General features: G+C 60.6%; 54 protein-coding genes (1 of these 54 running past the window's edge). 42 read left to right on the top strand and 12 right to left on the bottom strand.

Annotated elements, in window-relative coordinates; translation table 11 throughout:
• Both AB1576_07320 and pyrB read left to right on the top strand, forming a co-directional pair.
• Positions 1 to 379, top strand: partial view of a pyridoxal phosphate-dependent aminotransferase gene (locus AB1576_07320; GenBank protein MEW6081570.1) — the end only. Its footprint begins 818 nt before the window's first position; 379 of the gene's 1,197 nt are visible here — the last part of the coding sequence; its start codon lies beyond the left edge, outside the window; its stop codon occupies positions 377 to 379.
• Positions 380 to 447: 68 nt separating this feature from the next.
• A complete protein-coding gene (gene pyrB / locus AB1576_07315) occupies positions 448 to 1,371 on the top strand; it encodes an aspartate carbamoyltransferase (GenBank protein ID MEW6081569.1) in 924 nt (307 codons plus the stop codon).
• A 183-nt stretch (positions 1,372 to 1,554) separates the two neighbouring features.
• On the opposite strand, the gene AB1576_07310 is transcribed toward pyrB, so the two are convergent.
• Complete coding sequence (locus AB1576_07310) at positions 1,555 to 2,325, bottom strand: hypothetical protein (protein MEW6081568.1); 771 nt, start codon at positions 2,323 to 2,325, stop codon at positions 1,555 to 1,557.
• A 252-nt stretch (positions 2,326 to 2,577) separates the two neighbouring features.
• The gene (locus AB1576_07305) at positions 2,578 to 4,473 is read right to left on the bottom strand and encodes an aldehyde ferredoxin oxidoreductase family protein (protein MEW6081567.1); all 1,896 of its coding nucleotides are present in this window, start codon (positions 4,471 to 4,473) and stop codon (positions 2,578 to 2,580) included.
• A gap of 318 nt (positions 4,474 to 4,791) precedes the next feature.
• Here AB1576_07305 and AB1576_07300 point away from each other — a divergent pair, with 318 nt between their 5' ends.
• From AB1576_07300 to AB1576_07270, 7 genes are all read left to right on the top strand, one after another.
• Positions 4,792 to 5,343, top strand: coding sequence for a flavodoxin family protein (locus tag AB1576_07300; protein MEW6081566.1), 552 nt, complete (start codon positions 4,792 to 4,794; stop codon positions 5,341 to 5,343).
• A gap of 609 nt (positions 5,344 to 5,952) precedes the next feature.
• Positions 5,953 to 6,531 carry a hypothetical protein gene (locus tag AB1576_07295; GenBank protein MEW6081565.1) on the top strand — a complete coding sequence of 193 codons (579 nt, stop codon included), beginning with the start codon at positions 5,953 to 5,955 and terminating at the stop codon, positions 6,529 to 6,531.
• Positions 6,532 to 7,055: 524 nt separating this feature from the next.
• Positions 7,056 to 8,513 carry an aminomethyl-transferring glycine dehydrogenase subunit GcvPB gene (gene gcvPB, locus AB1576_07290; GenBank protein MEW6081564.1) on the top strand — a complete coding sequence of 486 codons (1,458 nt, stop codon included), beginning with the start codon at positions 7,056 to 7,058 and terminating at the stop codon, positions 8,511 to 8,513.
• 97 nt (positions 8,514 to 8,610) lie between these two features.
• A complete protein-coding gene (locus tag AB1576_07285) occupies positions 8,611 to 9,732 on the top strand; it encodes an ATP-NAD kinase family protein (GenBank protein MEW6081563.1) in 1,122 nt (373 codons plus the stop codon).
• A 93-nt stretch (positions 9,733 to 9,825) separates the two neighbouring features.
• The gene (locus AB1576_07280; protein MEW6081562.1) at positions 9,826 to 10,413 is read left to right on the top strand and encodes an SDR family oxidoreductase; all 588 of its coding nucleotides are present in this window, start codon (positions 9,826 to 9,828) and stop codon (positions 10,411 to 10,413) included.
• Between the two features lie 217 nt (positions 10,414 to 10,630).
• On the top strand, positions 10,631 to 11,200 hold the full coding sequence (locus tag AB1576_07275; GenBank protein MEW6081561.1) for a TIGR01440 family protein: 570 nt from the start codon (positions 10,631 to 10,633) through the stop codon (positions 11,198 to 11,200).
• A 95-nt stretch (positions 11,201 to 11,295) separates the two neighbouring features.
• Positions 11,296 to 11,808 carry a response regulator gene (locus tag AB1576_07270; protein MEW6081560.1) on the top strand — a complete coding sequence of 171 codons (513 nt, stop codon included), beginning with the start codon at positions 11,296 to 11,298 and terminating at the stop codon, positions 11,806 to 11,808.
• A 467-nt stretch (positions 11,809 to 12,275) separates the two neighbouring features.
• Here the strand turns inward: AB1576_07270 and AB1576_07265 are convergent, their stop codons facing one another.
• The 3 genes from AB1576_07265 to AB1576_07255 are packed head-to-tail and all read right to left on the bottom strand — an operon-like array spanning position 12,276 to position 15,845.
• A complete protein-coding gene (locus tag AB1576_07265; protein ID MEW6081559.1) occupies positions 12,276 to 13,103 on the bottom strand; it encodes a histidinol-phosphatase in 828 nt (275 codons plus the stop codon).
• Positions 13,093 to 14,700 (bottom strand): phosphoglycerate dehydrogenase, encoded by a 1,608-nt coding sequence (gene serA, locus AB1576_07260; protein ID MEW6081558.1) that lies wholly within the window; start codon positions 14,698 to 14,700, stop codon positions 13,093 to 13,095. The genes AB1576_07265 and serA overlap by 11 nt, the downstream gene beginning before the upstream one ends.
• 2 nt (positions 14,701 to 14,702) lie before the next feature.
• Positions 14,703 to 15,845, bottom strand: coding sequence for an alanine--glyoxylate aminotransferase family protein (locus tag AB1576_07255; GenBank protein ID MEW6081557.1), 1,143 nt, complete (start codon positions 15,843 to 15,845; stop codon positions 14,703 to 14,705).
• Positions 15,846 to 16,756: 911 nt separating this feature from the next.
• Here AB1576_07255 and AB1576_07250 point away from each other — a divergent pair.
• Positions 16,757 to 16,927, top strand: coding sequence for a small, acid-soluble spore protein, alpha/beta type (locus tag AB1576_07250; GenBank protein MEW6081556.1), 171 nt, complete (start codon positions 16,757 to 16,759; stop codon positions 16,925 to 16,927).
• 7 nt (positions 16,928 to 16,934) lie between these two features.
• Here AB1576_07250 and AB1576_07245 read toward each other — a convergent pair whose 3' ends face one another.
• Together AB1576_07245 and AB1576_07240 are read right to left on the bottom strand one after the other, a co-directional pair.
• Positions 16,935 to 17,366 carry a Fur family transcriptional regulator gene (locus AB1576_07245; GenBank protein MEW6081555.1) on the bottom strand — a complete coding sequence of 144 codons (432 nt, stop codon included), beginning with the start codon at positions 17,364 to 17,366 and terminating at the stop codon, positions 16,935 to 16,937.
• Between the two features lie 347 nt (positions 17,367 to 17,713).
• Entirely contained in the window at positions 17,714 to 19,426 is a 1,713-nt protein-coding gene (locus tag AB1576_07240; GenBank protein MEW6081554.1) for a glutamine--tRNA ligase/YqeY domain fusion protein, read from the bottom strand.
• A 780-nt stretch (positions 19,427 to 20,206) separates the two neighbouring features.
• Between AB1576_07240 and AB1576_07235 the strand changes: the two genes are divergently transcribed.
• From AB1576_07235 to AB1576_07115, 25 genes are all read left to right on the top strand, one after another.
• A complete protein-coding gene (locus AB1576_07235; protein ID MEW6081553.1) occupies positions 20,207 to 20,551 on the top strand; it encodes a DUF1844 domain-containing protein in 345 nt (114 codons plus the stop codon).
• 3 nt (positions 20,552 to 20,554) lie between these two features.
• A complete protein-coding gene (locus AB1576_07230; protein ID MEW6081552.1) occupies positions 20,555 to 21,232 on the top strand; it encodes a response regulator transcription factor in 678 nt (225 codons plus the stop codon).
• On the top strand, positions 21,225 to 22,784 hold the full coding sequence (locus tag AB1576_07225; protein ID MEW6081551.1) for a PAS domain-containing sensor histidine kinase: 1,560 nt from the start codon (positions 21,225 to 21,227) through the stop codon (positions 22,782 to 22,784). The genes AB1576_07230 and AB1576_07225 overlap by 8 nt, the downstream gene beginning before the upstream one ends.
• Before the next feature lie 113 nt (positions 22,785 to 22,897).
• A complete protein-coding gene (locus AB1576_07220) occupies positions 22,898 to 23,458 on the top strand; it encodes an RNA polymerase sigma factor (GenBank protein MEW6081550.1) in 561 nt (186 codons plus the stop codon).
• Positions 23,459 to 23,763: 305 nt separating this feature from the next.
• On the top strand, positions 23,764 to 24,090 hold the full coding sequence (locus AB1576_07215) for a hypothetical protein (protein ID MEW6081549.1): 327 nt from the start codon (positions 23,764 to 23,766) through the stop codon (positions 24,088 to 24,090).
• A gap of 58 nt (positions 24,091 to 24,148) precedes the next feature.
• Positions 24,149 to 26,152: a complex I subunit 5 family protein gene (locus AB1576_07210; GenBank protein MEW6081548.1), complete on the top strand. Its 2,004-nt coding sequence runs from the start codon at positions 24,149 to 24,151 to the stop codon at positions 26,150 to 26,152.
• A 256-nt stretch (positions 26,153 to 26,408) separates the two neighbouring features.
• Positions 26,409 to 26,912 (top strand): Na+/H+ antiporter subunit E, encoded by a 504-nt coding sequence (locus AB1576_07205; protein ID MEW6081547.1) that lies wholly within the window; start codon positions 26,409 to 26,411, stop codon positions 26,910 to 26,912.
• Complete coding sequence (locus AB1576_07200; protein ID MEW6081546.1) at positions 26,905 to 27,174, top strand: monovalent cation/H+ antiporter complex subunit F; 270 nt, start codon at positions 26,905 to 26,907, stop codon at positions 27,172 to 27,174. The genes AB1576_07205 and AB1576_07200 overlap by 8 nt, the downstream gene beginning before the upstream one ends.
• A gap of 11 nt (positions 27,175 to 27,185) precedes the next feature.
• Complete coding sequence (gene mnhG, locus AB1576_07195) at positions 27,186 to 27,527, top strand: monovalent cation/H(+) antiporter subunit G (GenBank protein ID MEW6081545.1); 342 nt, start codon at positions 27,186 to 27,188, stop codon at positions 27,525 to 27,527.
• Between the two features lie 4 nt (positions 27,528 to 27,531).
• A complete protein-coding gene (locus tag AB1576_07190) occupies positions 27,532 to 27,774 on the top strand; it encodes a hydrogenase subunit MbhD domain-containing protein (protein ID MEW6081544.1) in 243 nt (80 codons plus the stop codon).
• Positions 27,771 to 28,067, top strand: a complete 297-nt coding sequence (gene mbhE / locus AB1576_07185) for a hydrogen gas-evolving membrane-bound hydrogenase subunit E (GenBank protein MEW6081543.1) — start codon at positions 27,771 to 27,773, stop codon at positions 28,065 to 28,067. Before AB1576_07190 ends, mbhE begins: the two co-directional genes overlap by 4 nt.
• Positions 28,060 to 28,491, top strand: coding sequence for an MnhB domain-containing protein (locus AB1576_07180; protein MEW6081542.1), 432 nt, complete (start codon positions 28,060 to 28,062; stop codon positions 28,489 to 28,491). The genes mbhE and AB1576_07180 overlap by 8 nt, the downstream gene beginning before the upstream one ends.
• Positions 28,484 to 28,852 carry a cation:proton antiporter subunit C gene (locus AB1576_07175; GenBank protein ID MEW6081541.1) on the top strand — a complete coding sequence of 123 codons (369 nt, stop codon included), beginning with the start codon at positions 28,484 to 28,486 and terminating at the stop codon, positions 28,850 to 28,852. The genes AB1576_07180 and AB1576_07175 overlap by 8 nt, the downstream gene beginning before the upstream one ends.
• Positions 28,849 to 30,300: a proton-conducting transporter membrane subunit gene (locus tag AB1576_07170; GenBank protein MEW6081540.1), complete on the top strand. Its 1,452-nt coding sequence runs from the start codon at positions 28,849 to 28,851 to the stop codon at positions 30,298 to 30,300. The genes AB1576_07175 and AB1576_07170 overlap by 4 nt, the downstream gene beginning before the upstream one ends.
• Positions 30,301 to 30,368: 68 nt before the next feature.
• Positions 30,369 to 31,844, top strand: a complete 1,476-nt coding sequence (locus tag AB1576_07165) for a monovalent cation/H+ antiporter subunit D family protein (protein MEW6081539.1) — start codon at positions 30,369 to 30,371, stop codon at positions 31,842 to 31,844.
• A gap of 10 nt (positions 31,845 to 31,854) precedes the next feature.
• The gene (locus AB1576_07160; GenBank protein ID MEW6081538.1) at positions 31,855 to 34,101 is read left to right on the top strand and encodes a complex I subunit 5 family protein; all 2,247 of its coding nucleotides are present in this window, start codon (positions 31,855 to 31,857) and stop codon (positions 34,099 to 34,101) included.
• A gap of 38 nt (positions 34,102 to 34,139) precedes the next feature.
• Entirely contained in the window at positions 34,140 to 35,540 is a 1,401-nt protein-coding gene (locus AB1576_07155; protein ID MEW6081537.1) for an FAD-dependent oxidoreductase, read from the top strand.
• On the top strand, positions 35,525 to 36,109 hold the full coding sequence (locus AB1576_07150) for a Gx transporter family protein (protein MEW6081536.1): 585 nt from the start codon (positions 35,525 to 35,527) through the stop codon (positions 36,107 to 36,109). Before AB1576_07155 ends, AB1576_07150 begins: the two co-directional genes overlap by 16 nt.
• Before the next feature lie 141 nt (positions 36,110 to 36,250).
• Positions 36,251 to 36,805, top strand: a complete 555-nt coding sequence (locus AB1576_07145; protein ID MEW6081535.1) for an FMN-binding protein — start codon at positions 36,251 to 36,253, stop codon at positions 36,803 to 36,805.
• A gap of 69 nt (positions 36,806 to 36,874) precedes the next feature.
• Complete coding sequence (locus AB1576_07140) at positions 36,875 to 37,348, top strand: NUDIX hydrolase (GenBank protein MEW6081534.1); 474 nt, start codon at positions 36,875 to 36,877, stop codon at positions 37,346 to 37,348.
• Between the two features lie 48 nt (positions 37,349 to 37,396).
• Positions 37,397 to 38,668: a serine hydroxymethyltransferase gene (glyA, locus tag AB1576_07135; protein MEW6081533.1), complete on the top strand. Its 1,272-nt coding sequence runs from the start codon at positions 37,397 to 37,399 to the stop codon at positions 38,666 to 38,668.
• A gap of 210 nt (positions 38,669 to 38,878) precedes the next feature.
• A complete protein-coding gene (locus AB1576_07130; GenBank protein ID MEW6081532.1) occupies positions 38,879 to 39,352 on the top strand; it encodes a hypothetical protein in 474 nt (157 codons plus the stop codon).
• Positions 39,349 to 39,915: a hypothetical protein gene (locus AB1576_07125; GenBank protein MEW6081531.1), complete on the top strand. Its 567-nt coding sequence runs from the start codon at positions 39,349 to 39,351 to the stop codon at positions 39,913 to 39,915. The genes AB1576_07130 and AB1576_07125 overlap by 4 nt, the downstream gene beginning before the upstream one ends.
• 27 nt (positions 39,916 to 39,942) lie before the next feature.
• Positions 39,943 to 42,354: a hypothetical protein gene (locus tag AB1576_07120; protein MEW6081530.1), complete on the top strand. Its 2,412-nt coding sequence runs from the start codon at positions 39,943 to 39,945 to the stop codon at positions 42,352 to 42,354.
• Positions 42,355 to 42,444: 90 nt separating this feature from the next.
• On the top strand, positions 42,445 to 43,626 hold the full coding sequence (locus AB1576_07115) for an MFS transporter (protein ID MEW6081529.1): 1,182 nt from the start codon (positions 42,445 to 42,447) through the stop codon (positions 43,624 to 43,626).
• A gap of 96 nt (positions 43,627 to 43,722) precedes the next feature.
• On the opposite strand, the gene AB1576_07110 is transcribed toward AB1576_07115, so the two are convergent.
• The 5 genes from AB1576_07110 to AB1576_07090 all read right to left on the bottom strand — a co-directional run bounded on the left by AB1576_07110 (position 43,723) and on the right by AB1576_07090 (position 47,518).
• Positions 43,723 to 43,860 carry a hypothetical protein gene (locus tag AB1576_07110; protein MEW6081528.1) on the bottom strand — a complete coding sequence of 46 codons (138 nt, stop codon included), beginning with the start codon at positions 43,858 to 43,860 and terminating at the stop codon, positions 43,723 to 43,725.
• 102 nt (positions 43,861 to 43,962) lie between these two features.
• Positions 43,963 to 44,826 carry an aminotransferase class IV gene (locus AB1576_07105; GenBank protein ID MEW6081527.1) on the bottom strand — a complete coding sequence of 288 codons (864 nt, stop codon included), beginning with the start codon at positions 44,824 to 44,826 and terminating at the stop codon, positions 43,963 to 43,965.
• An 18-nt stretch (positions 44,827 to 44,844) separates the two neighbouring features.
• On the bottom strand, positions 44,845 to 46,278 hold the full coding sequence (gene pabB, locus AB1576_07100; GenBank protein ID MEW6081526.1) for an aminodeoxychorismate synthase component I: 1,434 nt from the start codon (positions 46,276 to 46,278) through the stop codon (positions 44,845 to 44,847).
• Between the two features lie 13 nt (positions 46,279 to 46,291).
• Complete coding sequence (locus AB1576_07095) at positions 46,292 to 46,864, bottom strand: aminodeoxychorismate/anthranilate synthase component II (GenBank protein ID MEW6081525.1); 573 nt, start codon at positions 46,862 to 46,864, stop codon at positions 46,292 to 46,294.
• Positions 46,865 to 46,888: 24 nt separating this feature from the next.
• Entirely contained in the window at positions 46,889 to 47,518 is a 630-nt protein-coding gene (locus AB1576_07090; GenBank protein MEW6081524.1) for a transposase, read from the bottom strand.
• A 180-nt stretch (positions 47,519 to 47,698) separates the two neighbouring features.
• On the opposite strand from AB1576_07090, the gene ahcY reads away from it, so the two are divergent.
• From ahcY to AB1576_07055, 7 genes are all read left to right on the top strand, one after another.
• Positions 47,699 to 48,934, top strand: coding sequence for an adenosylhomocysteinase (ahcY, locus tag AB1576_07085; GenBank protein ID MEW6081523.1), 1,236 nt, complete (start codon positions 47,699 to 47,701; stop codon positions 48,932 to 48,934).
• 23 nt (positions 48,935 to 48,957) lie between these two features.
• A complete protein-coding gene (locus tag AB1576_07080) occupies positions 48,958 to 49,494 on the top strand; it encodes a macro domain-containing protein (GenBank protein MEW6081522.1) in 537 nt (178 codons plus the stop codon).
• 495 nt (positions 49,495 to 49,989) lie between these two features.
• Positions 49,990 to 53,181 carry a carbamoyl-phosphate synthase large subunit gene (gene carB / locus AB1576_07075; protein MEW6081521.1) on the top strand — a complete coding sequence of 1,064 codons (3,192 nt, stop codon included), beginning with the start codon at positions 49,990 to 49,992 and terminating at the stop codon, positions 53,179 to 53,181.
• Positions 53,182 to 53,206: 25 nt separating this feature from the next.
• Complete coding sequence (gene argC / locus AB1576_07070; GenBank protein ID MEW6081520.1) at positions 53,207 to 54,244, top strand: N-acetyl-gamma-glutamyl-phosphate reductase; 1,038 nt, start codon at positions 53,207 to 53,209, stop codon at positions 54,242 to 54,244.
• A 20-nt stretch (positions 54,245 to 54,264) separates the two neighbouring features.
• Positions 54,265 to 55,113, top strand: a complete 849-nt coding sequence (argB, locus tag AB1576_07065; GenBank protein ID MEW6081519.1) for an acetylglutamate kinase — start codon at positions 54,265 to 54,267, stop codon at positions 55,111 to 55,113.
• A gap of 455 nt (positions 55,114 to 55,568) precedes the next feature.
• Positions 55,569 to 56,429: a nucleotidyltransferase gene (locus AB1576_07060; GenBank protein ID MEW6081518.1), complete on the top strand. Its 861-nt coding sequence runs from the start codon at positions 55,569 to 55,571 to the stop codon at positions 56,427 to 56,429.
• Between the two features lie 5 nt (positions 56,430 to 56,434).
• Positions 56,435 to 57,160: a hypothetical protein gene (locus AB1576_07055; GenBank protein MEW6081517.1), complete on the top strand. Its 726-nt coding sequence runs from the start codon at positions 56,435 to 56,437 to the stop codon at positions 57,158 to 57,160.
• The last annotated feature ends 511 nt before the right edge of the window (positions 57,161 to 57,671 follow it).

Below are 57,671 nucleotides of genomic sequence, written 5' to 3'. Positions count from 1 at the left end.
TAACGTGGCCTCGGCCAATACCTTTGCCCAGTGGGGGGCTGTGGCAGCCCTGGAAGGCCCCCAGGACGATGTGGAGCGAATGGTCTCGGCCTTTGACGAAAGGAGGCGCTATCTCCATGATGCCCTCCAAGGGATACCAGGACTGGCTTGCCACAGGCCCCAGGGGGCCTTCTACATGTTCCCCAATACCAGCGCATTTGGGATGTCATCAGAGGAGTTGACCATGTACCTGCTCCGGGAGGCCAAGGTAGCGGTGGTTCACGGGACCGCCTTCGGCCCCGCGGGGGAGGGGCACGTCAGGATATCCTATGCCAGTTCCATGGAGAACCTCAGGGCTGCAGTGGAACGGCTGGCCGAGGCCCTCTCCAGGCTAGGATAGTCCCTGGGGCTACGCCTCGCCTTGGTGACCCTGGGGACAATTAACATAGCATTTGGGAGGTGTGTGGTTTGCTGGGAGGCAAGGACATTCTCACTACTGAGCAACTGACCCGGGAGGAACTGGAGGAGATCCTGAGGGTGACGGAGAGGTTTGACGAAGCCCTCTCCAGGCGCCAGGCGCTCGGGCACATGGAGGGGCTCATCATGGCGGCCCTCTTCTTCGAGCCCAGCACCAGGACGCGGCTGTCCTTCGAGAGCGCCATGCAGAGGCTGGGCGGCAGTGTCATCAACGTTGCTGATGCCAAGACCTCTTCCGCGGCAAAGGGCGAAACCTTGAGTGATGCCATCAGTGTCATACAGAGCTACTGCGACGTGATAGTCATACGCCACCCCGACATTGGCTCAGCAGAGGAGGCGGCCCGGGCATCAGAGGTCCCGGTGATAAACGGAGGCGATGGTTCTGGGCAACACCCCACGCAGGCGCTCCTTGACATGTACACTATCAAGAAAGAGAAAGGCCGCATGGAAGGGCTCACTGTTTCCCTGGTTGGGGATCTCAAGCACGGACGCACGGTTCACAGCCTCGTTTACCTCCTGGCGCTCTACGGCAATTCCGTGAAACTGGTATCCCCGGAGAGCCTGGCAATGCCCGGGTACATCCGGGAAACACTGGCGGCCAGGGGCGCGGATATAGAGGAAGTGGAGGACCTGGGGGCTGTGGCCGGGGTTAGCGATGTCATCTACGTGACCAGAGTGCAGAAGGAGCGCTTCCAGGACCTTGCGGAGTACGAGAGGGTGAAGGGCGCCTACGTGGTAAACGCCGATCTGGCCGGCAGGTCCAAAGAGGGGGTTACTATCATGCACCCCCTTCCCAGGGTTGACGAGATAGCGGTGGACACCGACGGCTATTCTGGTGCCGCCTACTTCCGCCAGGCGGCCAATGGGGTTCCGACCCGTATGGCGCTCCTGGCCATGGTGACTGGCCGCGCATAGCACAGGCGGGCCTACTGGCATCCCAAGTTCACCTTGATGGCTTAGGCGGGCTAGGCCCGGGGGGCTGGGTCAACCCCTCCCGGGTTCTTGCCGTTCCCTGCGGGCACCAGGAAGCCCCGGGCCACCTTACCCCAGGGCTCTCGGTCAGTGAAGATGATCTGGTACCGAAGTCCCCTACAGAAGCTAGAACTTCTCGGTTTCCTCCACTTCCGTGTACCACTTGACCTTGGGTCCCAGCTTGGCCCGGAGCCTCCACTTCATGGTCTTGGGTTCCTTCTCCAGCCGCTCAAGGAGCCGGAAGACCCGGGATTCCACAACCGCCATCTCCTCTGGGGTGATAAAGGGGTTCTGTCTCATGTACTCTAGGACCTTGCGAAGGTTCTGGGTCACCGTGTAGTAAAAGCCCCAATCCACGCCAAGGCTCTTCGATATGTAGGCGGTATCAACGGTTTCCCTGGCGAACCCCTCGGAGAGGTCGTGTTCCAGCATCATGATGATGGTGTCCTTTAGGTCCTTGGCGTTGATCTCCACGATCTGCATCTTCTCCAGCAGTACATCGGTCATGGTGATGGTGGGGCGATCCATCTCCAGGCGGCCCTGGAAGGGAACCACGTGACAGAAACTAAGGTTATCGAAGAACACGTCCACCTTGAAGCCACTAATCTGGGGATGAGCGTAGATCTGCCGGGTTTGCCCGTAGAACTTGAGGATGAACTCGTCAGGTATGTAGCCCTCCTCCTGCAGCATGCCCTGGACCCTGGCGTTGTCCCGTCCGTAGGCCATGAAATCCAGGTCGGTGATGGGACGATCTGCCGCGTCGAAGAGATGCCTGTACCTTTCACAGTGAAGCCTGATTGCTACCGCCCCTAGGAGACGCAGGGGAAAGCCCCGGGCCTCGGCCAGGTCTACCAGGCGCAAACCTTCCTGCAGGAAAGCCTCATTCGTCTGTTCCACCTTTGTTCCTCCCCCAGCTGCAGTGTGGTTGACACCCGGCCCTCTAGGCAGCTCCAGGCGTCCGGTTCCCGGGGGTCCCGGCCCTCTGAGTCCCTGGTCCGTGGGGTGCCCCGCGACTTCTCTACTCAGTACTATACAAACCGGGTATTCTCCTGTGTGCAGCCGGCACAACAAGGCGTATTTTTGCAGGCTTACGAAGTTCAGGGAATGACGGGATAAGGAAAGGGGGCACGGAGGCCCCCTCGTGTGAGATCAGCCTGCCTGTTCCAGAAGCCAGCCCAGGGAGAGCTCCCTCAGCTTGCCCGGCGCCGGGTTTCCGGTGGTCTCATCCCAGCCCGCGATGCAGTAGTAGAGGTCAAGGGCCCTCTTGAACTCACCTTCATCAACACGGACGCCCTCGGAGGGCCCATCAGGCAGTGGCTGGAAGAACCGCTGGGGCAGGTAGTCATCCTTCCTGGTAAAGCCCTCGCGGGCATTGAAGAACCTCATCATGTTCAGGCGTCTCTCGCCCGCCTTCATCAGTTCGTAGAGGGAGGTATCCCATCCAATTCCAGCCTTGCAGAGGCTCACCACATCCTCGGGCCCATACAGCTGCCACGCTGGTCCCCACACGAAGTTGCAGAGGCAGATGGTATCCAGAAGGGAGTAGAAGCACTGCGATACGAAGGCAAACCGGACCTTCTCCTCGTCCAGGGAAAGGGAGTCCTCGTAGCCCTTCCACGCGCCTATCTGGAAAAGGCGAACCCTGTCCGGGCTATCAGGTGGGAGCGAGACAGCAGGGTCGTGTTCGGACGATTCGTGGTCAGCGCCAAAGGGATTGACCGCATATATCAGCCCAACGGAGGGTTTGAACTGGGGCATGTGGGCGGGTATCTCGTTGCCCTTCACCGACATGGACAGGGCCTCGGCTCCCTTTCCAAAGTGCTGGGCTGCCGCCCTGCTGCCCTCGGCCAGGATGTCTCCTATGCCCTTGCGCTTGGCGACGAGGTGGATCAAGGCGTTCACGGCCTCGCCGTTTCCGAACCTCAGGTCAAGCCCGCCCGTATCCTCCAGGGTGATGATGCCCTTCTCGAAGCACTCCATGGCGAAGGATATGGTGGCACCACAAGAGATGGTATCCAGGCCGTACATGTTGCACAGCTGGTTGGACTCGGCAATGCTCTCCAGGGAGGTCACTCCGCAGTAGGAACCCAGGGTGGCGCAGGTCTCGTACTCTGGCCCGCCGTAGCGGGGTTCTGCCCTGCCTGGGACCTCCACAACCCGTTTGCACCTCACGGCACATCCGTAGCAGGTATCCCTCTCCTTGAGTATGGTCCTGGACATTGTTTCCCCGGTTATGCTGGAGGCCCCCTCCGGGAAGTACCCGGTGGAGATGTTCCTGGTGGGCAGGAACCCGGATTCGCTAAAGGCCAGGAGGTCCGAGTCCGTGCCGTCGATCCCCAGGTACTTCACGGCGTTATTGGCCTCGATCCTCTCCTTGACATCGGCGGTAAGCGCTCTTAGGCCCTCCGGATCCACGGGTCGCCTGGCCCTGCTCTTCCTGACAACAACCGCCTTGAGGTTCTTGGACCCCATCACGGCCCCCATGCCCGTCCTGCCGTTGGCCCTGTTGCACATGTTTATGATGCAGGCGTACTTGACCATGCGTTCACCGCCGGGCCCGATCTGGGCGATCTCCACATCACTGGCCCCCAGGTCCTTCCTAATGGCGTCCTCGGCATCCCCGGTCACCATACCCCAGGCCCCCTGGGCCTCCCTGAGTTCCGCATGGTCCCCGTCAATGAACAGGTACACAGGGTGCGTGGCCCTCCCCTGGAACACCACGGCATCCCACCCGTTTCCCTTAAGGTCCTTTGGGAAGAAGCCGCCGGATTCGCTGTCGCCAATGGCCCCAGTGAGTGGGCTCTTGGCTGTGACCACTAGGCGGCTTTGCCCGCTGATGGGAAGACCTGTAAGAGGGGAAACGGAGAACACCAGCAGGTTGCCGGGTCCCAGGGGGTCCACCCCTGCCTTCATCTCCTTGAGGATCAAGTACATGGCTAGGGCTGAGCCCCCTGGGTACAGGCGATACACCTCCGGCGGCAGGGTCAAGGGCTCAACCTTCTTGTCATCGAGGTTTACCCAGATGATTCTGGCCTCTGGAAACATGGGGATCCCTCCTTCTAGAGATTAGCGGCCGCACTGGCCGGGGCCAGGCCGTTTATCGCCCGGTGGACGACACCGTCTCTGCTGTTAATGACCCAATATAAAACTCACTTCCACACGAACCTGGGGGTATCCTGCCATTACAACAGGGCAAGGAGAGCGCCTGGCCACGAGGCAGGATCAGGTTGGAGGAGATCAGCCTCGGCCGCCGTATGCAGTATTAAGAGGGATGGCAGTGGTCCGTGCCTCGCTGGCCGGCGTGTCCAGGGATAGGGCCCTAGGGAAACCGGCTGTGCTTACTCTTGGGAGGAGGGTTCCACGGTGTACATTGTGGGTTTCGTGGGGAGTCCAAGACACGGGGGCAATACTGACACCCTCGTGGATGAGGTGCTGAAAGGGGCGTCCAAGGAGGGGGCTGTTACCCGGAAGTACAGCCTGGCAGGCATGGAGATCCACCCTTGCACTGCCTGCGATGCGTGCAAGCCACGCGGGGAGTGCGTCTTCGAAGATGACATGGTGGAGCTGGCACGAGAAATGGAGAAGGCCGACGTCTATGTCATCGGTACCCCCGTGTACTTCTGGGGGCCCAGCGCCCAGTTGAAGGCCTTTGTTGATCGCTGGTACTCGTTGCAGGAAAAGGGTGCCAGCTTCATGAACGGGAAGAAGGCCGCGCTGGTATGCACACACGAGGACGCCTCGAAGACCACCGCCCAGCACATTGTGGGCATGTTCCGGGAGAGCTTCAAGTACCTGAAGGTGGACTTCGTGGACCAGCTCTTGGTCAGCATAGATGGTAAGGGTGAGGTCAAGAAGGATAGGGATGCCATGGAGGCCGCGCGCCGGTTGGGGGGGACCCTCTCGGGCACACCTTGATCTAGCACCCCGAGTTCCCGTTCCTGGATGGCGAAAACACCGGTTTGATGCTTTATGTGGGGAGGTCACACTCGTGACCTCCTCGCGTGTTTCTTGGTGTGCATTCAAGAAGTCGGTCTGTGTCATCACCGAGCCAACCCCCGAACATCTTCAGCTCCTCCAAGACTTGGGCTGTAGCCACCTCGTCACCCAAAGGTTTCTAAACCCCTTGCTCAATCCCGTATCACGTGTAGTAGAGACAATCCCCTTCCAAAGCGAACAACCAGTCCCCGTTACACTGGGCATTGGCAAAATATGTCGCCAAAGTCGGGTTTAAGGCATCCGCTGCGCTCGACGGGGACTCCCGGGTGTGATATAACTAACATAAACAGGCAAGTAACAGGGTGGTAAGCATGCGTGAGTGGAAAACCCGCGATATAGAAGAGAGAATCCGGGAAAAGATGCCCGCGGCTAACCGCGCTCTTGTCCGTGGCCGCCGTGGGAAAGTGGTGAGACGCCGGCCGCGGGATAAAGAAGAGCAGAACATTTTGGATTTTCTCTGCAAACGCAGGTGGGAGAATGACCTCGCCACAGGTAAGGTAAGGATTATCAATAAAAGAGAGTGGTATTGTGAATTCGATTGAGCAGTTTAAGAAAGAACTGGTTCAACTGGCCGGCAAAAGCCGCTACGAAATTATGACCGAAACGACAGCTATCTTTACCGCTCTTATAGAGCCATATGGAATAATACCCGTGGTGGTCGGCGGCCTGGCTGTGGAAATCTACACGAGGGGGCAGTACACAACTCTCGATATCGACCTGGTTATGCATCGCCGGGAACTGGCTGGGGAAACTCTTGCCCGATTGGGTTTCTTGCAGGAGGGCAGGCACTGGTATCATCCGGAACTCGAAGTGGCGATAGAGATTCCAGATGATGTGCTGGAAGGTGCAGATAGGGAAAAAATAATAAAAATTAACCTGCCAAGCGGCAGATACCTCTATGTTATAGGAATTGAGGATATCATCCTGGACCGACTCCGTGCCTGTGTTCATTGGCGCTCGACATCTGATTGCGAGTGGGGATTGCGTATGCTGAAAGTGCACTATGTGTCTTTGGATTTGGACTATATGCGTACTATGGCCAAAAACGACCATGCTGCCACCTCTTATAAGTTAGAGGAATGGCTGAATGAGACAATGGAAGAATAGAGTTGCTGCAACGAACTATAGTGAACCCCCCCATACAACCCTACAGCGCACAATCAAGTGGCGACTGCATTCTGACACGCTATCGGGTGACAATATCCGTTTGCACAGCCGCCTAGGTTTTTCTGACTAAGTGCCAGGCGTGGGCAGCAAAAAGTGCATTGCCAGGAAGACCAGGCACATATGGCGGTTTAACCCGGGTAAGAGCGGATTCCGTAGTGGTCCATGCCCAGGTGGCTCTTGCCTTCCTGAAACAGTTGCTCAATGGACCAGAGCGCCCCCGGCGGCCCGGACAACTGTTCTATAGGGATGCCTCCCCGGCGCGTTGCTAAGGCGTATTTTGTCTCTCCGTCCATATTTTGACGCAGAAATAACCAGCACCCTTTACGGGGGCGGCCGTCTCTTTGCTGAGGATGATAGTGCATGGCAGTGGTCAAGGTAAGAAGCAAGTTCCACCAGGCCAAGTGGGATAACCGATCATATATGAAATGTCCACTCCGGGCCTGAGGGGGATCATCCCTCCCGAGGTGGAGGAGGAGATCCAGGGAAGGGTGGGCGATGTTGCCGCCAAGCTCCCCGTGGGAGTCAAGCGCAAGGAAGCCCCGGCCCTGCCCGGGGTCGACCAGAAGCATGTACTAGAGCACGGGATCCACCTCTCCCAGGAAACCATGGGGTCCAACCTTTCCAACGATATCAGTGAAGGCACCTGTACCATGAAGTACAATCCCAGGATCAACGAGGCCCTGTGCATGCTCCCGGGGTTCGCGGAGCTCCATCCTGACCAGGACCCCGATACGGTCCAGGGCATCCTTGAGATCTTCCACAAGTTCCAGAACGTCCTGAAGGAAGTCTCCGGCATGAACCATGTGTGCCTGCAGCCGGGCGGCGGGAACCACGCTGTCTACACCGCTTCCTCCGTGGTCCGCGCCTACCATGCCCGAAGGGGTGAGACCGGCAAGAGGACCGAGGCCATAACTACCATCTTCTCACACCCCTGTGACGCTGCAACCCCTGCTACGGCGGGCTACAAGATCATCACCCTGTATCCTGACGAAAGTGGAATACCTGACCTGGAGGCCCTGAAGGCTGCGGTTTCCGACAAGACGGCGGCCATCTTCATGACTAACCCCGAGGACATAGGCATATTCAACCCCTGCGTGGACGAGTTCGTGCGTATCGTGCACGAAGCGGGCGCCCTGGCCTTCTATGACCAGGCCAACGCCAATGCCTTCCTGGGCGTTGCCCGGGCCAAAGAGGCCGGGTTCGATATGTGCCGCTTCAACGTGCACAAGACCTTCGGCTCACCCCACGGCTGCTCGGGTCCTGCCACAGGCGCCTTCTGCTGCCAGGACTACCTGGCCAGGTTTCTGCCTGTGCCCACCATCGATTTTGACGGGCAGAAGTACTTCCTCAACTACAACCTGCCCGAGAGCGTCAGCAAGGTCCGTGACTACTACGGTGCCGCCGGCGTGATCCTCAGGGCCTACGCGTGGAGCGCCATGATGGGCGCGGGGTGGCTCAGGGAGTGCGCGGATGTCTCGGTCATCAATAATAACTGCATGTACAAGCTAATGCTGAGCATTTCGCTGGGCGCCGGCTTCCTGGACAACGGCATCATGGGGATGGAGCAGATCCGCTACACCTTCGAGAAGCTGAAGAACGACGTGAACGTGGGCTCCGACGACATGAACCGGAGGATGATAGACTCCGGCATCCCATGGTTCTGGTCCAGCCATCACCCGTGGGTGATCCCGGAACCGATGACCCTGGAGCCCTGCGAGGCCTTCTCGAAGGAAGACATCAAGGAGTACTACGAGGTAGTGAAGCAGGTGGCCAAGGAGGCCTACGAGGACCCAGCCATGGTCCAAGGCGCCCCCTACCGCTCGGTCATTCACAAGCGCAAGGACGAGCACAAGCTGGATGACCCCAAGAAGTGGGCCACCACGTGGAGGGCCTGCCTACGCAAGGTCAAGGACAAGAAGTAAGGTCCTCCCATCTGTAACGGGCTTGCCCGGGCGACATGGTCTCCCGGGCAGGCCCCCGTACGGGGAGGGAATCATACTTTCCGGGGAGGGAATGCCTTTGGCGAAGGAGAGGATTGGGGTCATCGTGAATCCCGTGGCTGGACTTGGAGGCCGCGTGGGCTTGAAGGGCACTGACGGGGCGGAGATCCTTGCGAGGGCTCGCAATCTAGGCGCGGTGCCCGAGGCGCCGGGCCGGGCCATCACCGCAATCCAGCGCCTGAAGGCCTTGGAAGAAGACGCAAAGATCATCACGTACCCCAGGGAAATGGGGGAGGACGAGGCCCGTGCCAGCGGCCTCGAGCCTAGGGTGATCGGGCAGATCACCTCCGGGGAGACCACGGCCGAAGACACCATGCGCGCGGGCAAGGAAATGCTGGAGGCGGGTGTTGACATAATCCTCTTTGCCGGAGGCGACGGTACCGCCCGGAACATCTATGACGCGGTGGACCAGAGGGTAACAGTCATTGGCATACCCGCTGGCTGCAAGATCCACTCAGCGGTGTATGCCATCAATCCCCAGAGTGCCGGTGACGTGGTCGTCCAGTACATCATGGGCAAGGTTACCCAGACCCGTGAGGCTGAGGTCATGGACATCGACGAGGACGCGTTCAGGGAGGGGATCGTCACAGCCAGGCTCTATGGGTACCTGAAGGTGCCCAACGAGCGCACGATGGTACAGAACCTGAAGAGCGGGAGGGGGTTGGGCGAGGCCGCCTCCATCAGCGGGATCGGACGCTACCTGGCCACGGGAATGGCCCCGGACTGCCTGTATATCATTGGGCCCGGCACCACCACCCGGGGGGTCATGGAGGAGATAGGGCTTCCCAAGACCCTCCTCGGGGTTGACCTTGTCTACAACAAGCACCTGGTAGCCAAGGATGTGACCGAGAGAGAGATCCTGGAGCACCTGCAAGATGGGCGTCCCGCCAAGATCATTGTCACGGTCATCGGCGGCCAGGGTTACATATTCGGCAGGGGCAACCAGCAAATCAGCCCCAAGGTCATCTGCAAGGTTGGGAAGGAGAACATCATCATAGTGGCAACCAAGGATAAGATGGTCTCCCTGGTGGGCAAGTCCCTGCTGGTAGACACGGGAGATCAGGAGACGGACAAGATGCTCTCCGGTTACATGCGGGTCATCGTGGGATACGAGGATACCATAGTGTTCAAGGTAGGCTAGTTACCGGGGGTATCGCCGACTAGACAAGACAGGGAGTGTGCTGATGGGCCGGTTGGACGGAAAGGTTGCGCTCATAACGGGGGGCTCCTGGATGTGTCCCGGGAAGACCAGTGGAAGGCGTCCATGGACACAGTGCTGAAGACCTACGGGAAGCTGAACATCCTGGTGAACAACGCCGGGGTTTCCCTGGGACGGGACATCGAGGAGACCACGCTGGAGGACTGGAACTGGCTGATGGGCATCAACGCCACAGGGGTATTCCTTGGTACGAAGTATGCCATAGAGGCTATGAAGGGTAACGGTGAGAACTGCTCCATAGTGAACAGGTCCTCCATTGACGGCCAGATCGCCGAATCCGGGCTCTTCGCCTATTGCGCCTCCAAGGGTGCCGTCACCATCCTCAGCAAGCCGGCGGCTCTCCACTGCGGGGAGAAGGGCTACCGGATCCGGGTTAACTCCGTCCACCCCGGGTACGTTCACACCGCTCTCACTGAGAAAGAGGCGGCAGACTCAGGAATGACGCCAGAGGCCTACTTCGAGAAGGTTGGGAAGATGCACCCCATAGGCTACATTGGCAGACCCATGGACATGGCCTACGCCGACATATACCTGGCGTCGGACGAATCGCTCTTCGTCACCGGTTCAGAACTGGTAATCGACGGCGGGTGGACCGCACAGTAGGCCTTTCGGGGGCCGGGTTGGCTCTCAAGCGGCGTCTGGGGAGATCTGGCGGGACAGTCCTTGAGGGGACACACCCCAGGCCCGCCAGGGGGACATGCCTGACCGTGCAAAGCCTTGTAGGATACATGAGGGAAGACGCAGGACGATCCGCACCCGGTGGCGAGGACCGGTTCTGGTGTCCCCACGGTGGAAGGACGGCCTAGAAGGAGGACCCGGCATGATCGACTTTGAAAAGGTGCGAAGCCAGGTGGGGCAGGCGTTGGAGGGGGTTCTCGAGGTGGCTAGCCTCCAGCCGGGACAGATCTTTGTGCTTGGCTGTAGTTCCAGCGAGATCATGGGTGGCAGGATTGGGAAGAACTCCAACATGGAAGTGGGACGGATCGTGGTGTCCACCATCCTGCCGGTTCTAAAGGAAAAGGGAATCTACCTGGCCGTGCAGGGTTGCGAGCACATTAACCGTGCCCTGGCCATAGAGGAGGAGGCGGCACTTCGCCATGGGCTGGAGATAGTCACAGTGATCCCCGCTCCCCACGCGGGAGGCTCAGCCTCAGTGGCAGCCTACAACCTCATGGAGAACCCCGTGATGGTGGAGCGCGTGGTGGCCCACGCAGGCATGGATATAGGAGACACATTCATAGGGATGCACCTGAAGCACGTTGCCATTCCCGTCCGCCTCCCCATAACCAGTATTGGGGGGGCCCACCTGACACTGGCCAGGACCCGGCCAAAGCTCATCGGCGGAGAAAGGGCCATCTACAGGCGGGAGACGTACGTGAAGTACCTCTAAGAGGTTGGTGTCAGGTAATACAAAAGAGGGTTGTGGTTGAACCGGCTGGCGGCAGGATCTACAATAACAGGGGTTAGAACAGGCCAGGGATCACGATGGGGCGTACGGCGCTGGAGGCAGAACTCAGGCTGGCCTGGCGCGGAGCAATCCCCACGTGGTTTAGACCTGTGGGGGTTCCGGCGGCAGTGTGCTACGCGGGGTGGCTACAGGTGTATAACGTGCTGCTGGCCGACGACGAGGTCCTGGAAAGGACATATCTCAGGTTTATCCTGGAGAAGAGCCGGTTGTGCCGGTGCGTGTTTGAAGCATCGAAAGGCCAGGAGGCTGTTGACTTCGCCAGCTGCTACCCGGTGGATGTCACATTCATGGATGTCAGGATGCCAGTGATGAACGGTCTTGAGGCTATCCAGGCTATCAAGCGGGACCATCCTGACATTATTGTCATTGTGAACAGCGCCTACGCGAAGTTTGACCTTGCCAAGGAGGATGACTGCCTCATTGCCCAGGGGCACCCGTGGCCTGATCGTCCAGGGAGGGACGACTGGCAAGATCACTTGACCTCCCGGGTAAAGGAAAAACCCACCCCGCGACGGAAACCACAGCACTGAGGCCCGCAGTGCAGCCAATCCCTTAGTCCCCCTTGGTAAGTGCCTTTGCAGTGACTGCCTGCTAGAGGCTGAGCACCCTGTGCTCAACACCAACCTGAGAGCCGTCTCATCCCTGTGATTGATGCCAACCTGCGCCAGCTGGCGGGCACCGGGTGTTCCAGGCACACCTGGGCGGCATGACACCGGGCAGCACCTGCTCGGTATGTGGCATGAGCCTTACCGGGGGGCTCCCCATCGAACAGGACCCGCGATGACGCAGCCTGTTCACTTGCTCGCATGAGTTCGAGGGCCTGGAGAAGGCGTCCTTACCAGGCCTTCACCAGGAGACAATGCTTTCCTGTATCTAGGGCATGCTCGCGGCAGTCCTGGATTTCCTTGGGCAGGTTAACACTCAGCCCCGGTTTCAGTTTGAACCCTCTCCTGGCAGTACAATTAGGGAAACACACGCCCTCTAACCCTCCCTCGCCTCAGGGTGGGGGATCCGGGAGCGGGACCTGGTACGATTGTCTTCCATTCCAGCAGGTCAGCGTGGTGTACCCGGCCTCATACAGGGCAATGACCAGATCGCCCGCTTTGAACCCGGTCTCCCTGGGGTAATGGGCATCCGAGGCCGTCACCACGGGAATGCCCAGCTCCCTGGCCGTGCGCAGGTACCACCGGGGCGGGTAGGTCTCTTTGGCGGGTTTTCTCAGCCCTGCCGAACTGAACTCCATGCACATCCCGGCATTCCCGATCTCGGCCAAGGTCTCCCTGAGCAACCCATCGTATGGGAGACCAGGCCTTTGCCCGGCGGCCTTCACCACATCCAGGTGGCCCAGGATGTCGAAAAGGCCCGAGGAAACAGCCTCTTTGACCAGGCCAAAGTAGCGGCGGTAGATGGAATTCACCTCATTTTCGGGCCATGTCACATCCAGGTGATCAAAGGGGAAGGCCGTGCCATCACCCGCCAGGTCCCAGTGGACGGAGCCAATGACGTAGTCCCACGGGTGGCCCTCCAGGTAGTGCTGGGTTGCCTCCTCCTTTCCCCTGAGGTAGTCCATCTCTATCCCCAGCTTCACGGGGTATCCTCCGGCCTTAAGGGAGAGCACCAGGTTGACGAAGTCGTCTGTTCTCTCCGTGCAATACTGGGCGGCCCAGGGGATGTCCAGAAGGTGGCGAGCTTCTACGAACCGGTGTCCGTGTTCCACCAGCCCTACTTCCTGGATGCCCACCCTCTCGGCGGCCTCAAGGAACCGGAGGGCCCAGCCTCTTTCATAGGGACCGTTCTCCAGGTGGACGTGGTAGTCAAGGAACAATGGGATCAGCCCCCGCTTCCTTCAGGAGCTGCGCGGGGAGCTCCACAGCTCGGACACCGTGAACCCCCGGCACTCCGGCAATGCTGTTCGACAGGTCTCCGGGAACAGGCTCATCCACCTGGAGTATCATCAAGGCATCCCCACCCACTGACTTCCTGCCAACCTGCATGGAGGCTATATTCACCCTTCTTTCGCCCAGCAGGGTTCCTACCCTGCCAATGAGCCCTGGCCTGTCAGCATGCGGGCACACCAGCATGTGGGGAGAGGGAACAAACTCCAGGCTGTAGCCGTCCATCTCCACCACTCGGGCTTGGCCCGCAGGGGTCAAGATGCCGGAGACAGTCCTCAGCCTGTGGGCAGTTCCCGCCCGCAACTGGATCATCCAGGGGTGACCATGGTCCAGGTGGCGGGTCTCCGATACCTTGGTGCCTCGTTCCCTCGCCACCAGGGGTGCATTGATGTGGTTACACGGGGCGGCCACAGTGTTCTGGAGGAGCCCCTTGAGAATGTAGCTCGTGGCCAGGCTGGTGTTGTCACATTCCACGTTGGCGAAGGACACCTGGGCCTGTTCCAGTGCCCACGGGAAGACCTGGGCGTGCAGGAGTCCTAGCAGCTCGGCCAGGGGAATGAGAGGGCGCAGGGCACTCCAGTCTTCCCGAGAGAGCCTGGGCTGGTTCACTGCGCTCTCCACCGGGAGGCCCTTCAACGCCTTCAGGACCTGCTCTGCCACGTAGATGGCATTGTAATCCTGGGCTTCAACGGTAGACGCCCCCAGGTGAGGGGTCAAGACGACGTTGGGCAGGTCCACCAGGGGGCTCGGGCCCAGGGGCTCCTTGGAGAAGACGTCCAGGGCTGCCCCGGCTATCCTGCCCTCCTTCAACGCTTGGCATAGGGCCTTCTCGTCAACAACGCTGCCACGGGCGCAGTTGATCAGGCGCGCGGAGGGCTTCATGAGGGCGATCTCATCCCTTCCAATCATGCCCCTGGTCTCCCGGGTCAGGGGGCAGTGCAGGGTTACGAAGTCCGCCCTGGAAAGGGTCTCCTCCAGCGACACCTGGGAGATGTCCATCTTGGAGATCTGCTCGGGTGATATGTAAGGGTCGTAGGCGATGACTTCCATGCCCAGCGAACGTGCTCGCCTGGCAACCTCAAGTCCGACCTTGCCTGTGCCTATAACCCCCAGCACCTTGCCATTGAGTTCAGTGCCCATGAAGGCTTCTCTCTCCCACTGGCTCTTCCTTAGCGCCGCATCCGCCTGGGGTATGTTGCGCGCGATGGCGAACAATAGCGCAAGGGTGTGCTCACAGGCGGCCATCGTATTCCCCCCGGGCACATTCACTACCACTATGCCTCGGGACGTCGCCTCTTCCACGTCTATGTTGTCCACGCCCACCCCTGCACGCCCCACCACTTTGAGATTGTTCCCGGCCTGGAGCAATTCCCTGGATACCTTCGTCTGGCTCCTGACCACCAAGGCGTCACAGGTTGCCACCCGCTCTAGCAGTGCATCCCGTGGAAGGCCCGGGCAGTTGTCAACCTCGGCCTCGCTCAGCAAGAGATCCACCCCGGGCTGAGCTATGGCATCGGCCACCAGCACCTTCAAGTGCCCTCACCCCCTGCCTGGCGCGCTGCCTCCAGGGCCGCCGGCACATCCACAGTGGCACCCACGTCTCTTAACGCTAACCCCAGCCTCTCCAGGGCGGCCAGCACATGGCCGGTGGTGGCTGCTCCCATGTGGCCGAAGCGAATGATCTCTCCCTTCAGGTGTCCCTGTCCCCCCGCAGCCACCATGCCGTATCGTTCATTGAGAGCCTGCCTGACTTGGTCGGCGTTGATGCCGCCCGGCATCCTGAAGGCGGTCACCGTGGGTGAGGCACAAGACGCCATTCCCAGGGGGGGCGCACCCACGATCTCCAGTCCTGCCCTGGTCATCCTGGACATGGCGCGGTGACGGGCGAAAACACTTTCGAGCCCCTCTGCCTCTATGAGCCGGAGGGCCTCCAAGAGGCCGAACCACTGGGGCAACGCTGGGGTATAGGGGGTTTGGGACTTGAGGGCATCCCTAAGGTAGAGATTCCAGTCCCAGTAGTACCTCGGGCGGGGGTTACGGGCAGCAGCCGCCTGGGCCCGGGGGCTGAAGGCCACCAGAGCCAGCCCGGGCGGGGTCATCAAGGCCTTCTGAGAGGCACTTACCAGGACATCAATGCCCCATTCCCTCATGTTCACGGGTATTCCACCCAGGGAGCTCACGGCGTCGACCACCAGGAACACACCGGTGCTGGCCAGGGCTCGGCCCACCCCTTCCAGGTCTAGGCAGGTTCCCGTGGAGGTCTCGTTGTGCGTCACGAAGACCGCCTTGGGCCCCGCGGTCTCGATGTGAGCACGAATAGCCTGGGGATCTGGGACCTCTCCCCAGGGCACATTGAGGTTTGTGACGCTGATGCCAGCCCCCCGGCATATATCGGCGAAGCGATGCCCAAAGGCTCCCATGGCGACCACTAGCGCGCTCTCCCCGGGTTCAAGGAGGTTCACTGCCGCGCACTCCATGGCGCCTGTGCCGGATCCGGGCAGGATCAGAATCCCCCCATCGGTGTTCAAAAGAGGCTCGAGGGCCGCCTGGACCTCCGAAAAGAGGCGTTTAAATCCCTCACCTCTATGGTTTATCATTGGCCTGGACATGGCTTGTGCCACCGCCTGGGGGACCTCAGTGGGTCCAGGCAACATGAATACGGTTTCCAACATGGTTTCTCTCCTTTCATTAGATAATCGAAAGCCCCGCCCCTGAAGCGACGAAACGCTCTTCAGGGACGGGGCCATATGCCCGCGGTGCCACCCCGATTGACCTAGAAGGCAGGTCCTCTCTCACAAGATCTTAACGCGATCCGAGCGGCCAGCTCATCGCTGGCTCCTCTGGAGTGGAGGCCACGATCCGGTGTCCCGCCGGTTCTCAGCTGTGCCGGTTCTCTGTGGGGATGCCGAGGGAGGGGCTTCTCCTTCATCGGGGGCTGCTTTTTCACTAGTATAGGGGAGAGAGTAACAAAATGCAACATAAGTTGTGCACAATATCATGGCTCATCGCGGGACGCCTTCAAGGACATGAGAATAATACCGCGAAGCTTGGGGACCTCATAGCCCAAGAGGGCTGCCAGGTTGAGGGTGAGCCCCGAGATCCCCCAAAACGCCCATCTTGACATCCTCCTCGGGCTCGAGTGCGAGGATTCCTGGAAGCTCACGCCTTTTCCGGTTCCTGCTTCATCGCCCGTGCGTTCCCTAAACAGGAGCCTTGAGCCTACCACGGATCCATAGGCACTTCATGCGGTCCCGCGGTACAGGCTCGCCAGGCCTAAAGGTCAAGGAGGGAAGCCCCTTTGCTTCGATGTTTCACGCTGCGTTCTCGTCCCGGTCGTGAATGACCCCTCACTCAGGGCGTGTTCCTGACCGAAAGCCACATTTTGTTCATCCTGTAACCGCAGTAGTCGTGAGAGGGCTTGCCGGACGAAAACCACTGGCCAATTTTCCACCAGTTGTCTAACAGCTACCACGCTCTCCGGGATGAATTCCGAGGCTTTCGCCGCGACTCTTCATAATAGGGGGATATCGGGGAAATACTTTAACTGCCGCCGGGATGGAGGTGAACTGTTCTGGCGAAACTCATGTCCGAGAGGCTCAAGGAGCAACTCGCCGAGGAAATGGGTATTGCCCATGTGGTGAGGACCGAGGGATGGGGGTCTGTTCCCTCGCGCCACTGTGGAAACCTGGTGAGGCTCGCCATACAGAACGCCGAAAGAGCCCTCACAGGGCGTCCAGGTGGTAACGGGGCTTAGGCCCCGTTTATTCTTGGCACCCGGGGCAGATGCCGTAGAGGTAGAGCTCGGGCCTTTTCACGGCGAAAGGGGTGACTTCCCTGGCGTGCTCGACCAGGCGGGGCAGCCACTGGAAATCTATTACGGGGTCTACCAGGTCATCCATCCTTCCGCACCTGGAACATACCAGGTGGCAATGGGGCTCGGTGTTGGCATCGTATCGCTTGCCACCGCCGTGGGCATCCAGCTGGCTTACTAGGCCCGCAGTCTTCAGCATTTCCAAGGTCTTGTAGACCGTGGCAAGGCTGAGGGTGGGAAAGTCGCCCCTGAGGCTGTGAAATATCCTCTCGGCTGTCGGGTGTTTGTGTGTGTCCATCAATGCCTTCAGGATGGCTAGCCGCTGTGGCGTCGCTTTGAAGCCCTTGCCGCGGAGAAGGGAAGATAGTTCACCCTGGTTCACTCGCTCGACACCCCTACCGTTCGGATAATTCTTCTGAAATAACTATTACACTTTCATGGTATATCTTTGTGCTTAGCATGTCAACGTATCCAGCCGCGGTCTCCCATTGATCATGCCTAGGCGTGCCAGCGCCCCACTGGGGTCCGGTCACCCACTTCGTTTACCCCGTTTTCTCTTTCCGCGTACCTGGGCATAAACAGGCGCACCTGTCTTGGTGTAGTCAAGCGGTAGCAGGTTCCCCACGATGATGATAGCCGGGCATTCTGCAAGTTTTCGCAATAATGTCGCCCGTAATCTACATTTTTATGGGCTCTCCGCACAACTCCAGGCTCACGTCTGCATAAAGCCTACTGCGACCTCTGAACCTGGGCCCACGTGTCCCGCAGGGTTACGATGCGGTTGAACACTAGCCTGCCCCCCTGGGAGTCAACCGGGTCCAGGTAGAAGTACCCCTGGCGCAGGAACTGGAAGCGGCTTTCGGGAGCGACCCCGGCCAAGCCCGGCTCGACCATGCAGCCGGTCAAGACCTCTAGTGAGCCGGGGTTGATATGGGCCGTGAACTCAGTGTCCTGGGGTCCTTCCTCCGGGTTCTCGATAAGAAAGAGCTTGTCGTATAGGCGGACGGTGGCGGGTATGGCGTGCCGGGCAGAGACCCAGTGGATGGTGGCTTTGGCCTTGCGCCCGCCGGAAACGTCCCCGCTCCTGGTGGCCTGGTCGTAGGTGCAACGAAGCTCTGTGATCTGGCCGGTGCTTTCGTCCTTGACCACCTGCTCGCACTTGATGATGTAAGCGCCCTTGAGGCGTACCTCGCGCCCGGGAGCTAGCCGGAAGAACTTCAAGGGAGGAACCTCCATAAAGTCATCCTGCTCCACGTAGAGCTCCCGGCAAAACGGAACCTCACGATAGCCGGTGTCCGGGTCTTCCGGATTGTTCTCTACCTTCACCCACTCGATCTCTCTTTCAGGGTAGTTGGTGATGATCACTTTCAAAGGCCTGGTGACGGCCATGACCCGGGGCGCCCGCCTGTTCAGGTCCTCGCGGATGCAGTGTTCCAGGAAGGCCATGTCCACCACGCTGTCGCGTTTGGCCACGCCGATCTGCTCACAGAAGCTCCAGATGGCCTCGGGCGTGTAGCCCCGGCGGCGGATCCCGGCGATGGTGGGCATGCGGGGATCATCCCAGCCACCCACATGACCTTCTTCCACCAGCCGACGTAACTTGCGTTTACTCATGACCGTGTAGTTGGTGTTGAGCCGGGCGAACTCGATCTGTTTGGGGCGGCCCACGACGCCGGGTATCCCTCTGAAGTCCACGTGGTCCAGCACCCAGTCGTACAGTGGGCGGTGGTCACAATACTCCAGGGTGCAGATGGAGTGGGTGATGTTCTCCAGCGCGTCGCCCAGAGGGTGGGCATAGTCGTACATGGGGTAGATGCACCACTTGTCCCGGGTACGGTGGTGATGGGCGAACAGGATGCGATAGAGAACCGGGTCGCGCATGTTGAGGTTGGGAGAGGACATGTCGATCTTAGCCCGCAGGGTGCGCGACCCTTCCGGGAATTCCCCGGCTTTCATGCGTTCGAACAGGTCCAAGTTCTCCTCGACCGGACGGCTCCGGTACGGGCTTTCCCGTCCGGGTTCGGTGAGGGTTCCCCGGTACTGGCGGATTGCTTCCTGGCTCAGGTCGCATACGTAGGCTTTACCCTTCCTGATGAGCTGCACGGCGAAGTCGTAGAGATGGTCAAAGTAGTCGGAGGCGAAGAATAGCCGGTCTCCCCAGTCGATGCCCAGCCACTTCACGTCGCGGATGATGGAATCTACAAATACCTGGTTTTCCCGGGTGGGGTTGGTATCGTCAAACCTGAGGTTGAAAAGCCCGTTGTTCCTCGTGGCTAGCCCGTAATTCAGGATTACGGACTTAGCATGACCGATGTGCAAGTACCCGTTGGGCTCCGGCGGGAAACGGGTATGTACCCGACCGCCGTTCACCCCCTGGCTCAGATCCTTGTCGATGATGGCCTGGATGAAGTTGCTACATGCTTCCATCTGGGTGCTCGCCATGGTATATCCCTCACTTTGCGGGCTTCCTGTACTAACGGCGGGTGTTGTCCCCGTCGCCGTCTCTGACCATCACGCCCTGAACTCATCTGGGAATCAGGCCCGGTCACCCAGATCCTATCTCCCCAGGCTATTGTTGCCGATTCCCGGTCTCTCTACGCTACGTCCGGACCCTCCGCCATGGTGCATCATCGGGCCCGGGCAGGGAAGACGAGCACCTGTCCCTCTTTCGACAAATCATACTGCACATCCTGCTACCAAGCAGGATTGGCGCCCCTCCCGTTTTCATCTGAGCGTCAGAAGCCCGGCGCGGGGTCACCATCGCGTTGGTGCTTACCCCCAGGGGATACCCCTCTTACTGGAAGGTCCTCCCTGGCAACACGCCGGATGTATCCCGACGGTCGCTGGCCTCTTGCATGATCTCAAGGAGAGGTTTTCAATCAGGGACTGCCTGCTGGTCTTTGACCGCAGCGATGAAGATTTCTTCCTCGTACATCCAGCATTTCGGATACTACAAGTATCTTAGACATCTCCGCCCATGCATACTCTTTGGGCCTATATATCTTTGTGCCTAGCATGTCAACGTATCCAGCCTCGGTCTGTCCTATTGACCATGCCTAGGCATGCCGGTGCCCCACTGGGGTCCGGTCACCCACTTCGTTTACCCCCCTGCCCCCCTGGACCTGCCTGCGCTCCCACTCAGGCCCAGGGCCACCTGGGAGGATACTCCGGGACGCGCGCAGAATCCTTAGTGCCAACGAGAAGTGAATGGAGGGACCACGGATGGAGAATGAGGATGCCCAGAATCCACAGGGGTCCGGCGAAGAGGGGACGGATGACGGGCAGAGCATACAGGGGTTTCCCCTTGAGGCACTGACCTCAAACTACCTGGTTCAATGGTTCATTGCCACCCTGGCGGCCAAGGCATGGGAATCCATGGGCCTTGTGGCCAACCCTCTCAGCCAAGAGGTAAAGGTGGACCTGAAACAGGCCCGGGTTGCAATCGATGCCGTTAGCGCACTGGCCCCGGTGATTGAGGGCGATATGGATGCGGAAGAGGCCTCCAGGCTGAAGGCGCTTCTCAGGGACCTGAGGATTAACTTCGTGGAGAAGAGCAAGGATTCGTAGGGAGTGGGACCGTTGGAAAGCATCAGGGTGCTCCTGGCCGACGATCACCCGGTGGTGAGAAGAGGCACCCGTGAAGTGCTGGAGCAAGAGGAGGACATTCACGTGGTGGGGGAGGCGGGCAGCGGAGAGGATGCAGTCGCCCTGGCGCTGGAACTCGGGCCGGATGTGGTGCTCATGGACATATCCATGCCTGGGATGAACGGACTCGAGGCGACCCGCGCCATAAGGGAGGCGTTGCCGCAAACTGTGGTGCTGGTGTTCACGGCATACGATGATGACCAGTACATATCCGCCATGTTCGACGCGGGTGCATCAGGCTATCTCCTGAAGAACGTCCGGGGCAAGGACCTCCACCATGCCATCAGGGCGGTTTACCATGGCGAGGCCGTGCTGGGTCCCGAGGTGGCTAGGAAGGTATTCAGGGGCTTGCAGGACACCAAGGGCCGGGAGCCCGGAGGTGTAATCCCCCTGAGCCAGAGGGAACTGGAGGTGCTATCACTGGCCGCTGAGGGTCTGGCCAACAAGGAGATCGCTGAAAAACTGGGCCTTAGCCCCAGGACCGTCCAGGGACACCTGGCCAAGGTGTTCCAGAAGATGGGGGCATCCTCCAGGACCGAGGCGGTGACGGAGGCTCTCATGAAGGGCTGGATAAGGCTGAGAGAGGCAAAGAGCCATGGGTGACCTTGGAGCCAGGGTTCAGGGGATCCTTCTGGATCTGGTCCAGTCTGTGCTGGATGTCACGTCGGGCGAGGGCTACAGGGCCGTTGCCCACGGGGTTGTGGACCTGTTTGGCGCGGAGGGGGCCGCACTTTTCCTGTGCGACATGGAGGAGCGGTCCCTCTTCCCCGTGGCCGTAGTGGCCCGGGACGAGTCGGCCCCCATTGTTGAGGAACGCATCGCACTGAGGATGAGCAAGCACGGAACCCTTTACAGGGCCCTGGGCTCCACTACCCCTGTTCACATTGAGGAGGGAGCCCCGGGGAGGGGTGAGACCGCAGTGGCCCTCTCCCTGGCGGGTCCCGTGTCCATACTTCCCCTCAGCCATAAGGGAATGCCCCTGGGGCTCCTGCTCCTGGCCTTCCCCGCTGGCAGGCAGCGGCCTTCCGACGACGAACTTGGGGTGCTCATGACTCACCTAGGCTGGGCCCTGGGGAGGGCTACGGAATTCGAAGACGTCAAGCGTTCGGAAAAGAAGTACCGGGCCCTGGCGGAGCAGGCCAGCGACCTGGTGTTTGCCCTGGATGCCGTGGGACGGATTACCTACCTCAACTCCCGGGTCAAAGATGTGCTGGACTACGAACCAGGAGACCTTGTGGGGCGGTTCATCAGCTCCCTTCTCAGCCCTGGCAGCTGGGAGGAAAGCCTGCAGGTCCTGCGCAGGGCCTTATCCGAGGGGAAGAAGCGCATATTCTGCCGTTGGGAGGCCCAGAAGCGCCGGGGCGGCACGGTGATCCTGGACGTGCACTCCTCGATCCTCCTCAGGGATTCAAGATATGTAGGGCAACAGGGCATAGCCAGGGACAACACTGAAATCAACCGGATGGAAGAGGAACTCGAGCGCTCCCACCAGACACAGATGGCCCTGAAGGACTACATAGCCCTGGTTACCAGGGTACAGGAGGAGGAGAGGCGCCGCATAGCCAGGGAACTCCACGATGAGACAGTCCAGAGCCTCACAGCCATATCCAGGGGGCTGGACATCTGCGTGGACCAGGATGACAGGTCCGAGATGGAGCGCAAGGCCCAGGAGCTGCGGGGCATGGCTGACCAGGCCCTGGCCAGCCTGCGGCGTTTCATAAGGGATCTGAGACCCGCGGTCCTGGACGACCTCGGCCTGCGGGCGGCCCTGGAAGGCGCTGTATCCGAGGTGAGGAGACGGGGCCTGGAGGCCCACCTGGACGTCAGGGGGGTCGAGCGCCGCCTGGCCCCTGAGGCTGAGGTTGCCCTATTTCGCATTGCCCAGGAGGCGGTGGGCAATGCCACCAGGCACGCGCAATGCCAGAGCATCCAGGTGTGCCTGGAGTTTCAGGGGTCGGGAGTAACCCTGTGTGTGAGGGACGACGGGAGGGGTTTCGAGGTCCCGGGCGATGTGTCTTGCTTGGCCAAGACCGGTTGCCTGGGGCTTTTAGGGATGAGGGAGAGACTAGACCTGGTGCAAGGCAGCCTCGAGGTGTCATCCTCCCCCGGGGGTGGAACCCGGGTGGTGGCCCGGGTGCCAGAGCCAGTGTTCTAGGCCGAACGGCCTCAGGCCAAAATGCCTGCCCGAAACGGGCCTTCCAGCTCTTGGGCCCGTTTACCGCCATCTGGTACTCTTTCCTCATAGAGGCAGGAATGGGAGGCGATAGGGTGGCCGTCGCGGCGGTTAATGCAGGGCAGGGCAGCCAGGCGATGTTCGAGGATGTGTTCTCCGCGTACAGGAAGCGGGTCTACGGCTACGCCCTTAGGCTTGTGGGAGACCCACATGACGCCGAGGATGTCACCCAGGAGACCTTTCTCAAGCTCTACCGGTCCATGCATACCTTCAGGGGGGAGTGCTCCATTGAGACGTGGGTGTTCCGCATAACTGCCAACGCCTGCGTGGATAGCCTGCGCTCATCCCGCAGGCGCGAGGTGCTGTGCCTTGATGGCCAAAGAGACCAAGAGGCCCCAGTGCCCCAGTTAGTGGGCTCCGCGCCTGACCCGGCGGAGGTGGCGGAAGGGGTGGACATCCGTGAGGGGGTCGTTGAGTGCCTAAACCGGCTCGAGCGGGACCAGCGCAAGGTCCTGGTTCTCAGAGAGGTTAGGGACCTGAGTTACACGGACATTTCCCGGGAGATGGGGTGCCCCTTAGGTACCGTCAAATCCAAACTTAACAGGGCAAGAGCCGCACTGAAGAGGGCGGTCACGGAGAACCTGACCTGCCTTTAGTTGTGGGTTTCACTTCCCCGGGGCGAGGCTTCTTGCCCCCTTCAGGCCTTCCTTCCCCTCCCGGTGGTGCCATTTCCTGCCAGCCAGGCCACCCATTTGTTAGTTACGTAACGAACTAAGTTCAGAAAAATATGAAATATGCAGAAACAGTATTGCCATGTCACCCCTCGCATCGTATATTCTTATTAAGGATTGTGCCCTCCTCCCAGAAATCTCTTTGGCTCACGGTAGGCACTCGTGCTCCTTCAAGGGAGGCGCAGCCAAGGGCAGCCCGGCCTGGGGCTGCCATGAGGGGGGTGGACAGGATGACAAAGGGTACAGGTTATGGCCCCCGGGGTGACCTGACGCTGGAGGGGGCTGAGATCAGCCAGGGAGACCCTGCGGCTTCGCCCTGGGCCCTGGGCCCGGCGAACCCGCCGCGGCGCCCTCGCAATGCCTTCTACTTATCCCTGAGGGTCCGGTGCATAGTGGGAGCCGTGGCTGGTATCTTCCTGGGCAGGCTGGCTATGGGGGCGGGGCAAGGGAGGTACTTCCTCATCTTCGTTGGGCTGGGGTTTGTCTTGGGCTTCTGCCTTACCTACTACGCCTCCACGGTGTGGCAACGAATGGGGTCAACTGGGAACGCGCCCTAGGCGCCACTGAGCCTGGCGCGTTGAGCAAGTAGTTGGGGATACCAGGGGGGAAGTGTAGATGACACCTGTTCCGGCCACAGCCACGGCGATAAGCGCGCTGCCTGCGCTGGTGCCACTGGTGCCCATGATCATGGCCTTTCCCGTTTACGCAGTGGCAGCCAGGGAAAAACGCGCTGGGGCCATCCTGGCGGTGGCGACGGGCCTGTTCGCCGCCGGGATGGGCGCGTTCCTGCTAGCCCTGGCTACCAGGGGTGGCGTAGAGGCCAGGCTGAGTGCGGTGGGATACGGTATCCTCCTCAGGGCCGATGCCGTAGGCGCCAGCGTGGCGCTGGTGGGAGCCACCGCGTGGTCACTGGCGTTGCTGTTCTCCCTCGACTACATGAAGCACGAGCGCTCCCTTCCCCGTTACTGGTCCTTTATGGTCTTCACCATGGGGGCCACCCTGGGCGTCTTCTTGTCTGGCGACCTCTTCACCCTCTTCGTATTCTTCGAACTGATGACCTTCGCCTCTTACGCCCTGGTGGTCCACAACGAAGACCCCGAAGCGCTGTCGGCGGGCCGCCTCTTCCTTTTCATGGGTGTGGCTAGCGGCCTTTGCCTGGTGTTTGCCGTCATGGTGCTGGGTCACGCAGGCGGCTTGGACCTGGCCGCCCGCCATGGAACAGCCCTGGTCTCCGCAGGATACCTCGAGATGGCCACCATCCTGGTGGTGCTGGGCTTTGGCGTGAAGGCAGGGGTGTTTCCCCTGCACATATGGCTCCCCCGGGCTCACCCTGTGGCTCCGGCCCCGGCCAGTGCCGTCCTGTCGGGCGTGCTGATCAAGGCGGGTGCCTACGGCATTCTCCGCATGTTCCTTCTTGTCCTGGTGCCCGGCTACCCAGCGGGGCACGGGCCATGGGCACTGAACAGCGGTGCCCTTCTTCTGGGGATAGGCCTTGTCACACTGGTCTCAGGTGGCGTCATGGCGGTTTTCCAGGACAACGCCAAGCGGATCCTAGCCTACAGTTCCGTAAGCCAGGTGGGCTACATCGTCACGGGCATTGGCGCTGCGACGGTGCTGGGGGCTGAAGGTGCTACAGGCTTCGGGGGTGCCTTCCTCCACATCCTGAACCACATGGTGTTCAAGACCGCCGCATTCCTGATGGTGGGGTACCTCTACATGATCACCCACGAGACCAGTGTGACCCGGATAAGGGGCATGCGTCGATACCTCCCGGCCAGCATTGCCTTCCTGGCGGTCTTCGGGGCCATCACTGGGCTGCCTGGCTTCAGCGGTTTCGCCAGCAAGACCCTGATTCACCACGCTCTTGCCGAGGCATACCACGAGAATCACCTGGCATGGCTCCTGGTGGCTGAGAAGGTCTTCGTGGTGGGCAGCTCTTTTACGGTTGTGTATTTCCTCAAGCTTGGGCACGTCTTCCTGGGCGCCCCGGCCCAGCGGACTGTGACTCCTCCCAGGATATCTGGGGCTGTGTTGCACGTCTTGAGCCTCCTGATACTCCTGGTGGGGTTCTTCCCACAGCAGGTCATCAACCTTGCAGTCCTTCCGGCCGCCGCGTCCCTTGGGTATCAGCACGGGTTGGACCACCTGGCCCACGCTGATCTCTTCCAGTGGTCGAACCTCCGGGACGTCATGGTTCCCTTCATCCTGGGAACCTGTATCTACCTGGCCGGTTCGAGGCTGGGCCTCCTCAACAGGAGGCCTCCAAACCTCAGCGTGGAGAGCCTTGTCTATAAGCCGCTCCAGGCTGGCGCCTGGGGCCTTGTCCGGGCCGCCGGCCGTCTCGAAAGGTCAATAGGGTTCTTCTACACGCCCGTGGGGTCATGCGCCTGGACTGTGGTGGGCAGGGTCGCCCGGCTTGACCGTGGTCTTGACCAGGGCTACCAGGAGATAGCCCGCCGCGCCCAGGATGCGGCTTCAGGCATTGGCGAAGAGGGACTGCCAGACCTCTCCCAGTTTACGGAACGCAGGATGTCGGACCTGAATGTCGCCATACTCCTGCAGGCGCTCACCCTCACAGCGTTGGTTGTCATCCTGGTGCTTGCCAAGGCCTACATGTAAAGTCGCGCCCCAGGAATGGCCCATCCCACAGGGGCGCCCTGGGCAATGTCCTCACCCTGGCAGGGTGGGCGTGGCGCCTTGCCTGGGAGCCCGCTGCTTCCCTCCTTTCCCCTGGGACACCAGACAATCCCGCCCCCGGGTTAAAATGCAGGACAATTCTGATTCGAGCCCCAAGTCGGTAATTATGTTGTCACGGACCAGTTGCTGTGCTATATTAGCTCATAGGTTTCGACAAATCGGCTGAAGGTGTGCGTCCATGGTTAGGATGCCAGGTTATGCTGGGACGTTCCTGGTCCTCTGGGTCTTTTGGACCATCCTCTTGGGGCGGCGCGACTGGGCCAGCCTGTTGCTGGGCACCGGCGTGTGCGCCCTTGTGACCCTTTTCTCGAGGGACCTTTCCTTTAGAAAGGGCGAGGGTATTTCCCTGAACCCCAGGGTCATGGTGGATGGGCTTGCCTATCTTGGCATCCTGCTAGTGGAGATAGTGAAGGCCAACATCCAGGTGGCGGCCGTAGTGCTAAATCCCAGGCTTCCCATAGCCCCGACCATCGTCCGCTTCCGGTCCCGCCTCAAGACGGACCTAGGCAAGGCGGCCCTGGGTAACAGCATTACCCTTACACCGGGCACCGTCACCATCGAGGCGGCGGGCGATACCTTCACGGTCCACGCCCTCACGCTGGAGGTTGCCCAGACTATGGGCGACCGGCTGTTTGAGGGGCGTCTCCTTGGGATTGAGGCCGGGGGTGAGGCCCGTGAGTGAGGGCTTCTTTCTCGGGGCCGCCTTCGTCCTTGCCTTCCTGGCATGGCTGTCATTCTACAGGGCCGCAAGGGGCCCTTCCGCGGCGGACAGGATTGTGGCCATCAACGTGATAGGCACAAAGACCCTAGTCATTCTCGTCCTGGTGGGTTTCGCTCACCAGGAGATGAGCATCTTCCTGGACGTGGCGCTGGTGTATGGCCTGATAAGTTTCCTGGCCACTGTGGGGTTGGCCCAGTACTTCTCCAAGGGGAGCCTGTTCTAGGGGGTAATGGCTTGGAGATCCTGAAGAACGCACTAGTGGTCTTCCTGGTCCTGGGCGGCATCTTCTTTTTTGCCGTGGGAACCCTGGGGCTCCTTAGGCTGCCCGATGCCCTCACCCGGATGCACGCCGCGGCCAAGGCTGATACCCTTGGGGCTGGCATGGTGCTCCTCGGGGTTGCGCTCCAGGCTGGTCCCACGGCCCTGAGCCTGAAACTCCTGGTTATCGTGGCCTTCGTCTGGTTCACATCCCCCACCGCCACTCACGTGATGGCCAGGGTTGCGTACAGGGACACCGTGTTCACCCCCATTGTTGCGCATAGGGTGGACCTGGAGGATATCGAGAAGGGAGACTGAGGACATGGCGGCGGCGTTCAGTCTCGTGCTCTTGCTGTTCTTGGTGGTGGCGGCAATCCTTGTGTCAAGGATCCGGGACCTTGTGGGCGCCACCATCGTTTTCGCCGCCTATAGCCTGGTCATGGCCATGGTGTGGCAGCGGCTGGAGGCGCCTGATATAGCCATAACGGAGGCGGCAGTTGGGGCGGGGGTAACCTCCCTCCTCTTCCTGGCGGCCATCTCCCGGACCAGGAGGTATGAGGAGTGAGAAACGCCGTCACCCTCTTGGCCATGTTGATCCTCGGGGCTATGCTGCTGGTGGTTGCAGGTGGTATGCCGCCCTTCGGCGACCCTGGCGCCCCTGTGCAGAATGCCCTGCCTGAGCGGTTCACGGGCTCGGTTTTAACCGAAACGGGCGCAGCCAACAGCGTTGCCGCAGTGGTCCTGGACTATAGGGGCTACGACACCCTGGGGGAGGCCACGGTTCTCTTCACGGCGGTCTCGGCAGCCATGGCCGCCCTGGCGGCGATGGCCGAGAAAGGGGGAAAGAGCGGTGGATGACGTGATCCTCCGCACGGTGAGCCGGGTACTCATCCCCTTCATAATGGTGTTCGGGGCGTACGTGGTCTTCCACGGCCACGTGTCACCGGGTGGTGCCTTCGCGGGAGGGGCGTTAATGGCCTCCGCCTTCATCCTGGGCTCTATGGCCCTGGGGCAATCCTCGGGAGTGGGCAGGTCCTGGGGGGCAGCCTCGAGGGTCCTGGAATCCGCCGGGGGCATCTGGTACGTGTTCCTGGGGTTCATAGGTATAGCCTTGGGCACCGGGTTCCTGTCCAACGCCGTTGCGGGCTTTCCCCTGGGACGCGCAGGGTACCTGATGTCCGGGGGCTTGATACCCCTGCTCAGCATCGGCCTGGGCATAAAGGTCACGGCTACCCTGGTGTCGCTCTTCAGGACCCTGGCGAGGGGGTACCAAGATGATTGAGGCCCTCTGGCTAAACCTCCATTACGCGGTGGCGGTCACGGTGTTCCTCATTGGGTTTCACACCATGCTGACCCATTCCAACCTCATAAAGAAGATTATGGGGATGAACATCATGGAGACAGCGGTGTTCCTCCTGTTCATATCGTCCGGCTACACCCAGGGCGCGAGGGCCCCCATCATTTCTGGGGAGGGACAGGGAGTCCTCTGGGTTAACCCGGTTCCCTCAGCGCTCATACTCACAGGGATCGTGATAGCGGTGAGTACCACGGCCTTTGCCCTGAGCCTCATCGTCTCCCTCTACGGGAAGTATGAGACACTGGACGCTGACAAGTTGTCTCGAGCGAGGATGATGGGCAAATGACCCTGAACGACCTACCTGTCATTATGGTGGCAGCCATGCTAATGGGCGCATATATTGTGCCCCTGGCTTCCCCGGCCCGTCTCAAGGGCGCCGTATGGCTGGCCCTTGGGCTCATCCTGGCATGCTTCATCGCCTCCCTTGTACTGGCCTGGGCAGTCATGTCCGGTGGTCCCATCGTCTACTCCCTGGGAGGCTGGGCGGCACCCTGGGGCATTGAGGTGGGTGTTGATGGGCCTGTTGGATTCATGCTGGGCACTGTCACCCTTCTGTCCCTGGTCTCCCTGGGTTACGCCTATGCGGGGCTTCAGGATGAGGTGGGGGAGAAGGCGCTCCGGTGGTTCTGGACCCTGTGCCTTCTCCTGGTGGCATCCATGATGGGCATCGTCATGGCCAGGGACCTCTTTAACCTGTTCGTGTTCGTGGAGATTGCGTCCCTGGCGGCCTGCGGCATAGTTTCCGTGAAGGGTGACGGCCCGGCCCTGGAGTCAACCCTGCGCTACCTGATCCTGAGCGCGCTGGGCACCGGCGCCCTTCTCTTTGGTGTGGCCCTGACCTACATGGCCACCGGGCACCTGAACATGGTGTTCATATCCGGCGCCATGGCCGGAGCCCTGGCCAGGTACCCCGGGAACATCTACGCGGCCCTGGGGTTCATCACCGTGGGGCTCGGGGTGAAGGCGGCCCTCTTCCCGCTACACACGTGGCTGCCCGACGCCCATTCAGACGCCCCGACCCCCTCCAGCGCCCTCCTTTCAGGCCTGGTGGTGAAGGTGTTTGCCTTCGCCTACTGGAGGGTTCTCACCATGGCCATGGCCCCTGCCCTGAGCGCCGTTCCCGTGGAGGGGTTTGTCGTGGCCCTGGGCGCCATGGCCACCGTGGCCGGCTCCGTGCTGGCCGCCGTGCAGCACGATATTAAGCGCCTCCTGGCCTACTCCACCGTGGCCCAGGTGGGCTGCATCTTCATAGGCTTCGGTCTCGGGGGGCAACAGGCGGTCACGGGTGCGCTCTTGCACGTACTCTACCACGGGGCTATGAAGGCAGGCCTCTTCCTGGCAGCCGGCTCCGTGATAGTAGCCACGGGGAAGCGCAGCGTGGAGGACATGGCGGGCTTGGGGAAAACCTTACCGGTGCCCATGGCAGTCTTCCTGGTGATGGCCCTCTCTATGGTGGGGATCCCCCCCCTGGCAGGATTCAACAGCAAGTGGTACATGGTGATGGGCGCCCTGGAGCAGGGGCAGCCCCTGGTTGCCATAATAATAGTGCTGAGCAGTGCCCTGACACTGGTCTACATGTACCCGGTGCTGGCCAGGGCCTACTTTATGGCGGGCCGGGCCCCGGCTCTAAGGGTGGGTTGGCCGTCACAGGTTCCCATGCTGGTCCTGGCAGCCCTGGTAGTGATACTTGGGTTCGTGCCCGCGGGTGCCCTGGGCCTTGCTGCGGTTCCGTGAGGAAGCCCCGGTGCGAAGAGAACACATGGCAGGGGAGACAGTAAGTCTACAGATCGGAGGCCCTACGGATGGGAGAGCACACTACATTTTCCTGGCTGCCAGTAATCATTCCGGTATTGCCCCTGGTGGCTGCCCCCGCCATATACGTGGCCGGGCTGAGGTCATGGAAGGCCAGGAACACCCTGAGCCTCATCGTGGCCGCAACGTGTACTTGCCTTGTCCTGCTACTGTACCCGGCGGTATCCGGGGGAACCATTGTGGAGGCATCCTTTCCCAGGATCGTGCCGCCGCTGGGTCTCTCCTTCAGGGTGGACCCCCTGGGGCTCCTCCTGGGGGTCATCGCGTCCTTCATATGGACCATGGCCACTGTGTACTCCCTGGAGTACATGAAGCACGAGCACCACAAGAAGCGGTACTACCCCTTCCTCATCCTGGCCCTGGCAGGGTGCATGGGCACCTTCATGGCTGGGGACCTGTTCACCCTTTTCCTGTTCTATGAGATCATGTCCCTCAGCGCCTACGTGCTGGTAATCCACGAGGAGACCTCCGAGGCCATGAGGGCCGGCTACAAGTACCTGATCATGACCATCATCGGCGGCCTGAGCATCTTCATGGGAATCGCCATAACGTACCAGATTACCGGGAACATCAGCCTGGGGCAGGGGGGCGTATTCCCGGGCGCCAGTGGCGTGGCCCTCCTGGGCTTCGTGGGGTTCCTCATAGGGTTTGGCATCAAGGCGGGCATGGTGCCCCTGCACGTGTGGCTCCCCGACGCCCACCCTGTGGCGCCCTCTCCCGCCAGCGCGCTCCTCTCAGGGTTGCTGGTCAAGACCGGGGCATATGGTCTCATAAGGATCATATATGATATCTACGGCATTGAGCTGGTGCGCGAGGCAGGGTGGAACGAGGTTATGATCTGGATGGCTGCCATCACCATCTTCCTGGGGTCAGCCGTGGCCATAGTCCAGGATGACCTTAAGCGCCGGCTGGCCTATTCCACCATAGGGCAGATGGGCTACATACTCCTGGGTATGGCCCTCTTAAACCCCAATGCCCTAGCCGGAACCATCTTTCACATCTTCAGCCATGCGTTCATGAAGTCCACGCTCTTTCTTTGCGCCGGCGCCATACTCCACCGGATCCATACCAGGAGCATAAGCAAGATGGGTGGAGTCGGTCCCAAGATGCCTCTGACCATGGCGGCCTTCACCATGGCCTCCCTGGCCATGATTGGCGTGCCCCCCTTCAATGCCTTCCTGTCCAAGTGGCAGATATCCCTGGGGGCCCTGGACGTGGGCAGGCCCTTCTTCGTGGGGCTCTTGCTGGTATCCAGTTTCATGAACATGGCCTACTACATGCCCGTGATCATAGCAGCCTTCTGCGGGCTCAAGGATACGTGTCCCGATACCCGCATACAGGAGGCACCCTGGACCATGATGGTCCCCATAATCGTCCTTGCCCTGGCAAACGTGTTCTTCAATGTCATACCCAGGAGCCTGCCGCTGATCCTCTCGGAGATGGCGGCGGCATTGCTCTATCATTAGGAGGTCCACAATGGCAGCCGCCCCAGCAGGACTCCATGCATCATACAGTGGGCTGCCCGTGTGGATGGCACTCCTGCCCATGCTGGTTGCCCTGCCCGCCTATGCCTTGACCGCCAGGTCCCACCGGGCCGGAGGCATCCTGTGCATCCTGGCGGGCTTCGCCTCAGTGGCCATGGGCCTTGCCCTGGTTCCCAGGGTGGTCCACGGGCCCGTGGAGTTCACCGTGGGGGCCATGGGATACGGCATTCACTTCAGGGCTGACGCCTTCGGTACAGGGATTGCCCTCCTGGCTACCCTGGGATGGTCCCTGGCAATGCTCTACTCCATGGACTACATGGCACACGGCCACAGCCTGCCGCGCTACTGGGCATTCATGCTCTTCACCATGGGTGCGACCACCGGCGTGTTCCTTTCGGCGGACCTCTTCACCCTGTTCATCTTCTTCGAACTCATGACCTTCGCTTCCTACGCCCTGGTGGTTCACGAGGAGACCCCTGAGGCCATGGCGGCTGGCAAGACCTTCCTCTACATGGGGGTAGTGGGTGGCCTTTGCCTGGTATTCGCCATCATGATCCTGGGATATGTATCCGGGACCGGGCTGGATGGTTCCCTGGCGGGAGACCTCCTGTCCAGCGGCTACTTCCCCCTGGTGACCGTCCTGGTACTACTTGGCTTCGGAATGAAGGCGGGGATGGTACCTCTCCACATCTGGCTGCCCCAGGCGCACCCGGTAGCGCCTGCGCCTGCCAGCGCAGTGCTCTCGGGTGTGCTCATCAAGGCGGGTGCCTACGGCCTCATCCGGGTGTTCTTCACGGTACTGGGACCCGGGGGCCACAGCCAGATCCCCCAGGCGTTCTCAAATGGCCTTACCCTTCTGGGCATCGGGATTGCCACGATGATAGCCGGGGGCTTCATGGCCCTATTCCAGACCAATGCCAAGCGTGTGCTGGCCTATAGTTCCATTAGCCAGATGGGATACATTCTCACCGGTGTGGGGGCCGGTGCCATCCTGGGCCTCGAGGGTGCCATGGGCTTTGGCGGTGCCTTCTACCACATGATGAACCACGTGGTGTTCAAGGCCGCCGCCTTCATGACAGTAGGCTACGTCTACATGAAGACCCACAGCCTTGACCTGACCAAGATGAGCGGCCTGTGGAGGAGCATGCCAGTGGCCGCCGTGACCTTCGTGCTGGTCTTCGGGGCCATCACCGGGCTCCCGGGCTTCAGCGGCTTTGGCAGCAAGACCATGATCCATCATGCCCTGACCGAGGCCTACCACGAGACCCACCTGGCCTCGCTCCACTGGGCAGAATGGGGCTTTACCCTGGGCAGCGCCCTCACGGCAGTCTACTTTATACGCCTGGGCGGGATATTCTTTGGCTATAGGAGGTGCGGCCACATTGAAGACCGCGGTCTACGCCTGGCCGAGGCGAGCCTCATAGCACTGGCCCTCCTCATTCTCCTGGTGGGTCTCTTCCCTGGTCTTCTCATGGATGCCCTGGTCTTCCCGGCGGTAGAGGCCCTTGGCTTTGACCACCATGCCCTTGAACACCTTCACCACTTGCGCTTCTTTGCCTGGCGAGATATCCGGGATGTGCTCAAGCCACTGGGCCTCGGGATCCTTATCTACCTAGGCGCGTGGAGGACGGGGCTCTTCTCCCGGGCGCGCTTCCCTGCCTTCCTCAGCGTGGAGTGGCTGGTCTACAGGCCCATCGCCTGGGCCAGCACCCTTGCCTCGGCGGGCGCCGGCAGGCTGGCTGAGAGGGCCCTGGGCCGTGCCAGCGATGCCATGACGGTTGCGCTCGCGGGCGCCGTATGCTTCGTGGGCAGGTCCGAAGGGGGTTTTGATCGCCTGTACTCGGGCCTTCATGGCCTGGCCATGGCGGTGGTCCGCCATGTATCCCGGGTGGAAGAGGGCGTAAACATGCTCTACTCTGTAGCCTCCGAAGCAGCGGATATCTTCGTGAATAAAACCGGAGATGTGGACGAAAAGCTTAATAAAGGCTACGCCAGGGCCTCCAGGGCAGCCATGGGCCTGGCGGGCGGGGTGAGGGATCTGGACAAGGCGGTGGATGCAGCCTATGTGAACCTGGCCAAGAGAGCCAAGGAGGCGGTGTCCCATCTGGACGATGAGCCCAGCCCCGAGCCAAAGCCCAGGGTCTGGACACCCTGGAACCTCAACCTGGGTTCGCTGCTCCTGGCGTTGACCCTGACGGTCCTGGGAGCAATGCTCCTCCTGTCGGGGACTCTCCGGTAGCCCGCGCTTCCCGGGCTGCCGGGAAGGGGGGCTTTTCTTTGAAGAGCGTTTGGGCCCTGGTGTGCTGCGCCATGGTACTGTCCGGGTGCCTGGGCACCCGTGGGCCCCGTGACCCGGCCATCACCACAGACATCCTTGTTATTGGAGGCGGCGTGGCTGGTATGACCGCAGCCGAGGTGGCCGCCTCCATGGGTGCCCGGGTGACACTACTGGAACAAGGACGGGCTCTGGGTGGTTCGGCCTTGAGGGCCCAGGGGCTATCGGCGGCCGGAACCCCGGTGCAGGCCGAGGCGGGCATTGACTTCTCCACCAAAGACCTCGAGCGAGACATCCTGGAGTTCGGGATGAACCGCTCCATACCGGAGATGGCGCGCCTGGTGGCAGGGGGATCCGGCGAGGCCGCCAGGTACCTCGAGGACCTGGGGGTACAGGTGGAGGTCCCAGACCCCCAGGGTGCCCCATGGTATCACCAGTCCCGGGAGGGTGTCACAGGGCCTGAGGTGGTAAAGGCCCTCCAGAACAGCCTTGACCGCTGGCGGGTAGACATAAGACTGGAGAACCGCGTTACCGAGCTCTTAATGGGTAAAGAGGGCAAGATGGTGGGTGCCAGGGTGGCCCAGCCGGGAGGCAAGGAATTCCTGGTGAAGTGCAGGGCCCTGATCCTGGCCACCGGCGGCTTCGGCGGCAACACTGACATGATATCGCGGTTCGCGAACCAGTGGGAGGGAATAGGGGTGAATCTCTCCCAGGCCCAGGGAGATGGGCTTAGGCTGGCGATGGCATCTGGCGCGGACATAACGCACATGCAGTACATCCAGGTATACCCTGCGGTGACCCAGGACGGTATTCCCGTCATGAAGGCCGTGGAGAACGGGGCCATCCTTGTGAACCGGGAGGGACTGAGGTTCGCTGACGAGACTGGCGATCCTCAGGCCCTGGCCAGAGCCATCATGGACCAGCCCGGATCCCGCGCCTTTCTCCTGGGAGACCTCCAGGTGATGAGGCTGGGACCGCCTGCCCTTAGGAGCGACGGACTTATCGAGGAGGAAGACTTGGAGGCCATTTCCCAAAGGCTGAAGGTTCCCTGGAGTGCCCTGGGGAGTACCGTGGAGAGGTACAACGCCTCTGTGGGAGACGACGAGTTCGGCCGGGAACAGGGAAGCCCCGTTGACGAGGCACCCTACTTCGCCCTGGAGGTGCGCCCAGCGGTCTGGGCCACCCTGGGAGGCCTCAAGATCAACCAGGGAGCCCAGGTTCTCAGGGACGGGAAACCCTTCGGGGGCTTCTTTGCCGCCGGGGAGGTTGTGGGAGGTGTGTTCGGCGCGGGTGAGCGAGGCTCCGGACACCTCACGGCTGCCATCGTGCTGGGACGGGTAGCCGCCCGTTCAGCGGTAGAGGTGGCCAGGCGGGAGGCCAAGCCGGCATGGGGGAGACGCTAGTGGAAAAGCACAGGGGCTCTCGGGGGCTCCAGGGTCAGCGCATGCAGGTGAGCCGCACCTTCAAGGTGGTTTACCTTGCCTTGCTTGTGTCCCTGGCCGTAGGGCTTCACGCCGTTGAGGCCCTGCTTCCCTTGCCCTTCCTCTTCCCCGGGGCAAAACTGGGCTTGGCGAATATCGTTGCCCTGTACACCGTGGCTACCTTCGGCCTAGGGGAGGCGCTTACCGTGAGTCTCCTCAGGGTCCTCCTGGGAGGCCTCGTGGGCGGCACCTTCATGAGCGCGGGCTTCTTCCTGGGCCTCTCCGGGGCCGTTATAAGCACGCTGTTCATGGCTGGGTCGCTGGGCTTCGGCGGGGGGCACCTGGGCTTGGTCGGGGTGAGCCTGGTGGGGGCGGTGAGCCACAACGTGGCCCAGCTGGTGACCGCCATGTTCCTGGTGGGGCACCCGGGGCTCCTGCTCTACCTGCCATACCTATTGGCCTTCGCCTTGCCTACGGGAACCTTCGTCGGCCTGGTGACGTTACGCCTGAAGGCGGCCAGCGATCGCCTCATGGTGAGAAACCCACACTAGGGCAGATTCGCACAAGAGGGTTTTTCGAAGTCTTCTAGAAAGGGTAGTGGGTGGTTAGGGAACCCCGTTGACTTTGAAGCCTGCTCCTGCTATCATGCGGGCGGGACCAGGGCAGCATTGGTGAAGGGGGATCTTGTTGAGATGGAGCAGGCAGAGGGACAATCCCGGGGCGGCCTCAAGGATGTAGTGCGGCTTGGCGTTATCCTGGCCCTTTTTACCGCCATGGCAGGGGCGGCCTTGGCACAGACCTACGGCGTGACCGCGCCTGTCATTGAGGCTAGAGAGGCGGCGGCCCTCATGGAGAGTCTCAGGGAGGGGCTGCCCGAGGCTGAGGAGTTCGAACCGGAGGAAGCCGGGGGCGTTACCTTCTACAAGGGACTCAAGGGAGGCCAGGCTGTGGGTGTCATAGCCCTTACCGAGGGTGCCGGTTACGCGGGACCCGTGAGACTCATGGTCACCATGGACCCTGAGGGGAGCGTCTCTTCCGTGAGGATCCTGGGCATGTCCGAGACCCCAGGAATAGGAACCAAGGTAGCCGAGCCCGCATTCCTCGACCAGTACGTGGGCAAGTCCCCCGGGGATCCGGTGGCGCTTCAGCAGGACGTGCAGGCGGTCTCTGGAGCCACGGTATCCTCCAAGGCTGTGAACGCCGGTGTCCAGAAGGCCCTGGCCACCTTTAAGGATGTCTACCACTAAGGTCATTGCGTGAGCGCTACGCCAGGGGGAGAGACCTTCTCTCCCTGTGTTCTTTGGGAGGCGATCTAGGTGAGAAGGGAGTTTTCCGCTGGCGGTGTGGTGTTCCAAGGCGGGGAGCCCGGGCCCCAGGTCCTGCTCATAAAGGATGCCTATGGGAGGTGGTCCCTGGCCAAGGGCGTAGTGGACCAGGGGGAGACACCCGAGGAGGCCGCCCTCAGGGAGATCCAGGAGGAGACTGGCCTTGAGGGAGAGATAGAGGAGAGCCTTGGCGAGACCCACTACTTCTACACTGGGCGGGATGGCCAGGTGGTGTCCAAGACGGTGCGCTACTTCCTGGTCCGGGCCAGGGGTGGTGAGGTGAAACCGCTCCTATCTGAGATCCGGAGTGCCTGCTGGTTTGGGCCGGAGGAGGCCCTCAAGGTCTCCAGCTACCCCTCCAACACGGAGGTGTTGAGGAAGGCCATGGCATTCCTGCTGGACCCTGTGCGCTCAGGGGCGCGTTTTGTGGGACTGTCCCCGGGGCCTTGCCGAGGCTGGCCCTGAGATGGAAGGAAGGCTGTAGACAACCGTGGAGTAGGGGGGAGTGACGAGTTGGAGCGCTATACCAGGTATCCGGACCTCGAGGCTGTGGCCGAGGTTGATCCCGAGGTGGCGGAGGCCATCAGGAAGGAGATGGCGAGACAGTCTGGAGGCATCGAGCTCATTGCATCGGAAAACTTCACCAGCAGGGCTGTCATGGCGGCCCAGGGGTCGGTGCTCACCAACAAGTACGCGGAGGGGCTGCCCGGCCGGCGGTACTATGGCGGCTGCCACTTCGTGGACATCACTGAGACGCTGGCAATTGAAAGGGCCAAGGAACTGTTCGGGGCCCAACACGCCAATGTCCAGCCCCACTCCGGGGCGCAGGCGAACACCGCCGTCTACTTTGCCGTCTTGAAGCCAGGAGACACGGTGCTTGGCATGGACCTGTCCCACGGGGGCCACCTTACCCACGGGCATCCCCTGAACTTCTCCGGGCAGTACTTCCGCTTCGTGCCCTACGGGGTCTCCCGGGATACGGAGACCATCGACTACCAGCGCCTCGAGGATCTGGCCAGGGAGCACAAGCCTGTCATGGTGGTGGCGGGCGCCAGCGCCTACCCACGTTTCATTGACTTTGAACGCTTAAGAGGGGTGTGCGATGGGGTTGGCGCCATGCTCATGGTGGACATGGCCCACGTGGCGGGGCTTGTTGCCGCAGGTGTGCATCCCAACCCCACGCCCCATGCCGATTTCGTTACCACCACAACCCACAAGACCCTCAGGGGGCCCCGGGGGGGACTCATCCTCTGCAAGGCCAAGTTCGCCGAGAAGGTGGACAAGGCGGTGTTCCCTGGGATCCAGGGTGGGCCCCTTATGCATGTCATCGCGGCGAAGGCGGTGGCCCTCAAGGAGGCATTCGGCGAGGACTTCAGGACCTACCAGGCCCAGGTTGTCCGGAATGCAAAGGCCTTGGCGGAGGCCCTGGCCGGGCAGGGATTGCGCCTTGTTTCAGGCGGCACGGACAACCACCTCATGCTCGTGGAGGTTACGGGTGTGGGCCTCACCGGCAAGCAGGCGGAGAGGGCCCTGGATGATGTCGGGATCACCGTGAACAAGAACGCACTGCCCTTCGACACGAAACCGCCCATGGTCACCAGCGGGATCCGCATCGGCACCCCTGCGGTCACCACCAGGGGGATGAAGGAGGACGTCATGCGGGGTATTGGCAGCATCATCGCCCAGGTCCTAAAGAGCCCTTCCGACCCGGAGGTGCAGGAACGGGCCCGGGCGGCGGTGAAGGGGTTTGTGGAGGACTACCCGCTCTACCCGGAGCTCTTGTAGAAAGGGCGAAGTAATCAAGGCTTTCCAGGAGGGGCCCCTGGCCAGGGGCCCCTTGGGATTCCTTGCCCCACTCCTTTTCCCGGGTACCACCTTTCATTTCCTTCTCCATCATGGCCCCTTTTGAATCTGCAGATCTATCTTTTGGAGGAATCTGGAAGGTGGCGTCGAAACCTGTCGTTGAGATGGGAATAACTGGAAGGAGGCAGTGGGGTGCGAGTGGTGATTCCCGCGGTTCTACTGGCCATTACACTGGCACTCTGGGTTTCCGGTACGCCCAGGGTGTGCCTCCTGGTGATGACCTACGAGGGGGGGATGAGTGAGGGTCTTGACGAGGGGCCACTGGTATGGGAGCTGGGGGGGCGAGTCCCTGCCACGGGCGCGCCGCGCCGGGGGTGGGCCGTGAGGCTTCCGGGCTGTCCCGGGCTCCACATCACCAGGGTGCACCTGGGGGAGACGGGCGCCTCCCACCGGGGGGAGGAGAGGCTGTCTCTTCCAGGGCAGGCATGGCCAGAGGTGGCTCCTTGGCTGGTGGTGAGGGCTGTTAGCCGCAGCGGCGGGGTCAGGCTTGGGTTGGGGGGGGGTGAGGAACTAGTGCTGGAGCCTGGGTGCCACTGGGAAGGCGCCCTGGGGGAGGGGAGAATACGCCTGTATAACCTGGGCATCTACGAGGAGGAGAGGACTTGAGATGGAGACCGTGGGCCTTGGCGGTGGGCTTGGCACTGGCGGCTGTGCTGGCAAGGCTTTGGGAGCCCCAGCGGTTCCTCCTGGTGACTGTGAGTGATAGCAGGGCTTGGGTGACAACGCTGCCGGGAGATGAGGCGGCCTTCTGGGACCACGAGAGGGGGGATCTCACGGTGAATATCCCGGAGAACCTGCCCACTGGAAGGGAAAGCGTGGTGGTAGCCTACTTCCTCAGGGGAGGGGGCCTGCCCCTGGAGTCCAGGCTCTACCGGGTATCATCCCTTCCCTTCGAGTTGGATCTCCCAGGCTTTCCCGGGGGGCCTACCCTGAGGCTCCTTGAGGTGAGGAGGGATGGTGTCCTGGTAGGGGAGTGGGCGGGGAGCCCCTGGTCCCTGCCTCCCGGTTCCGAGTGGTTCGAAGTATCTGTCCAGGAACAGGGCGGGCGCAGGGTGCTGGCTGAGGGTGGCGAGGAGGTGGCTGAAGCGGTCAGGGCTCGATCCAACATGGCCAGGATAGCGGTTTATAATGCCGGCTGGAAGAGGAGGGATGAGATCCGTGTTCAGTGACCATGAGCCATGTGGGGGTGTGCGCGAATGAGAGTGCGCGTGGTGCTGGGAAGCCTCCTGGTGGTCCTCTGCGTTCTGGCGTTCCCCGCTTTGGCCAGGGGGCAGAACCCGCTCATACTGGTGCACGGCACCGGGGGCAGCCCCGAATCCACCTGGGGTTACTGTGCTGCCTTGAGGGGGTTCGCCGCTCACCTGAGAGATGCGGGATATGAGCCTGGGCGCACGCTGTTTGCCATGGACTACTCCGGCGACCCGGACCCGGACTACGCTGTGCTCTTCCACGAGCTGGCGGACCTCATCACCACGGCGAAGTCGGTGTCTGGCTCCGGCCAGGTGGACATCCTCACCCACGGCATGGGCGGTCTCATTGCCCGCTACCACCTGAACTCCCACAGGTACGCGGGGGATGTAGGGACCGTGGTGATGCTGGGGCCGCCCAACCGGGGTATGGTGGCGGCCCTCCCTGGCAAGACCGCGCGATACCTTCTAAGACCTGCTGCTCTCTACGGCGCCCCAGGTGGGTTCCCCGGAGGGTTCGTCTACGCTGGCAGGAGGGCCAGGGAGGAGTACGATGGGCTCTACCAGGAGTACATGGTGGAAAACGAGTTTGGCAAGGCTAGGTACTCATCCTTTGAGACCTGGCTGGCCGGCGCCCGCTCCGGAGTCTACAGGAACAACATCCTCCTGGCCCAGGAGCCCCCAGTTGAGCCAGGGTACTGCCCGGGTTCAGGGTTTCCCGCTGGCAGCCCCCCGGAGGGCACTGACCTCACTAGGGCCCACTATGAGATCATTGCCATGGCCATGGCCCAGGAGGCCTACCGGAAGTCGGTCACCAAGGTTCCCGGGTTCTGGGAGACCATGCTTGAGGTGCCGCCCCCGCTGGTAACTGACATCAAGTCCCTCCTGGCTCACTATGGCATCGTGGCAGGGAAGTGGTTTTTGGGATGGGCTGCCCGGGAAGCGGAGGACCCGGCGAAGAGGGGTCTTCTATCCCTGGTGGAGGAACTCCTGGGCTTTCCCCTGGATGGTGTCGCCGTGGACCGCCTCATTGCGATCCACGAGGTGTTCCCCCGGGATGGAGGCGGGGGCAGGGTGCTGGGCAACTACTTCCTTGAACACATCAACCTGGAGGAAGAGTCTGCCCGGAGGGCGCCTCGCTACGTGATCCTGGCGGGCAAGGCCTTGAACGTGTGGGCCCGTTTCTGGCCAGGGGTGGGACCAAACGACCTGTGGGTGGAGGCATCCTCAGCCTTCCTGCCGCTGGCGCGGGACGATGTCTTTCGCATCTACACGGGGCCCTTTCTTAACCACGGCTGGCTCACCACAAGCCCGTCCATCTGGAGGGCCGTGACCCTGGAGCTCACTGGCTTTCCTCGTCCCGTCTCCGAGAGGGTGATTAGCCGTGGCCTTCTCGGGCAGGGCCGGTTGAAAGGGGGCGGGTACGCCACTGTATGGGAACCGCGGTACCATGCCCTGAGCCTGGGCGAGCATGGCGACCTCCAGGTAGAGGTCTGGGGTTCATCGCAGTCCCAGAGGACCGGGAGGGGCCTGGAACTCCAGGCGTGGCTGGTCCCGGTGTCAGGGGGAGAGAGGGGAGAACCCGTAGACATAGAACTGAGGGACGAAGGTGGCCTCCTAACCGGTTCCGCCATCTTGGCGAACCTGGGGTCTACCGTGGAGAGGGTACTCCTGGGGGTCAGGGCCCACAGCCCCCTCCTGGGGCCGGATACTCTTGGAGATTTTCAGGAAGACGCGGCACTGCGGTATAGCTTCGTGGCCACAGCACTGCCACCGGCAGAGCCAGAAGTCGAGTCCTCCCTGGAGGCGCCAGGCGGTGAGGAGATGGCCTTCCCAGGGGAGATCCCCAGCATCCTGGTGCAGCGGATCACAAAGCATACAACCACCAGGAAGGAAGAGATCCACCGGCACGACCGCTGGGAATGGGACTTCGGGGACGGGAGTGTCATGACGGAGGAGGACCCTGAGAGAATACGTACGGTTGTCGACAAGGAGTTCTCGGAGACGGGTTCCTACCAGGTAACCGCCCAATCCATCACAGCAAGGGACAGGCCGTTGAGGAGGGTCCGGTGGGAGGTGCATGCCCAGGCTGGAGAGGTCCATACCTTCTTGGCCGAGACAATTGTGCCGCCCGTGGTAGACCTGGAGATACTAGGCCCCGTTGAATGGATAACCGGGAGGCCGGCGGAGTTCAGGGTCACCTACGAGGCCCAGGACCCGCCGCACGGGCGGGTGGTCGAGACCAGGGCCTACCCCGGCGAACGGTTTGAGGTCACCTGGGTGAGGCCGGGGCGATACCAGGTGCAGGCCGCGGTGACAGTGAAGGTGAAATACGAGTTTCCCGGCCAGTCCCTGACCCTCACCAACACGTACCTGGAGACGGTGGAGGTGGAGGTGCTGGCAACTAGCGTAGACCAGTGAATGTGGGCCGGCGGTGGAGGGGATGGTGCTGGGCCGGAGAATTCCCTCAGTGATGACCTCGCCCATGCGAGACTGCCAGGAGGGGATCCAGTGTCCGGGACACCCAGGGGAAGCCTGGCCGTGCTCTCCACCGCCCACGGCCTGAACCATTCCTACATGCTCTTCTTCACGCCCCTCCTGGCGCCAATAGCGGAATCCATGGGGGTAAACTTCGCCCGCCTTGGTGCCCTGGTCAGTGTTGCGCTGGTCTCGTACAGCCTGGCGGCGCTCCCCGCCGGCCTCCTGGCGGACCGGCTGGGGTGGAGGGTGATGATCCTCCTTTCCATGGCCCTGCCGAGTCTTGGATGCCTGGTGGTCAGCGCGGGGGCCTTCTACCCCCTCCTGGCCACGGGCTTCATGGTGTTGGGCCTGGGGGCCGGACTGTATCACCCCTCCAGTTTCGCTATGCTTTCTACGGTTTCAAGTGGTGATGACAGGGGAAGGTGCCTGGGCATACATGGAGCGGGGGGCAATATCGGCATGATGCTCGCCCCCTTTATGACAGCGGCTGTGGCCACTTGGACGGGGTGGAGGGGGGCCTTCCTTTTCTGGGGCCTCCTTGGCCTAGGGCTTACACTCCTTGCCTTGCCTACGCTGAGAACCGGGAGAGCCATGGTGGCCAAGACCTTGCCCAGGGATGGGCGGCGCCCGGTGCTTTCAGCCATGCTCCTCTGGACACTGGTACTCTCCGGCTTCTACGGGGCACTGAACAACGCGGCCTCCAACTACCTTCCCGCGTACCTGCAGACAGACGTGGGGCAGGTGCTCTTGCTTTCCGGCGTGTTCACGGCCTTCATGTTCGGCTGCGGCATCGCCGGCCAGGTACTTGGCGGCTACTGGACGGACCGGTTCGGGCTGGCCTCGGCGCTCTACGGAGGGATGGCCAGCGTAATGCTGGGAGTGGTGGCCCTGCCCTTCTTCCGCTGGCCCCCCCTTATCCTGTTAAGCCTCCTCATGCTTGGCCTTGGGCTCTTCGTCCTCCAGCCTGTCATGGCGGTGATGGTAGCGGAGCACGCAGGCCACACCACCGTGGGACTCTGCTACGGGCTCTTCTTCTCCATCCAGTACGTGGCTGGGGCTGCCGCTGTCTTCCTCTCCGGCTTTCTTGCGGACAGCGCAGGGCTGAGCGCGGTGTTCATGGTCCTGGGCGGTGTGGCGCTGGTGGCCTTGGGCCTCTCGGTGGCCGCGGAGAAAGGGCGGAGCAGGTACGAGGGATTGGACGGGAAAGCCTAGAGCCTGGATACCTTGAGGAGTCACGGCGACCCTGGAGGGCGCGTATTCAAGCCTCACACCCATTTAAGCATAGGCCTTTCTGTGAGGGTTTCATCCTCAGGAGTTTCCCCCTTGAAGGCGCCGCAGGATTCGCTTGGCCTCCCGCTGCACACGCACAGCCTCCTCCAGGGTTTCCCGAGACGCTGCCTCCCTGTGAAGGTACTGCCAGTCTGCCTCCGGATAGCGCGCGGCCATTAGCCTCACTGCCCACTCGAATGAGGATAGGTCACTGGATGGTTAAGGCAGTAGGAAAATGAAGCATGGGCAAATTTGCAGTCCCCTAAAAAGACACTGTTTCTAAGCGGGGGAGAGCTGTAGTTGCCTCCTGTATTCAGTTTCAATGTGGCGGGTAAGGGGGCCGGGCGTGCCGTCTCCTACCGGACTGGCGTCCACGCTGACCAGCGGCATGACACCGAGCAGGGAGTTGGTCAGGAACGCTTCGTCAGCTTCCTGCAGAATAGCCGGGGCAAGTGACCGCTCCAGTGCCCGGAGGCAAAGCTGCGGGCAGAGCGTCAGGATTTTGGCGCGGACAATGCCGGGCAGGGCTCCGTCCGTGACTGGCGGGGTCAGTACCTTGCCGCCGCAGACTAGAAACAGGTTGGCGGTCGCAGATTCGCACAAATTACCGGCGGTGTTCAGCAACAGGGCCTCGTCGGCGCCGGCCGCGGCCGCTTCCCGGCGCGCCAGCACGTTGTCCAGGAAATTGGTTGTTTTGTGCCGGGCCAGGGGAGAATGCTCATTGCGACGTGTAGCAGCGGCGATGACGGCCCGGAAGCCGCGCTGATAAAGGTCAGCACTGTATGGCGGACCGGAACGACAGGTGATGGTGATGTTTAAAACGCTGTTTTGGGCGGCCAGCAAGCCATTGCTTGCGGCCGGTGAAACAGTAAGCCGGAGTGCTCCCTCTTGCAGGGAGTTTTTGTTTATCAGCAGGCTGACAGCTGCGGCCAGTTGTTCCGCGGGCGGCAGAGCATACCCGAGGAAAGCGGCGGAAGCGGTGAGCCGGGCCAGGTGTTCCGCCAGGAAAACGGGACGGCCCTCCAGAACCAGGATTGTTTCGAAAAGACCGTCCCCCAGCAGGTAAGAACGGTCGCCCGCCGGCAGCGCGCAGTCCTTTGGTGGAAGCAGCCGGCCGTTGAAATAATAAAATGATTCCTGCATTTGCCGGCACCACTCCTGTTAAATTTCTTCCTCCGGGAAACGGTCAACGCCCAGGCTTTTCAGCATGCCCCGCGCTTTGTGCAGTGTTTCTTCGTATTCCAGGCGGGGGTCGGAGTCGGCGACAATGCCGCCGCCCACCTGCAGGTAAACATGGTCGCCCTTATTGACCATGGTGCGGATAGCAATGTTTAGGTCGGCCCGTCCGTCAAAGCCGAGGTAACCAATAGCCCCGGTATAGACGCCGCGGCGCACCGGCTCCAGCTCTTCGATTATTTCCATGGCCCGGATCTTGGGCGCTCCGGTAATGGAGCCGCCCGGGAATGTACTTTTCAGCAGGTCGACCACGTCTTTACCCGGAGCCAGCGCCCCGCACACCGTGGAAACGAGATGGAAAACGGTGGCGTATTCCTCCAGGGTAAGCAGCTCCGGCACTCGGACCGTCCCGTAGGAGCAAACCCGGCCTAGGTCGTTCCGCTCCAGGTCAACAATCATGACCAGCTCGGCGCGGTCCTTTTCGCTTGCCAGCAGTTCCCGCCGCCTTTCCCGGTCTTCCTCCGCTGTCCGGCCCCGTGGCCTGGTTCCCTTGATCGGGCGCGTCTCCACCTGCCCGTCTCTCAGCAGCAGGAACCTTTCCGGTGAGGAAGAAAGCAGCCGCAGGTCATCGCTGCAATCAAGATAGGCGGCAAAGGGCGCCGGACTGGCCTGCCGCAGGCGGCGGTACAGCTGGTAGGGCGTTGTTTTCAGCGGAGCGGAAAAGCGCTGTGTCACGTTCACCTGGTAAATATCTCCGGCTGCGATATATTCCTTGGCCTTCAGCACCGCTTGCCGGTAAGCGGACTCTGTAAAACAGCGGCTGATTTCCCCCGCCGATACCTTCGGCCCAAGCCAGGGGTCGCTGTCTGGAGCCGTGCCGGCGGCCACGATACGCCCGGCCAGCTCATCAAGGTCCGCCAGGGCTTTGGCTTTCGCAGTTGCGCCTGCCAGCGGCAGCCCGGTGGCCGAGAGGTAAAGACGGTGCGCTTCGTGGTCAATCACCAGTACACGGTCATAAAAGCCCAGACAAATGTCAGGTACGTTGAGGTCATCGGCGGTCAGGTCCGGCAATTTTTCAGTCATTCTCCCCAGGTCGTAGGAAAAAAAGCCTACCGCGCCGGCCAGAAACGGCAACTCTCCCGGCTCTGTCCGAAAACGGGCCAGCAATTCGCGCAGCATCCGGAAAGGACGCTCCCGGAAAGAGGTTAAACGTCCACTTTCCTCCACCAGAGCCGTGTTGCCGTAAGTCTTAAAGTACAGAAACGGGTTGCTGCCCATAAAGGAAAAGCGTCCCATCCTGCCGCCGGGCAGGCTGCTGTCCAGCCAGAAAGAGCAGTAGTCGGCCAAAAACAAAGAAAACAGTTGTTCAGGAGCAAGCAACAAGGGAAGCTCCCGGACAAGCGGTTTAGGCAACGACAAGGAAACAGCCTCCTTAACCCTTAAACGCGAGAAAGTTGGCAAGCAGCTCCATCCCGTGCGCGGTGAGAATTGATTCCGGATGGAACTGTACCCCTTCCAGGCAGGGAATGGATTTGTGCCGGAGCCCCATGATTTCACCGGCCTCTGTTTCGGCAGTTATTTCCAGGCAGTCCGGCAGGGTGCCCCGCTCTACCAGCAGGGAGTGATAGCGTGTGGCGACAAAAGGCGACGGCAACCCGGCAAACACGCCCTGACCATCATGATGGATAGGTGAGGTTTTGCCGTGAACCAGCCGTTCGGCCCTGACGATGCGGCCCCCGTAAGCCTGTCCCAGGCACTGGTGGCCAAGACAGATGCCCAGGATGGGAACTTTTCCTGCACAGGTCCGGATTACCTCCGTGGATATGCCGGCGTCGTCAGGCGTGCCGGGGCCGGGGGAAATGATAATCTGCCTGGGGGCAAGATGCAGCACCTCCTCATCTGTCAGGCGGTTGTTGCGGAAGACGCGGACAGCGGCACCAAGCTCGCCGAGGAACTGAACGAGGTTGTAGGTAAACGAGTCATAGTTGTCAATTACGAGAAGCATCAGAGCCTGGTTTACCAAACCTACCTAAACCGCAAGTTTGGAAGGCCGCCTCTCTTCGGCCAATTTTGACGCTTCATCCAGGATTGCTCCGAAAAGTCTTACATCCCGTCCACGCCCGTTTAGACTGTCCGTGAACCCACTCCGGCCAGTATGGATTCTTAACGCTTCCGCCTCAATGTTAAAGGCGGCATTCCAATCTCTGCCTGCGGTGTAACCGCACTCACAAACAAATGTTCGGTCATTCAGTGTCAAGTCATCCTTAATAGTCCCACACTTAAGACACAGGCTACTTGACGGAAAGAACCGGTCAACTTTCACCAAGACGCCGCCGTACCACTCGCTCTTGTATCGTAGCTGCCTATGAATCTCGCCAAACCCCGCGTCTGCAATAGAGAGCGCCAGACGATGATTCCTCAACATCCCGGCCACATTGAGGTTTTCAACGCCTACAACGCGGTAGGTACGGGCAATCTCGGTCGTCATCTTGTGTTGGTAGTTTAGTCTTTGATTCGCAATGCGCCGGTGAAACCTTGCCAGTTTCTTCTTGGTGCGTTGCCATCCTCCCTCCGGGATAGGAAGCGCTTGAAGGCTAGGCCATCCTTGGGGCAGAGCCTCCCGCACGAAGGACACCTTCGTCCCCTGGCAAAGAGCCATCTTGCCACCCCCACACCGGTAACACCCCTCAAGCGAACACTTCTGGCCTGAGCCCCCCAGGACCTTCGTGTGGAGGAAATGAAATGCCCGTGTCGAAGCCCACTTCGTGGCTGGGAATGCGTGGCGGTTCCCGGCGGAAGACTAGTGGCGCTGCTTTTGCTCACAAAAAGGGGTGTTACTATGGATCTACTGGTCAAGGGCGAGGGTCGCATTGAGTGGGCTGCCCGGCGGATGCCGGTGCTATCAGCCATCAGGCACCGCTTTGCTGAGGAGAGGCCCCTGGAGGGTATTAGGCTGGGGGCTTGTCTTCACGTGACCACCGAGACGGCTAACTTGATGCTGGCACTCAAGGACGGTGGGGCCCAGGTTGCGCTATGCGCGTCAAACCCCCTGAGTACTCAGGACGATGTGGCCCTGGCCCTCAGAGAGAGTTTCTCCATTGAGGTCCACGCCCAAAGGGGTGTGGACAACAACACCTACTACCGGCACGTGCGGGCTGTGGCCTCCACGAAACCCCACGTCACCATGGATGACGGCGCCGACTTGGTGGCCGCGCTTCACGGTGAGACGTCCCAGTGGTCCTCGGAGGTCATGGCAGGCACGGAAGAGACCACCACGGGTGTCAACCGCCTTCGGGCCATGGCCGAGGACGGAGCCCTGCGCTACCCCATAATCGCCGTGAACGACGCCCTCACCAAGCATATGTTCGACAACCGGTACGGCACAGGGCAGTCCACCATAGACGGCATCCTGAGGGCCACCAACATCCTGCTGGCTGGCAGGGTCTTCGTGGTGGCAGGGTACGGCTGGTGCGGCAAGGGCCTTGCGTCCAGGGCCCGCGGCATGGGTGCCCGGGTTATGGTGGTTGAGGCAGACCCGTTACGGGCGCTGGAGGCAGCCATGGACGGATACCAGGTGGGTTCGATGGAAGAGGCGGCATCTGTGGGGGATGTCTTCGTTACCGTCACAGGGAACAGGGGCGTGATTGACACCCGCCACTTTGGCCTTATGAAGGACGGTGCCATACTGGCCAATTCCGGGCACTTCGATGTGGAGATAGATGTAGAGGCCCTCGCTGGAGTGGCCCGGCGGTCTCCTGGGGTCAGGGAGGGTGTGTCTGAGTACGAGATGCCTGATGGCAGGCGCCTGTATGTGCTGGGTGATGGGAGGCTCATAAACCTGGCGGCCGCCGAGGGGCACCCGGCCGAGGTCATGGACATGAGTTTCGCCAACCAGGCGCTCGCTGTGGAGTGGTTGGTGAAGGAGAGGCCCGCCCTGGAGAATAGGGTATATGGTGTGCCCCTGGAGATTGACCGGGAGGTCGCCCGGCTCAAGATGCTGGCCATGGGCATGAGGGTCGAAGAACTTACGGAATCTCAGCGGGAGTACATGGGTTCCTGGAAGATGGGCACGTAAAGGCCTGTGGGGGGGCTGTTCGCTTGGAAGGGAAGACATTCAGGTCAGGCCCTCTAGAGATCCAGGTGGGAGTTGGCGATCTTACAGAAGCTGATGTGGATGCCATTGTTAACGCTGCCAACAACCACCTCTGGATGGGTGGCGGTGTGGCGGGGGCCATCAAGCGTAAGGGTGGGACCGAGATCGAACGGGAGGCGGTCTCAAAGGGCCCCATAGCTGTGGGTGACGCCGTGGCAACGGGAGCTGGCGCTCTGAAGGCACGGCATGTGATCCACGCAGTTACCATGGGCGAGGATCTCAGAACAAGCGAGGAGTACATCAGGAGATCCACCCGGGCAAGCCTGGAGAGGGCTGTGGAGCTGGGTGTCGGCAGCATTGCCTTTCCGGCGCTGGGAACTGGAGTTGGAGGGTTTTCACTGGAGGAGGCGGGCCGGGTGATGCTGGAGGAGATCATCGGCTTTTCTGACCCAGGTCCCCTGAAGCGAGTGGTGATACTGCTATTCGACTCCAATGCATACCTGAGCTTTATGGGCCTTTGCCCCCAAAAACCTACCCCCTAGTGAGGTAGGATGGAAAGGGCTCACCCGAAAAGGCGCCACAGGTTGCCCGAAAGAGTGGAGTATTCGGCCGGGAATGCAGGCTTCAACAGCTTAAGCGTATCTACGATGAGTAGTAGATTGCCACTCACCAGCGGAGAGGCTGTCGTTTGGAGTAAAGTAGATCAGGATAAAGGTTTTTGGTAGGAGGGAGGGAGACCCACAACTGGGAATGGGCGAGTTTGAACTCAAAACGCACCCAGGAGGGGTCTCTCAAGAGGTTCAGCCATCCTTGGTAACATTAACGTTTTGGGTACTGCTTCTGAAGGACCCGGGGATTGTCCAGGTCCTCCAACCAAGGGTTCGCACAACCGGGCCGGAATTCACAGAGGCAGGAATTCATAGAAACAGTTGCATGATTATACACAGATAGTTATAATCATGAACAGGGCGGCAAGTCTCGGGGAACCTCCCCTGAGAGGCCGCCTTTTTGATAGGGACAGGGGGAGGAATGAAGGCTTGAATCTGGACAAGGTCATGGTGATTGGGTCTGGCCCCATCGTAATAGGCCAGGCGGCGGAGTTTGACTACGCTGGCACCCAAGCCTGCGCTGCCCTGAGGGAGGAAGGCATCAAGGTCGTCCTTCATAACTCAAACCCGGCTACCATCATGACGGACACCGGTGTGGCCGACCGCGTCTACCTTGAGCCTTTAAACTGCCAGTACGCAGAGGCTATCATCGCCAGGGAGAGGCCCCAGGGCTTGCTCGCTACCCTAGGCGGCCAGACAGGGCTCAACCTGGCGGTAGAACTGGCTAAGAAGGGGGTCCTGGAGAGATACGGGGTGAGCCTCCTGGGAACACCCCTGGATGCCATAGTCCGGGGTGAGGACAGGGAGGCCTTCCGGGACACCATGCGTGACTTGGGACAGCCAGTCCCTCCCAGCGAGATATGTACATCTGTCGAGGCTGTGCTCGATGCGGCTGGTTCCATAGGCCTTCCCGTTGTGGTGCGCCCCGCCTATACCCTGGGGGGCACAGGGGGAGGCTTGGCCAGGGACCCCCAGGAACTACGGCGCCTTGCCGCGCGGGGCCTCAGGGCAAGCCCAACCCGGCAGGTGCTTGTGGAGAAGAGCCTGGTTGGCCACAAGGAGATAGAATACGAGGTCATGAGGGATGGCAAGGGCAACTGCGTCGCTGTGTGCAACATAGAGAACCTGGATCCCATGGGGGTACATACCGGGGACAGCATAGTGGTGGCCCCGAGCCAGACCCTGTCCGATGGAGAGCACCAGATGCTGCGATCTGCGGCCTTTGCCATCATCAGTGACCTCGGAATAGAGGGTGGCTGCAACGTCCAGTTTGCCCTGAACCCCCATGGCTCAGACTACCACGTGATTGAGGTGAACCCCAGGGTAAGCAGGTCCAGCGCCCTGGCTTCCAAGGCCACGGGTTACCCCATCGCCAAGGTGGCCACGAAGATCGCCATTGGGTATGCCCTGGACGAGATCCCAAACCCCGTAACCGGTACCACCTGCGCGGGTTTCGAGCCAGCCTTGGATTATGTGGTGCTAAAGGTCCCACGATGGCCCTTTGACAAGTTCCCCACCGCGGACAGGACCTTGGGGACCCAGATGAAGGCCACGGGAGAGGTCATGGCCATAGGACGCGGCTTCGAGCCTGCGCTTCTGAAGGCGCTGAGGTCCCTGGAGGGCAGCGGGGCCGACCTGTTCCACCCAGATGAGGCCTCCTGGACCACCCAGGGGATCCTAAAGCGAATCGAGGTTGCCGATGACGAGCGCCTGTGGCTCCTGGCGGCAGCATTTCGCAGGGGCTTAGGCGTGGATGAGGTCTCAAGGAGGACCGGCATCGACCCTTTCTTCCTGTGGAAGATACGGCGGATCACCATGGCGGAGGCCAAGATAAGCCCGGGGCTGCCTGACCCCGAGACTCTCCTGGAGGCGAAGCGCCTGGGCTTCTCCGACGCCACCCTTGCCAGGCTTGCGGGCCTCACGGAGACCAGCATTCGCCTTCTCAGGGAGAACCTCCAGTTAAGGCCGGTCTACAAGATGGTCGATACTTGCGCGGCGGAGTTCGAGGCGGTGACTCCTTACTTCTACTCTGCCTACGAGACGGAGGATGAGGCCCAGGACCCTGAGGGCGGGAGCGTCTTGGTGCTGGGATCGGGGCCCATCCGCATAGGTCAGGGCATTGAGTTTGATTACTGCTCTGTGCATGCCGTCTGGTCGCTGCAGCGCCAGGGGATCAGGGCGGTCATCATCAACAACAACCCCGAAACCGTAAGTACTGACTACAATGTAGCCGACCGCCTGTACTTCGAGCCTCTGACCGTTGAGGACATACTGGCGGTGTGCCGGAAGGAGCGTCCTCGGGGAGTCATAGTGCAGTGCGGCGGGCAGACCGCCATCAACCTGGCGGCTCCTTTAGACCAGGCCGGGATTAGGATCCTGGGAACACCGGTGGAGCATGTGGATCTCGCCGAGGACCGGGAGCGCTTTCACAGCCTTCTCCAGGAATTGGAGGTTCCCACGCCCCCTGGAGGAACAGGACGTTCCCCCGGGGAGGCCCTGGCCATAGCTGAAAAGATTGGCTACCCTGTGGTGGTTAGGCCCTCCTACGTGCTGGGGGGGCGTGCCATGGAGATCGTGCGCGGGCCCGGAGAACTTGCCGGGTATATGGGGAGGGCTGCCAGGGTGTCTCCACACCACCCTGTACTGGTGGATCGCTACATCCCTGGTCTTGAGGTGGAGGTGGACGCCATCGGGGACGGCGAAGATGTGCTGGTGATCGGGGTCATGGAGCACCTGGAGAGGGCCGGGGTTCACTCAGGGGACAGTATCACCGTGTATCCCGCACAGAGCCTGCCAAGTGTCCACATGGACACGATCCTGCACTACACCAAGGTTATATCCAGTGCGCTTTCCATCCTTGGATTCATAAACCTGCAATTCGTGGTGTATAGTGGGGTGGTTTACGTCCTGGAGGCAAACCCCCGGGCAAGCCGGACAGTACCCTTCTTGAGCAAGGCAACCGGCCTTAAAGCGGTGGATGTGGCTGTCAGGGTCATGCTGGGAGAGACCCTGAGGAATCAAGGGCTCTCCCCCGGGGTGTGGCCCTCCCCCGGGGATGTCTACGTCAAGGCGCCCGTTTTCTCCTTTGCCAAGCTGGGAAGGGTCGACCCCCACGTGGGGCCCGAGATGAAATCCACGGGTGAAGTCATGGGGCGGGGAAAGGACTTTCCCACGGCTCTCTTCAAGGCCCTCCTCGGGGCCAATGTCGGGCTGGAGCCTGGCGGCTCTGTGTTCGCGGCGACGGCCGGCAAGGACAAGGGAGATGCGATACGGATCCTGGAGGGGTTTTCGTCCCTGGGGTTTCGCGTGAAGGCCGCGGGTAATACTGCCATGGCGCTGCGATCGGCGGGAGTCCAGGTTGAGGAACTGCGTAAAGAGGGGGAGGAACCGGGTTCTGTGCTCCACTGCATTTCCCAGGGAAGCATAGACCTGGCCATCATCACCCCCACCAAGGGCATGAACCATGAAACCCATGGCTACCGCTGGCGCAGGGCGGCCGCAGAGATGGGAATCCCGTGCCTTACCTCCTTGGATACTGCCCGGGGCCTTCTTGACGCGGTCAAGGGAGTGCAAACAGGCTTGCATAAAGATGCAATTACGCCTATATTAATGAGTAAGTGACTAGTCCCAGGGGAGGGAGTCATGCATGCTGAAGGCAAGTGTAATTGGGGCCACGGGTTACGCCGGCCAGGAACTGGTGAGGATCCTTTCGGTGCACCCTGGGGTTAGGCTCTGCCACCTGGCATCGGAATCCTATGCGGGGGTGTCCATGGGCCAGGTGTATCCCCACCTGAACCGCAAGGTTACCATGGAGTGCGAGACACCTGATATAGAGGTGATTGGCCGGGATTCGGATGTGGTGTTCTTCTGTCTCCCGCCGGGGCACGCCATGGAGATTGTGCCCAAGGTGCTCGAGGCTGGGGCCCGTGTGGTCGATCTTGGCGCAGACTTCCGCCTGAAGGACCCAGAGATGTTCCGCAAGTGGTATGGTGAGACCCACGCATGCCCTCACCTTCTCGATGAGGCCGAGTACGGGCTGCCTGAACTCCACAGGGATGACATCGGGGGGCGCCGGCTCGTGGCAAACCCAGGCTGCTATCCCACGGCAGCGATTCTAGGCGTGGCGCCACTGCTGAAGGCGGGACTGCTAGACGGCCGGCCCATGGTTATAGACGCCAAGTCCGGCGTATCGGGGGCCGGCAGAGCCCTGTCCCTTCAGGTTCACTTCTCTGAGGTCAACGAGAACATGACGCCCTACGGGGTGGGGGGGCACCGCCACCTGCCAGAGATGATCCAGGAGATGGGTTTCATCGCGGGCCGCCCTGTGAGTGCGTGCTTCACTCCCCACATTGCCCCGGTGACCAGGGGCATCCTCTGCACCATCTACATCCAGTGCTCCAGGGATCTCTCCCAGGAAGAGGCGACTGAGATCTACATGAGCTTCTACAAGGGGGAGCCCTTTGTTGAGGTGCTTAATGGCAGCCTGCCCAGCACGAAACACGTGCTGGGGTCGAACAACTGCCACGTAGCAGTAAGGGTTGACGAGAACACTGGGATGCTCATCGTCATCGCTGCCATAGACAACCTTGTCAAAGGAGCGGCCGGCCAGGCAGTGCAGAACATGAATATCCTCTTTGGACTGGCGGAGTGCGCTGGGCTGAAGGCCATTTCCATCTTCCCATGACATCACTGGAGGTTACACCCATGGGTGCTGTGTTTCCAGGGGCCACCCCCTCAGGGGAGGCCCCTGGATCCCTTGGAGCCGGGTACGGAGGCATTGTGGTGGTGAAGTACGGGGGGCACGCCATGGTGAGTGAAGCCCTGAAGGCTGCTATGGCGGAGGATCTCACGGCCCTGTGGAGGGCAGGAGTGCGCCTGGCGGTGGTGCATGGCGGCGGCCCGGTAATCGGGCGGGCATTGCAGCAAGCGGGCATTGAAGGCCGTTTCATAGATGGCCTCAGGGTTACGGACATGGCCGTCCTGGAGGTGGTGGAGCGGGCATTGGACCAGGTGAACTCGGACCTTGTATCCCTCATAAGGGCGGCTGGGGCAAGGGCTGTGGGTCTTAAGGGTAACCACGGGCTCACCTGCGCCCGAAGACACCCCATCCCGGGACTGGGGTATGTTGGTGAGGTAGAGGCAATTGACCGGGAGGTATTTGAAGCAAGAACAGTGGGAGGGCACATCGGCGTGGTGTCTCCCATGGGAAGAGGCCGTGACGGGCACACCTACAACATCAATGCCGATACGGTTGGCGGGGCGCTGGCTATGGCCTTGAAGGCGGACAGGCTAGTCATGCTCACTGATGTTCCGGGTGTAGCGGGGGACAGAGAGCGGCTCAGGATCCTGCCGGCACTCGACGCTGGGGGGATCCGGGACCTCACAGCAAGGGGGATTATCTGCGGTGGGATGCTGCCCAAGGCCGAGGCTGCCTTGCGTGCCCTGGAGGGAGGAGTCCCAAGGGTGGACATAGTTGACGGGAGGAGGGAGCACGCCCTCTTAAGGGCGCTGGCCGAAGAGGGTTACGGTACCGCCATCAACCGGGATAAGTAAGGGGCACCCACCTTGAATTGGCGAGAGATAGATAGCACATCATGTCATGAGTACCTATCGAAGAGCGCCAGTAGTGTCCGGTAGAATGGTGTAAAAAGCGAAGCAGAGGGTTTATCCACCCTTCTCATGATACCGGTTCTCTTGAGCAACAGAACCACCCCATTTCGTCTTACTTCTACGCCCAGATACTACCAACTATGCCAGTACGTGTCAAACGGATGGAAGTCTGGTGTATAGGAGGAAGGGGAACCTCATGGCGGTAGCGAATAATGGAAAAGCTTGCTGTAATTCCCACTCACACCACTACCCCGCAACATCCCTAATAGCCCAATGAGCAATGGCAGCTTAAGCATGGCCAGATCCGTATTCGTCATACGTTACGTCCTCGTAAAGGCGGTGGCTGGTTAGGCAATTCACGTCAACTGGCAAGAGTGCGTACGGAGGAGGTGAGAAAAATGGGAATTCCAGAATCTCAATTGGAGACTTGGTCTCACCAAGGTGCAGTATCTACTGCTAAGAGTACCCATGAGTCTATACGAAATGCTCTGAGTTCCTACGAATGGCCAGATAGCGTTGAATACGAAGTCTACCTTCAGGGCTCGTATAAAAACAGCACCAACATTCGCGGGGACATGGATGTCGATTTGGTGGCTCAGCTTAACTCGACTTTCTACAGCAACCTGTCTGAGAAGCAAAAAGACGATCTGGGACTATCCCCGGCCTCCTATGATTGGCCTGATTTCAACCTCGATGTGCTACAAGCTCTAAAAGATTGCTATAGCGCACAGACTATCACTGAAGGAAACAAGTGCATCAAAGTGAAAGGTGGAAGTGGACGCTTGCCCGCAGATGTTGTCGTATGCGCCCGATATCTGAACTATAAGAACCTCTCCGTGTGTGTAGAAGGGATGACTTTTTGGACCCGCAACGAACATCGACAAGTCATAAACTATCCCAAAATTCACCTTGCCAATGGCATCAAGAAACACCAGAACACCACCAACAGGTATAAACCCACGGTGAGGATGTTCAAGAATGCACGAAACTATCTTGAAACCCACAACCATATTTCGCCTGATTTGGCGCCATCGTACTTCTTGGAGTGCCTACTCTACAATGTCTCCGACTCCAACTTTAGCAGCAGCTGCCAGGACACCTTCTACAATGCCGTGAATTTTCTCAACGGCGTTGATTATGAAGCCTTTGTCGCGCAGAATGAGCAGTTGGCGCTGTTCGGCAATACTCCTGAACAATGGTCAGTGTCCAGCGCCAGAAACCTTGTACGGGCCCTGATACAACTTTGGAATGACTGGTGAAGAATATGCATCCATACGCCACCGATTCCAAGGAAAGAATGGTAGTACCTCTTTATATTGCCGTGACGAGTGTCCTGCTATCGTGGGGAGTCAGCACACTCTTGGTAGTCACACACGTGAGTCCCCCATGGTGGTTTGGTGCACCATCAGTCATAGGATTCTATGGCCTGTTCTATGGGCTTTTCGACAGGTATATCTGGAAATGCCTGCTGGCCCGAACGATTAGGCTGGTCCAGACCCCCGACCTCAACGGTACTTGGCATGGGCATTGCACCTCTTCGTTTGATGACCATGCTGCAAAGAAGGATGCTACTCTCACTATACGACAGACTTGGACCGGAATAAGTGTGCAGCTAGAGACTGCCCGCTCCAAGTCTACTAGCTCAATTGCAGGAGTGCTTCTAGAAAGTGCCACTGGTGTCCTCCTCTGCTACGAATACTTGAACGAGCCATTAGCGACCGCCGGACACACAATGCACACGCATCGAGGGGCTGCTAGACTTTACGTTCGAGGTGGTGGAAGGCTCTTGGAAGGAGATTACTATACTGGCAGAGACAGGCAGACGGTCGGTGTTCTGAAGTTTGAACGCGCCATCCGCGGCGAAACTACGGTCAGAAATGGCGTTAATCAAGTTGCGAGGTCCCGTGAGATAGAGAGTAAATCGGTCGAAGAAACCCTGGAAACATTCAGTCGACCCCTTGGCCAGCATTTTTCTCTTGGCATATACTAACCTTACCAACAGGGAGCATGGCTCAGGCCTCCTCGAAGGGTTATTATGGTTAACAACAACTCCTTTCGAGGTCAGAGCCCATGCTCCTCTGTAGTTACAATAATTGGAAGCAAAAACGCAAAAGTTCACTGAGTCAAGGAACGGATTGTTGAATCACTTACCCGTCCTAGCGATCTTACTCCCCGATTTCGCACTTTCCTGGAGTTAATTAGCCAAGAAGACAGAATATACAACCGAGATGTGAAGCAAGGGCTGTATGAGGCTGGAGTCGGGAGCGATATCGGCCAAAGTGGTCGCTACCTTAGCAATATCTCACAATTTCTTACCAAGAAATCAAATCCCCATCTCAGGCAGGCAATCGAATTTGAAACGGGTGGCACCTATGTGTCAAGGCCGGTTGCAAAACTCCCCAAATGGCCGATTAAAAAGTTCCGGTACTGACCGTAGTAAGGCCACATCCCTGACGGCGTGAGTCAGTCTGCCGGCGCCACCTCCTTTGCTGCTGGCACTG

Source organism: Bacillota bacterium, from assembly GCA_040754315.1.
Classification (GTDB): Bacteria; Bacillota; Sulfobacillia; order DUSP01; family JBFMCS01; genus JBFMCS01.
The sequence above is the reverse complement of the archived record's forward strand: the minus strand, read 5'-3'. Positions and strand labels throughout refer to the sequence as shown.

What these genes read in the sequence shown, in the direction of transcription:
- AB1576_07305 (MEW6081567.1), bottom strand. Translation starts at nt 4,473, where the DNA reads ATGTTTCCAGAGGCCAGAATCATCTGGGTAAACCTCGATGACAAGAAG.
- AB1576_07275 (MEW6081561.1), top strand. Translation starts at nt 10,631, where the DNA reads ATGATCGACTTTGAAAAGGTGCGAAGCCAGGTGGGGCAGGCGTTGGAG.
- AB1576_07270 (MEW6081560.1), top strand. Translation starts at nt 11,296, where the DNA reads ATGGGGCGTACGGCGCTGGAGGCAGAACTCAGGCTGGCCTGGCGCGGA.
- AB1576_07255 (MEW6081557.1), bottom strand. Translation starts at nt 15,845, where the DNA reads ATGTTGGAAACCGTATTCATGTTGCCTGGACCCACTGAGGTCCCCCAG.
- AB1576_07250 (MEW6081556.1), top strand. Translation starts at nt 16,757, where the DNA reads ATGTCCGAGAGGCTCAAGGAGCAACTCGCCGAGGAAATGGGTATTGCC.
- AB1576_07240 (MEW6081554.1), bottom strand. Translation starts at nt 19,426, where the DNA reads ATGGCGAGCACCCAGATGGAAGCATGTAGCAACTTCATCCAGGCCATC.
- AB1576_07235 (MEW6081553.1), top strand. Translation starts at nt 20,207, where the DNA reads ATGGAGAATGAGGATGCCCAGAATCCACAGGGGTCCGGCGAAGAGGGG.
- AB1576_07225 (MEW6081551.1), top strand. Translation starts at nt 21,225, where the DNA reads ATGGGTGACCTTGGAGCCAGGGTTCAGGGGATCCTTCTGGATCTGGTC.
- AB1576_07215 (MEW6081549.1), top strand. Translation starts at nt 23,764, where the DNA reads ATGACAAAGGGTACAGGTTATGGCCCCCGGGGTGACCTGACGCTGGAG.
- AB1576_07210 (MEW6081548.1), top strand. Translation starts at nt 24,149, where the DNA reads ATGACACCTGTTCCGGCCACAGCCACGGCGATAAGCGCGCTGCCTGCG.
- AB1576_07205 (MEW6081547.1), top strand. Translation starts at nt 26,409, where the DNA reads ATGGTTAGGATGCCAGGTTATGCTGGGACGTTCCTGGTCCTCTGGGTC.
- AB1576_07190 (MEW6081544.1), top strand. Translation starts at nt 27,532, where the DNA reads ATGGCGGCGGCGTTCAGTCTCGTGCTCTTGCTGTTCTTGGTGGTGGCG.
- AB1576_07175 (MEW6081541.1), top strand. Translation starts at nt 28,484, where the DNA reads ATGATTGAGGCCCTCTGGCTAAACCTCCATTACGCGGTGGCGGTCACG.
- AB1576_07170 (MEW6081540.1), top strand. Translation starts at nt 28,849, where the DNA reads ATGACCCTGAACGACCTACCTGTCATTATGGTGGCAGCCATGCTAATG.
- AB1576_07165 (MEW6081539.1), top strand. Translation starts at nt 30,369, where the DNA reads ATGGGAGAGCACACTACATTTTCCTGGCTGCCAGTAATCATTCCGGTA.
- AB1576_07160 (MEW6081538.1), top strand. Translation starts at nt 31,855, where the DNA reads ATGGCAGCCGCCCCAGCAGGACTCCATGCATCATACAGTGGGCTGCCC.
- AB1576_07150 (MEW6081536.1), top strand. Translation starts at nt 35,525, where the DNA reads ATGGGGGAGACGCTAGTGGAAAAGCACAGGGGCTCTCGGGGGCTCCAG.
- AB1576_07145 (MEW6081535.1), top strand. Translation starts at nt 36,251, where the DNA reads ATGGAGCAGGCAGAGGGACAATCCCGGGGCGGCCTCAAGGATGTAGTG.
- AB1576_07120 (MEW6081530.1), top strand. Translation starts at nt 39,943, where the DNA reads ATGAGAGTGCGCGTGGTGCTGGGAAGCCTCCTGGTGGTCCTCTGCGTT.
- AB1576_07110 (MEW6081528.1), bottom strand. Translation starts at nt 43,860, where the DNA reads ATGGCCGCGCGCTATCCGGAGGCAGACTGGCAGTACCTTCACAGGGAG.
- AB1576_07105 (MEW6081527.1), bottom strand. Translation starts at nt 44,826, where the DNA reads ATGCAGGAATCATTTTATTATTTCAACGGCCGGCTGCTTCCACCAAAG.
- AB1576_07095 (MEW6081525.1), bottom strand. Translation starts at nt 46,864, where the DNA reads ATGCTTCTCGTAATTGACAACTATGACTCGTTTACCTACAACCTCGTT.
- AB1576_07090 (MEW6081524.1), bottom strand. Translation starts at nt 47,518, where the DNA reads ATGGCTCTTTGCCAGGGGACGAAGGTGTCCTTCGTGCGGGAGGCTCTG.
- ahcY (MEW6081523.1), top strand. Translation starts at nt 47,699, where the DNA reads ATGGATCTACTGGTCAAGGGCGAGGGTCGCATTGAGTGGGCTGCCCGG.
- argC (MEW6081520.1), top strand. Translation starts at nt 53,207, where the DNA reads ATGCTGAAGGCAAGTGTAATTGGGGCCACGGGTTACGCCGGCCAGGAA.
- argB (MEW6081519.1), top strand. Translation starts at nt 54,265, where the DNA reads ATGGGTGCTGTGTTTCCAGGGGCCACCCCCTCAGGGGAGGCCCCTGGA.
- AB1576_07060 (MEW6081518.1), top strand. Translation starts at nt 55,569, where the DNA reads ATGGGAATTCCAGAATCTCAATTGGAGACTTGGTCTCACCAAGGTGCA.
- AB1576_07055 (MEW6081517.1), top strand. Translation starts at nt 56,435, where the DNA reads ATGCATCCATACGCCACCGATTCCAAGGAAAGAATGGTAGTACCTCTT.